Origin of the sequence: Enterovibrio calviensis DSM 14347 (assembly GCF_000621165.1) — a bacterium.
Classification (GTDB): Bacteria; Pseudomonadota; Gammaproteobacteria; order Enterobacterales; family Vibrionaceae; genus Enterovibrio; species Enterovibrio calviensis.
Genome location: NZ_JHZA01000011.1, coordinates 1 through 57,355, shown reverse-complemented (window position 1 = coordinate 57,355; position 57,355 = coordinate 1). Strand labels below are relative to the sequence as shown.

Sequence of the window (57,355 nt, the reverse complement as noted above, 5' to 3'; positions counted from 1 at the left end):
GCTCACCGGTTTTCGGATCGTATGCACGCAGCACGCCAATATATTCTTCATTCAAGGCCTTAATGGTAAAGCCGGCACCAAGGTAAGCCGCGCCTTTTTTGTACGCGACCGGCTCATTCCAAATGTCCATTTGCCATTCGTTTGCTGGCACATAGAACAAGCCTGACTTTTGGCTATACGCCATCGGCATCCAGTTTTTCCCGCCTAAGAAAGACGGTACCGCAACCACCGTCTCGCCTTGCTTACCGTCTTTGACATCATTGGGATCCCCCGGACGGTTCTCGGCAACGTACTGAGGTCGCCCTTTATCATCGAGCCCTTTTGCCCAGCTGATCTTGTTGACGAATGGGAAGCCACGAATGAATTCACCATTGGTGCGATTCAGCACGTAGAAAAAGCCGTTTCGATCGGCCGTCGCCGCCGCTTTGATTTGCTTGCCGTTTTCAGTGTAATCGAAGGAAATGAGTTCGTTGACGCCATCAAAATCCCAGCCATCGTGTGGCGTGGTCTGGAAATGCCACACAATTTTTCCGTCATCAGGGTCTATCGCAAGACGAGATGAAGAGAAAAGGTTATCCCCCGGACGCATGTGTGAATTCCAAGGCGCAGGGTTACCTGTACCAAAGAACAGCAAATCGGTATCAGGATCGTACGTGCCGCCTAGCCACGGCGCTGCGCCACCGCTTTTCCAGAGATCAGCTGGCCATGTTTGTCCCGGCTTTCCACCCGAAATCCCGTTTTCGATTTTCTTTCCGTCTTTGTAGACGTAGCCCATGTGCCCTTCAACCGTTGGGCGTTCCCACACCAACTTACCTGTCTTCGCATCATACGCTCGTACTCGTCCTACAATCCCGAATTCGCCACCCGACACACCAGTAATAACATTGCCTTTCACAATAATGGGCGCAGCGGTGATCGAGTAACCGTCTTGGTAGTTATCCACGGTTTTCTTCCAACGCACTTTGCCTGTTTTTGCATCTAACGCGACAAGTTTGGCGTCCAATGTGCCGAAAATCACCAAATCGTCATACAAGGCAACGCCACGATTGATCACGTCACAACACGGCATGATGCCGTCAGGCAAGCGGGCGTCATATTGCCAAAGTTCATCACCGGTATTTACATCGATGGCATACACGCGAGAATACGAACCCGTCACGTACATGACACCATCTTTGACCATTGGCTGGCTTTCTTGCCCGCGTTGTTTCTCTCCGCCGAGTGAGAATGCCCAAACAGGACGGATTTCTTTTACCGTGTCGCGGTTAATGGCGTCCATGGGACTGTAACGCTGCCCTCGAAGCCCGAGACCATAAGTCACTATATCCTCAGTGGTTTCCTGATCGGCGAGGATGTCTTCGTCCGTGACACCCGCATAAACCGGCATGGCGGTTAACGCGAATGAGAGCGCAGCATACATGCCGCAGCGTTTAAATGACTTTGCTGTCATGGGAATACCTCATTGTTGGTTCACTACTTGGGTAAGCTTGTCGTGTGGTTTTTGTCATGCCTATTGTTGCCGCTGATGGGCACTGTCTATGAGACAGAACAGCAGGCGCGAAATGTCATGTCGTCACGACACCTCAGGGAACATTTGCCACCGTATTGCTCGCTTGTGGCGACGTGCTCTCTGCGACGTCGTTTTCTGGTTCAGGCAAATAACGGCTCGGCAATTGATAGCGAAGTCCGTACTTTTCACCCCAACGCAAAACATCGCCGTTTTGTATGTGCTCGACCACGATGTCTTCCAGTGCATAAGCCAATTGACGGTAATTTGTGTGTACTGCGATACCGAGTTCCCACTTGGCTCGACCGAGTAAAGGGAACGCCAGTTCGGTGAGTTGCATGTTGCTAACGTGAGCATTGCTTGCTCGAGCATCGCTAGATAGCGCAACGAGTTGGGCGTCTGATGACGCATTGTTATGGGTGGGATGCTTTTGATTTGGACGTTGTTGATCTGAACGTTGTTGATCTGAACGTTGTCGATTGAGGCTTGGTTGATTGATGCTTGCTTGATTGATGCTTGGTTGATTGATGCTTGGTTGATTGAGCTTTGGTTGATCGACAAGGCGTGAAGTCGAAGGTGCTACGATATGATTCAGCCATTGCAGCTGCGAACTCATCCCCAGCACCATGCCAACCTCGCCTTCCGTCAGCGCGGAAAATGCATCCCCTACGGAAGGAAATGTTCGGCTATTGTCACGAAAGCGCCCACCGAATGCCGTGGTCAAATAGACCTGCGGCACGGTATCCACTTCTACGCCGACGGGATGATACATAAAGCGGGCGGCAGTTTGAGGCCGATCAAGCTGGTTTGCGTCATACGCCAGCAACCAACGCTCTTCCTGATACGGGGCAAACATATGAACCAGCTCGTGCGCCGGTAACCCAAGGTCGTCACGCTGCATCGCAAACTGTCTGTCATAAGGCACTCGCATCATCACATCGGCTTTGACACGACGACCGTCTTCGCTGGTCAGGTTCATGCCCTTCCACAAATAGTTGCGCATGTCGTCTTCCACCGTTTCATCCGGTGTCATCCATTGCAGGTTCAATGTCACTCCCAAGCCTTTTGCCAAGGCATTAGCCAGCTCAATATCAACCCCTGCGGGCACCCCGTTTTCATCGACAAACGAATACGGCGGGAAGTCGCGATAAACGGCAATGGTTATCTCCCCCTTCGCCTGAATGTCGTCATAGGAAAGCGCAAAAGAAGGCCCTGCCTGCAGCATCCATGCCGCGAGCAGTGTTGAGAAAAAAGTGCGTACCCGCATTCGTAATCGCAATCGCATGGCAGTGACCTGACCAAATAGGATCATCATCGCCTCCTGTTAGCCGTTTTCCGGCGCCACAGACTCAAGCCAAGTACGAATCGCCCACAAGGCTTCTTGGTTGAGATGCTCAGTCATTTTCGGCATGTAAACCGCCCCATTTCGCACGGCGCCGTTTTGCACGCGGTAGATATACCACTCATCGCCATCGTAATCGGGCGACAACAAGCGAAGATCGGGTGCGATGCCGCCAGAGATCCCTTCTAGGCCATGGCAACGTGCGCAGTTTTGGTTGTAGGCCGATGCCCCGATGCGCTCAATTTCGCCCCGTACATCGCCCGTTTGTTCGCGATAAGGATTGGTCTCAGTCCATTCCGAGCCCAGAACGGGAATGCTTGAAGTATCGATAGATTGCGGGGTGACATCCCCATGAGCGAAAACGAGTTGTGACCCAAGAGCCGCTACCAGAGCGACGGCGGTGACGATGCAAATATTGCGTTCAACCTTTTCCATGTTGCGCTAACTCCTCTTTCAACCAGTACGTTTTTAGAAACACGCTTTATTCGTTACAGGGAGAAGTGTAGGAGCCGCGATGCGTTGCGAACATGCTACAAAAGCGGGGATATTTCTCATTCTTTGGGAGGATTTTTTTAAAACAGAGACCCTTTTTTTGGAAAAAGGCGACCACACTGCTTACAGTCATATCGAAGTTTGATACGGAGTGATTCAGTCAATGGATAGACATGATGCAAGCATTAACACGCAGTGGGCATGGCGTTTTATATCGCTGATAGTTTTACTGTTTTCCTTTATGTCACACGCCACTGTCAACGTCGACATTGGCCTACTAAGACAGCCCGTCGATACCGCAACTTCCGCACCTATTTATCTCAGAGAACCCGAAAACAATGGGGAAGCAGGGGCAACATTGTCGATCAGTGATGCCAATGGCACGGGGAAATTTCTCGGTCAGAAGTATTCGCTTCGCGTTGAAACAAATGCTGATAACAACCAACTCAATACCGCCGCTAAACAGTGGTATCAAGATGGCGTGCGCTTTTTCTTAACTGATATCGACACGCCGTCGCTTGTTGCCTTACGCCAAGTTCTGCCGGACGACGCCGTGTTACTGAATATCGGCAATCAAGACGATGCGTTGCGCACTTCCACTTGCGTGCCAAACACCTTACATACCGCACTTAGTTACAGCATGCGCGCCGATGCCATCGCTCAGTGGCTGAGAGTGCGTCGGCTCAATCGCGTCTTTTTAGTCTCTGGCACCACGCCCGAGGATGATGCGTTTTTAGCTGCTGTAAAACGCACTCTGAACAAATTCAACCACAAGGTTGTGGCCGAAAAAATTTGGGATTTTGATACCGACCTTCGCCGTACCGCGTCGGCAGAATTGCCCGTGTTTACCCAAGCCAGCGACTATGACGTGGTGTGGGTGATTGATGAAAGCAACCTATTCGGCCAACACCTTCCCTACAATACTTGGCTGCCTCGCCCTGTAGTTGGCACCCACGGTTTGCGAGCCGATGGCTGGCATTATGTGATTGAACAATGGGGCGCGGTGCAGCTACAAAACCGCTTCAACGAATTATTCTCACGCCCTATGAGTGCCAAAGACTATGCAGCATGGGTGGCAATTCGTTCCATCAATGAATCAGTGACGGTGTCCAACACCGCCGATCCTTCTGTGTTAGGGCCATTTATCCTTGGCCCTCAGTTTCAGCTTGCGGCTTACAAAGGCCGCAAACTCACTTACCGTCCATGGAATGGGCAACTTCGTCAAACAGTTCCCCTTTTTGATGCGCAAGCACTGGTTGCTTCCGCTCCCTTTGAGGGCTTTTTGCACCCACGAAATGAACTGGACTCTCTCGGCGTCGATCAAGCACAAAGCCAATGCCGTGTATTCCAGCCTACCAATAACTCATAAGGACACTTTGTTATGACAGTAACTCGCACTCTACTGACGCTCGCGTTCATCTCGCTATTCGCTGCGCCAACCGTGGCGAAAGAGCTGGCTTATGTCGCGAACGAGAAAGATGACACCCTCAGTGTGATTGATATGGATACCATGGAAGTGGTTAACACGATCGATGTGGGCGATCGCCCTCGTGGGATTGAAGTAAGCAAAGACGGCACGAAACTGTATATCTGTGCCAGTGAGTCTGACACTGTGCAGGTGCTCGATCTCACTACCAACACCCTTGTCGGTGAGCTGCCATCAGGGGAAGACCCCGAGCTGTTCGCATTGCATCCCGACGGGAAGCGTCTTTACATCGCTAACGAAGACGATGCCTTGATGACCGTGGTCGACATTCCGAGCGCTAGCGTGGTGACACAAGTGGAAGTGGGTGTAGAGCCAGAAGGTGTTGCAGTGAGTCCCGATGGCAAAATGGCCATCATTACTTCCGAAACCTCCAACATGGTTCACTGGATAGAAACAGACACTCACACCATGGTGAACAACACCTTGGTGGATACGCGTCCTCGCTATGCCGAGTTTACGCCTGATGGTAAACAACTTTGGGTCAGCGCGGAAATCGGCGGCACGGTATCAGTTATTGATACCGACACGAAAGCCATCACCAAGAAAATCAACTTCGCGCCAAAAGGTGTTCACAAAGACAAAGTCCAACCTGTTGGTGTCCGCATAACCGCTGACGGCAGCACCGCGTTTGTCGCCTTAGGCCCTGCAAACCATGTTGCCGTGGTAAACACGGATACCTTGGAAGTGGAAGATTACCTACTGGTCGGCCGCCGTGTTTGGCAAATGGCCTTCAATGGCGCACAAGACAAACTGCTCGCGACCAATGGCGTCAGTGGCGATGTGTCCATTATTGATGTGCCAAACCGAAAAGTGCTGAAAACCGTCAAAGTGGGTCGCTACCCATGGGGGGTTGCGGTTCAGGAGGCGAATTGATATCGCCATGATTGATGTTAGCGCGCTCACTCATCACTACGGTTCGCGCCTTGCCCTCAATGATATTACCCTGTCCCTCGGACAGGGTTTGCACATGTTGCTAGGCCCGAATGGCGCAGGGAAAAGTACCCTGTTTTCCTTGCTGACTCAGCTCACCCCGAGTCAGCAAGGCGACATCAAGTTGCTTGAACAAACCCCGAGCAGAAAAACCATGGCAAAACTGGGGGTGGTGTTTCAGCAAAGCACGCTGGATATGGATCTCACCGTGGCGCAAAACCTCAGTTATTACGGGGCGCTGCATGGGTTCAGTAAAGCGCAGAGCATGCGTAAAGCCGAGCCGTTACTGGCGCACTTTTCTTTGTCAGATCGCCTGCATGACAAGGTGCGCTCTTTAAATGGCGGACATCGCCGTCGAACTGAATTGGTGCGTGCTTTGATGCACTCACCAGCCATATTGCTGCTCGATGAACCCACCAGCGGGCTTGATCCCAAAGCGCGAAAGTCCTTGTCTGATGCCGTGCGCGCCTTGTGTGAACAGCAACCATTGTGCGTACTTTGGGCGACCCACTTAATCGAAGAAGTGGATGACGATGACGATGTGCTGATCCTTCATCGCGGCAAATTGCAGGCACACAACAGAGCCAGCACGCTGCGTACCCTGCACCAACACCCCACATTGGCGAAAGTCTTTGCTGCATTGACCAGCGACAATGAAAACTCGGAGACAGCCCAGTGACCTATTGGTACGCCTTTGTCGGAATATGCTATCGCGAGTGGTTGCGGTTTTTTTCGCAGCGGGCACGCTTTGCCGCTAGCCTTGTCAGGCCACTGCTTTGGCTGGTGGTGTTTGCTGCTGGATTTCGCGCCGCGCTTGGCATTGCCATCATGGAGCCCTACGCCACGTACATCAATTATGAGGAGTATATTCTCCCTGGGCTGTGCGCCATGATCTTGCTGTTCAACGGCATGCAAAGCTCTTTGTCTATTGTGTACGACAGAGAGATGGGCAGCATAAAAGTGCTGCTCACTAGCCCGTTACCAAGGCCATTTTTGTTGCTGTCTAAACAAATCGCCAGCGCGTTGGTGAGCGTACTTCAGGTAGGGGCTTTTCTGGTTATTGCGGCGTTGTACGACAGACCATTGGCACCCATGGGCTATGTTATGGCCATTCCTGCGCTGTTTCTCACAGCCTTGATGCTCAGTGCGCTAGGAATTGTCATTGCCTCGCGCATTCGCCAGTTGGAGAATTTCGCAGGCGTAATGAACTTCGTCATCTTTCCCATGTTTTTTCTTTCCTCAGCGCTCTACCCACTGTGGAAAATGCAAGAAGCTAGCGTCTGGCTCTACGATCTCTGCCGGTTCAACCCTTTCACCTTTGGCGTGGAATTGATTCGATTTGCGTTGTACCAACAACTCAATGTCACGGCATTGCTGGTGGTGCTTGGATGTACCTTGGTATTTGTGGCCTTGGCCGTGGCAGGTTTTCAGCCCACGCGAGATCAGGGTAAGGGAAAGAAATAGAGAGAGAAATACAGAGGACATTCAAAGGCCAAAACGCCAATATACAGACACAAAAAAACCGCGCCGATGCGCGGTTTTCAATTCTTCATCGCTTAAGACGATTAGAAGTTCAGTTCAACGCCACCGAAGAAGCCATCGTTCATGAACTTGCCGTTGTTTGCGCCGAAGTAGTTGAAGTCGTAATCTTGAACGCGGTAACCCGCTTTAAAGTTCAGATCTGCAGCAACAAGACCTAGGGTAAACAATACACCAGCTTCTGCATCTACTGTGCTGGTTTCATCGTAGCTACCAAAGCTAAAGGTACCGAACAGTGACACTGGCGTTGCAGGAATACCTAAACGTACGTCACTGTATACCGCTGGCTGCCACTCATCGAACTGGTGAACACCAAAGTTGCCATCAAATTTCTGCAGGTTCAGACCGATATCGAAAGAGATCAGATCGTTGTCCAGAATTTCGTAGTAAGCAATCAGATCATACTGAGTGAAATCAACGTTCGGGGTGTTTGCACCTTTAGAATCCACACCGGTGTAACGAATTTTCGCGTTAGGAACCAATGGGATAAAGTGCTCAAATGCCACGTAGTAAGAGCCCTGAACACTTGTATCATCGGCACGCACATCGTTGATTTTCGCATCAGCATACCAAGCATCAACACCGGCTTTAGCACCTAAAAGCACAGCAGCTTGTGCTGGCATCGCTACAGTAGCGGCCACTGCCAGAGCAGCAAGAGAAAGGTTTAGTTTTTTCATTGAAAGGGCTCCGCCTAACATTTTTCGGTTTATGGTTTGCGAGCACTATAGCAAAACTGATACAAAAATTCCGCACAAACTGCCGGATTTTTATGCGGAATCATCAATATAAACCTAGACAACAATAAGGGGGTATACCCCCTCATTTTCATGCACAGTATCACTTAGTATCTACGCGCTCTTGCATTACGGCGTGAGCGTTTGTAGCAGTAATCACGGGCATTTTGTGCCGTTTTATCACGCCCTTTCAGCAACCAAATCACAACGGCAATCAAGAGGATCCACGGCAGCATCTTAAACACTAATCCGATCATACCGGCCAACGCCATGACGACAAAACCAACAACCATCGCCGCAATCACACCGATAAAGCTGATCCCTGTAGCTAACAATGCAATGGTGAATCCCACCAGAAATAGAAACTCAATCATCAGACCCTCCTAAGGTACTCAGTGACTTTTCTTATACTGATATCGGTATTGCATGAAGCAGGCCAACTTTTATTATCTATATTTATCATATAGATAATAAAAAAGGCGTTATCCATAATGGATAACGCCTTCGAATATTTGGTAAATCACACCAACTTATGCGGTATTTTTAACCACATGTTATTTCATAATAACTGTGTGTTTATACGTTCAATTCGGCAGGGATTTTCGCCAATGCAGCTTCAAGCACTTCCACGCCAGATCCCGGCTTGTGTGCGTTTTCACTGATGTAACGACGCCATTGACGCGCACCCGGCATATTTTGGAACATGCCCAGCATGTGACGACTGATGTGGTTAAGGTAAGAACCTTTGCTCAGTTGCTCTTCGATATATGGGAACATCGCTTTCACCGCATCGCTGCGTTTAATGATTGGCGCATTGCCACCAAACAAACGGTTATCCACTTCAGCCAGCATGTACGGGCTTTGGTACGCTTCGCGGCCAATCATCACACCGTCCATAAATTTCAGGTGCTCTTCCGCTTCATCAAGGGATTTAATGCCACCATTAATGCCCATGGTCAGGTGCGGGAAATCTTTCTTCAATTGGTAAACACGCGGGTAATCCAAAGGCGGAATTTCACGGTTTTCTTTCGGACTCAGGCCAGAAAGCCACGCTTTACGCGCGTGGATCGTGAAATTATCACAGCCTGATTTCTCGTTAACCGTGCGCACGAAATCCACCAAGAACTCGTAGCTGTCTTGGTCATCGATACCAATGCGGGTTTTCACCGTAACGGGAATATCCACCACTTCTTTCATTGCTGACACACACTGCGCCACCAATTCAGCTTCACCCATCAAGCACGCACCAAAACGGCCGTTCTGCACGCGATCTGATGGACAGCCGACATTCAGGTTAATTTCGTCGTAGCCACGCTCAACCGCCAACTTGGCACAGGTCGCCAGATCTGCTGGGTTTGAACCGCCCAACTGCAACGCAACAGGGTGCTCTTCTTCGTTGAACAGCAAGAAGTCGCCTTTGCCATGAATGATCGCGCCCGTTGTCACCATCTCGGTATAGAGCAACGCATTCTTCGACAAAATACGGTGGAAGTAACGGCAATGACGGTCAGTCCAATCCAGCATCGGAGCGACAGAAAAGCGGGCAGTAGGATACATAGTTAATTTCTCACTAAATTTCAGCGTCTTAGCTATACATTCCACTATAGCGAAGAAAAATAAATCTCAATGGTGACTCGCTTTTTGTCCCCAAAATGTCCCCCAAGGGACAAAACAGGGGACACGAAAAGAGCGTGCGAGCTTGGGAGGCGGGATTATACATACCGCCATCAAGCGCTTCAAATTTAGTCAGCGTAAATTTATCTCTCCGTCAAAATCGTCAAAACCAGCAAGACCAATCGCAAAACATCATGTAGCACTTCGTCATCATTTTCACACAAAGCTCTACTCCATCGCAGTTTGATTGCAGTCTTTACGCAACCCAAACAACTAATGTGAAACAAATAAAAAACACGAGTGACAGAATAAATTTAGCGCTACTCAGTTCATTGCAACCCATTGAAAGGTAATGAATTCAGGATATTTTTCATTCCTTTACATTGTTTTATGAGTTAAATCAGTCAGTTATGGCATACATTCGATGCGAACCTGTTAACAAATCATGAGCAACTTTGACGCTTTTGAGCTGTTTTGGACCTAACAGACGATTAATTATACGGAATAAAAACAATGAATAAGAAACTACTCGCTATTGCTATCGCCACTTCTGTTTTCACATCTCAAGCGGTTGCAGTCGAGCTTTATAATGCAGACGGCTCTACATTCGCGATCGGCGGTCACGTGTCTGTCGCACTGAGCGATTCAGAAAAAGGTGAGCTAGAAGTTATCTCTGCATCACCACGTTTAAACTTCAACGCAACTCAAGACATGGGCAATGGTTTCGTTGCTGATGCAAAAGGTGAGTGGGCGCTGAACTACTTGACCAACAGTGAAAATGCATTCACTACTCGTCTTGGCTACGTTGGTCTGACCCACGAAGACGCTGGCCGTGTGGTTGTGGGTACCCAGTGGGCACCTTACTACAATGCAGTTGCAACCACTGACAAACCTATCGCTTTCGCTAACGATTTCACCTACAGCGACCACGCCAATCTGGGCACTGGCCGTGCTGACAAGATGGTGAGCTACACCAACACGCTGGCACTGGGTGAGTCTCAAGCTTTGACACTGTCTGGCGGCTGGCAAGGCGCGCATGACGACTATGAAGCGCGTCTGCAGGCAGCCATCAGCTACAACATCTCAGCATTCGCTGTTAATTACGCCTTCACCACGGGTGATGTAGGTACTATCGTTGCTGAATCACACATCGTCAGCGCAAGCTACGGATCATGGGGTAAAGGTCTCTATGTTTCAGGAGCTTACTCAATGGGTGAGTACATGATTCAGGATCTAGCAGAAACCAACGCGATGGAGTTTCTGGCAGGCTACGCACTGAGCAACGGTGTAAACCTAATCGCGAACTACGAGTCTGTGACCGACGAGAAAAAAGACAGCTCTGTTTATGAAACAGCGGCACTTCAAGCTGAATACAAGTTCACTCAAACCTTCGTGGGTTTTGGTGGTTACCAGTTTGGTCTAGATGGCTCTGAGGAAGACAACAACCAGTGGAAACTGGGCGTACGTTACTACCTATAATCTTGTCAAGGCTCTAAACGGGTAACCCGTTTGAAGCACAAAAATCCCTGAGTCTGGCTCAGGGATTTTTTATTCAACTCGCTTTTGTTCTCTGCCTAGTCTGGGCACCCTTCCAATTTATAGATGGCATAACCTTTCTGGCTAAACGCTTGGTCATATTGCGGGAGATCTGCCGTGGTGTGGCAAAATGCGCAATTTCCGGATTTCACTGTGGCGTCAGCCTCACCAATCTCTGCCAACCATGCTTTGGCGTATTTCACCGCAAGATCGTCATCTTTTGTTCTCATCAACACATCGAAATGCAGGATTTTGCCTGAAGATGCTGTCGCGTAAGTGTCGTAAACATGTATCGCCATATTCTCTCTCCTTACCTTTTCACAACGCCGGGCAATGACAAATCGCCCGAGGCAATGTCATCCACACCTGTGACACAAAGCAGCGGGTTGTGCACGCTATCATTGACCTTGAGCACAGCGGTAACGGCATCAAAATTAAAGTTGTCTTTGAATTGAATATCTTTGGTTGGCACGTCGACGGTTAACTCCGTTTTCGCGAAGTGCGGTTCATAGCCGGGGCTATCGATATAAATAGGAAGTTCAGGCCAAGTCAAAGGCACCGTCGGCGATGCTCCTTTCGGAATATCTCTTACTTTCAAACCACCAGGGCACAGTTTGTCCTCGGTGAGTACCACCCAATGAGAATGCCATACGTTGCCGTCATTGGCGTTATCGCCATCGCGGTTTTCGTCGTAGCGTGGTGTATCGTCAAAATCGGGATGCGCTGTAACCGCTAAAGCAACTACGCCTTTGTCTTTATCAAAACCAATGTCCGCGGAGTTAAGCGCGGTTGGCCAGACATAGCTATACACTTCGGAGCCCGCTAATTGGCCTACCGATTCAGGTTTCTCCTTTCCAGCCTCTCCAACAACGGCTGTTTGAAATGTCAGTGACGTTCCATTCTTAACGACTTTTGCATGAACAATGTCGAACGTAGGGCTTATGCCGTCTTTCTTGTCACTAACAATATGACCTTCATGCACATCTTGGTGTGCGATAGCCGAGGTACTGAACGAAAGTGCAAGTAAGACGAGTGCAGTTTTTTTCATCATAAATTCCTTCTCTTTGATTTGGTTTCGTATCGAAACTTTTAATCAGTGTAGAGATCCTGCTATGCTTGTCAACATAGTTTCGACAAAAAACCATTTTCAAAAAGAAGTGAGCATGAACGATATCGATCCTATCTGTGACATCCTTGAACGCATCACGACCTTGTATCGCAATGAAGTGCGACTCGTCGGCGTCGAACATGGTCTACACCCCGTGCATCTTGAGGTGATTTACTATTTGTCTCGTTGTAACAAATACAGCGATACGCCCGCAGCCGTAACCGAGTTTTTGGGCATTACCAAAGGCACAACATCGCAATCCATTTCTCTTTTGGAAGCAAAGGGCTACCTCACCAAAGAGAAAGATCCGAACGATCGTCGTGTTTCCCACTTGGTGTTGACGCCTCAGGGTGAGGCTGTGGCGAAAAAAGCCATTCCTCCGGCTTCTCTGAAGCAAGGTCTAGAAACGCTGGGGGATGGAAGCGCACAATTAAAAACACAGCTGGAAACCTTGTTGCGGGACATACAACGCAGCACACAATCAGCGAGTTTTGGCCTGTGTAAAACATGTCAATTTCACTCACCGATGTCTGATGGACACTTTTATTGCGAACTGACGAAAGAGACGTTGATTGAGGATTTCGGAACACTCATTTGCCGTGAGCACACGCATATTCAATAAAACGAATAATGCTCGGTGTTAATGCTTCCGCACTGGCTGGCTATCTACCAATGACCACCTAACGATAAATTACGTGCAAACTTTACGTGCTAGAACGCATTTTCGCGCATTTTGATGCATTTCTATCATCTACAATGATGAAAGATAAACCCCCATCACGGCCTAGCGGGTGCGCGTTTAATTTGCTGTGATAGAATGAAGCCTTAAGCCTGATTTTTGAGGTCATATGGCCAATCATTCGCAACTCATTGCCCGTGCTCAGTCGTTATGCGAACAACGTGGTGTTCGATTGACGACACAAAGGGAGCGAGTATATGAAATTATCATTCAAAGTAAGCGCGCGATCAGTGCGTATGATTTATTGGATGTATTAAGAGAGGTTGAGCCTCAGGCGAAACCACCCACAGTGTACCGAGCGCTCGATTTTTTGCTTTCTCAAGGCTTTGTGCACAAAGTTGAGTCAACGAATAGCTTTATTGCTTGCTGTCTGCCCGGCCATGAGCAACATTGTTCTCAACTTCTAATTTGTGATTCGTGCGGCGCGGTAGAAGAGTGTCATGCAGATACCCTATCCAACGCCCTTCAAAAGAAGGCGAATCACGTTGGCTTTGTTGTGAGCCATCATGTAATTGAAACACATGGAACATGCCACGCTTGCCAGTTGGCTACACATAAAATGCAGTAGGACGGTGATTAAGGATTATGCGCGCTGAATTTGTAAACCCATTTTTGTCTTCATTGGTTAACGTGCTCACTACCATGGCGCAGCTAGACATTACGCCAAAGAAGCCACAAGTTAAAAGAACTGAAATCGCGAAAGGCGACGTTTCAGGTTTGATTGGTATGGTTGGTCCTAAGACTAAAGGCTCTCTTTCTGTCACGTTCGAAGAAGAACTCGCATTGGAAATCATGAGCCGTATGCTGGGTGAGCGCCCAACGTCTATTGATGCTGATGTTACCGATATGGTGGGTGAAATCACCAATATGGTAACTGGCGGTGCAAAACGCATTCTTGCTGAGAAAGGTTTTGACTTCGAAATGGCAACACCGATTGTTGTTTCAGGCAAAGAGCACACCATTACCCATAAAAGTGATGGTCAAATTATTCTGATGCCTTTTGATTCAGAGTTTGGTCGCGCTTATATCGAAATTTGCTTCGATTAATCACGTGTTTTAATGGGGGGCGTTGCTCAAATAGCCTTTCACGAAGACAAAAAAACGCCGCTAAATGCGGCGTTTTTTGTTTCTTACTGAACCAGAAAGATTATGCGCGCCATTGTTTGAACGCGTTAATCAAACCGTTGGTTGAGCTGTCATGGCTTGCAACGGCTTCTTGATCTGCAAGTTCTGGCAAGATTTGGTTTGCCAGTTGTTTACCTAGCTCTACGCCCCACTGATCGAAGCTGAAGATGTTCCAGATAACGCCTTGTGCGAAGATCTTGTGCTCATACATCGCAATCAAGTTACCTAGCGTGCGAGGGGTGATCTGCTTCACCAAAATAGAGTTAGTTGGGCGGTTACCTTCGAACACTTTAAACGGTACAAGCTCTGCCACTTCTGCTGCAGTTTTACCTGCCGCGACAAATTCAGCTTCCACTTGCTCGCGTGTTTTACCGAATGCCAACGCTTCCGTTTGAGCAAAGAAGTTCGCCATCAGTTTTGGATGGTGGTCGCTTAGTGGGTTGTGGCTGATTGCTGGTGCAATGAAATCACACGGGATGATTTTGGTCCCTTGGTGAATCAACTGGTAGAACGCGTGCTGACCGTTAGTGCCTGGCTCGCCCCAAATGATTGGGCCTGTTTGGTAATCAACAGGCAGGCCGTCACGATCAACATACTTACCGTTTGATTCCATGTTGCCTTGCTGGAAGTACGCAGCAAAGCGGTGCAGGTATTGGTCGTACGGCAAAATTGCTTCTGACTCTGCGCCATAGAAGTTGTTGTACCAAACACCAATCAATGCCAATAGCACTGGCAAGTTTTCAGAGAACGGAGCTTGTTGGAAGTGGTTATCCATGTCGTGCGCGCCAGCCAGCAACTCGATGAAGTTGTCGTAGCCAACCGCCAAACAGATAGACAGGCCAATTGCAGACCACAGTGAGTAGCGACCGCCAACCCAATCCCAGAACTCAAACATGTTGTCGGTATCAATACCGAATTCCGCAACAGATTTTGCGTTAGTAGACAGCGCAGCGAAGTGTTTCGCCACGTGTGCTTGGTCTTCTGCTTTCGCCAAGAACCAATCACGCGCAGACAATGCGTTGGTCATGGTTTCTTGGGTGGTGAACGTTTTAGACGCTACCAAGAACAAGGTGGTTTCTGGGTTCAACTCTTTCAACGTTTCGGCGATGTGGGTGCCATCAACGTTAGACACAAAGTGCAGGTTCAGGCGCGTTTTGTAAGCAGCCAGTGCTTCTGACACCATGTAAGGGCCAAGGTCTGAACCACCAATACCGATGTTCACGATGTCGGTAATTTCTTTGCCGGTGTAGCCTTTCCACTCACCGCCAATCACGCGCTCAGAGAAGGCTTTCATCTTCTCAAGCACTGCGTTCACGTGTGGCATGACATCTTCGCCATCAACCATGATCGGCGTGTTGCTGCGGTTGCGTAAAGCCGTGTGCAGCACTGCGCGGTCTTCTGTTTGGTTGATCTTGTCACCACCAAACATTGCACCAATGGCAGTTTTTAGCTCTATTTCGTCTGCAAGTGCGAACAATTTATCGAGTGTTTGTTCGCTGATCAGGTTTTTCGAGTAATCCAGAAGGATATCGTCACCGAAGTTCACAGAGAATTTATCAAAACGGTTCGCGTCGTTGGCAAACAATTTAGTAAGGGTCAAATCCTGCGCATCTTCAAAATGTGCGGTAAGCGCTTTCCACGCTGCCGTTTGCGTCGGATTGATGGACTTCAACATAATTATTATTCCTTTGTAGACAGAGTCTGATATCGCGGGCACTACCCTCCCGCGTATTACAGAGGCAGACCGTGAATGTTGCAAGGTCCCCAGAATCGCATCATGTTACGATGTCGTTTCGCTCGATTCCAGAACAACCTGAGTCCGCCATGTTGTCATGTTTGTATGGCGCGAGTGTTGCGCTAGGTCAGTGATTGCATCACAGCCATCGACGCACCTATTTTGTTGATGGTGACTTTAACCAATTTTTACCGCAAGAGGTGTTTTAAATGTGGGCACAGAAAACGATCAACCTTCGCGCTCGACCTCGTGGCTTTCATTTGATCACCGATGAGATTGAACAACAGCTTCCACAGATAAGAGAATTAAGCGTGGGTCTCGCGCACGTATTCATACAGCACACCTCTGCTAGCCTTACTCTCAATGAAAATGCCGACCCTAGTGTTCGCACTGATATGGAAGCGCACTTTAATGCTTTCGTGCCAGAACGGGCTCCGTATTATGAGCACATTTATGAAGGCGATGATGATATGCCTGCGCACATCAAATCTTCCACGCTAGGCTCCAGCGTTTCTATTCCCATTACGAATGGACGGCTAGCACTGGGAACGTGGCAAGGTGTTTATTTGGGGGAACATCGTGATCACGGGGGATCGCGAAGGCTTGTGGTGACGATTCAGGGGGAGTGATTTTCTCTGGGTAAGAAGTGAATACAAATAGCCAACGCGATGCGTTGGCTATTTTTTACTTTTAGAACGGCTGATTGATCATCACTCTAAACAGCCCTTCTTCGCTTCCCAACGCCATTTCTGAGCGTACAACGATGCCTTCAACCTGAAAGCGCATGGCAACACCACTGCTCCATTTCATATCACGGTGAAGTTCCGCCAAATCGTATTCATCGGCCACGCGCCCTACATCGGTGAACAGCACCCATTGCCACCATGGTACGTCGTACCAATTGAACACGGGCAAATCACCAAGTGGTTGCCACTCTGGCATGACGCGATATTCTGCACTGTAGCTTAATGCGGATCGCCCTGCGAATCGTCCCGTTTGAAAACTGCGTAAACGATACAGACCGCCTAGGCGAGCACCCGCAAACTCTGGAGGCCGCTGATATTGGCTCGTGCCATCCATGTTGGAGGTTTGGTTCCAACTTGGGGTATCGCTGGTATACACGTTAAATGCCACAACCTGTTGGTTCGCTAAGTCTTTCCACGCACCAAGATCCCAATACCAACTTTGATTGACCTCCCACTGCCACCAGCTTGCTCGGTCATCCGCGCCCGGATCGAGCGTGATCACGACATCACTCAGGCTCCCCATGGTTGGGCTACTTAAACTATTGCGGTTATCCCAACGAAAACGCGTTTCAGCGCCCCAAACTTCTTCTGCACTGCCAAATTCACTCGGAGCATCAACCCCGTCACCTTTCAACGATTGCGCATGGTAGAAAGGGCGAAGCTCTATCGACGAGACGCCGCTGTTCCAAGGCGCATTTCCATCAACGGTTCGACGCGGTATCAACGCCGCACGAATAGGCTGTTGCTCGCCCGCTCCCCAAGGAAGGATATAGCGAAAGCCGACATGATGCTGCGCGTCTCGGCTGTCTGCGGTTAAGCGATCGTCAAAAGAAGAGGCGTTGGAGGCGGCGTCCCCCAAAAAGTAGTCGAACTGCTTAAAGTTGCCTTCGTAAAACTGACCGCTGATTAACCAACGACTTTCTGGTGAAAGCGTGTAGTTGTTGGCGGCAAAAAATCCCATCCACGAGCCTTTACTGGAACCTAACCCTGCGGCAAATAGTGATGCCTGTGGCTGACCAGCATGCTTCCAAAGCCCAGCCATACCCGCGGAAAATCCCATGGCTTCCGTGGAAAATGCGAAAGGGACGACTTCAATATCTAAGGCTTGTTCCTGCTCAGAAGCATTAGAAGCCATTGCGGTGGTGGATAGTGGGCATAAGAAAGCCGCAACACAAGTTGCGGCTTTTAACGTTCGTAATTTCAAGAGGACCTACAAATCATTAGGTATAAATAATGTCGACACGTGACGTGATATTTGTGACCAGTTCATAGCCAATCGTACCGACGTGCTGGGCGATTTCTTCAACGGGCAATCCGTCTCCCCAAAGGATGACTTCATCACCCACACGATCCGTGGCGTCAGGGCCAAGGTCGACCGTTAACATGTCCATGGAAACACGCCCAACCAAAGGGACACGGCGGCCGTTCACCATTAGCGGCGTTCCATCGGGGGCAACACGAGGATAACCGTCACCATAGCCGATGGCGACAACACCAAGCAGGGTGTCACGCGGTGTTACCCAACGGCTTCCATATCCAATCGCATCACCTTGCTTTGCGCGACGCACAGCAATAAGGCTAGAGGTCATGGTCATTGCTGGCTGCAAGCCAAAATCGGCACCAGTGCGCTCAGACACTGGCGAAATCCCGTAAAGACTGATCCCAGGGCGAACATAATCAAAGTGGCTAGTTGGCCACATCAAGGTACCAGATGATGCTGCCAATGATTTCAAGCCTGGCTGGCCTGCTGTCAACGTATTGAAAAGGGCAATCTGTTGCTTCGTCAGCGGGTTTTCTGGCTCATCTGCACAGCCAAAGTGGCTGATAAAATGCAGAGGTTTCGCCACGCTAGAACAAGCTTCCAAACGCGAGATAAAATCACAGACATCGTCAGGATTAACCCCGAGGCGATGCATACCTGTGTCTATTTTCAGCCAAACAGTGACGGGGTGTTCCAACGTTGCGCGCTCAAAAGCCTGCAACTGCTCTTCGCAGTGCACCACGGTTTGCAAATTGTTGGCAACCACGGTCGACAAATCAACAGCAGAGTAAAAACCTTCTAACAACAAGATAGGTTTCACCACGCCACCCGCACGAAGCTGCAGTGCTTCGTCCAAGCGGGCAACACCAAAGCCGTCCACTTGTGAAGACAACGCTTTGGCCACGGGCAATAACCCATGCCCATAGCCATTCGCTTTAATCGCCGCCCAAGTACGACTATTGGGTGCCATGGCGCGAATTACATCAATGTTGTGGTTTAGTGCTGCTGTACGGATAAGCGCGGTTGCCGCCTTCATAACGCCTCGCGATTACTCTTCATCAAACGCAGGGCCTGCGTAATTATCAAAACGAGAATACTGACCTTGGAAGGTCAAACGAACGGAACCGATAGGACCATTACGCTGCTTACCAAGGATGATTTCAGCAATACCTTTCAACGGACTCTCAGGGTTATAAACCTCATCACGATAAATGAACATGATAAGGTCGGCATCCTGCTCGATTGCGCCTGATTCACGCAAGTCGGAGTTAATTGGGCGCTTGTCTGCACGTTGCTCCAACGAGCGGTTAAGCTGCGACAGGGCGACAACGGGCACATTCAATTCTTTTGCCAGCGCTTTTAACGAGCGGCTGATTTCAGAAATCTCCAAAGTACGGTTATCTTGCAAGCCAGGCACACGCATCAACTGAAGGTAGTCGACCATGATCATCGACAGGCCGCCGTGTTCACGTGCAACGCGACGAGCACGAGAGCGCACATCGGTCGGTGTAAGGCCTGAACTGTCATCAATGTACATGTTCTTTTTCTGCATCAAGATCCCCATGGTGGAGGAGATCCTTGCCCAATCTTCGTCATCCAATTGTCCGGTACGGATTTTGGTTTGGTCGACACGAGAGAGCGATGCAAGCATACGCATCATCAACTGTTCCGCGGGCATCTCTAGCGAGAAGATAAGAACTGGCTTGTCCTGATCCATGGCGGCGTTTTCACACAGGTTCATCGCAAAGGTGGTTTTACCCATCGACGGACGTGCCGCGACGATGATCAAGTCAGACCCTTGCAGACCAGCAGTTTTCTTATTCAAGTCTGCAAAGCCTGTCGATACACCCGTCACACCGTCTTGCGGTGATTTGAACAACACTTCAATGCGCTCAAGGGTTTTCGAGAGTACGCTGTCAATGTTCTGTGGGCCTTCGTTTTCTGTGGTTCGCGATTCAGCAATCGCAAAGACCTTGCTCTCCGCCATGTCGAGCAGGTCTTCAGATGAACGACCTTCAGGCTCGTAACCCGCATCGGCAATTTCATTAGCGACACTGATCAAGTTACGAACCATGGCGCGCTCACGCACAATGTCGGCGTACGCGACGATGTTAGCCGCACTTGGCGTATTCTTCGCAAGCTCAGCGAGGTAGGCGAAACCACCCACATCATCAAGCTGGTTATGTTTTTCGAGTTGCTCTGAAAGGGTAATGAGATCGAGGGGCTGTCCCGCATCAAGTAGTTGCTTGGTGCTTTCAAAAATCAGTCGGTGAGGACGGCTGTAGAAGTCAACGGCAACCACCTTTTCTGCCACGCTATCCCAACGCTCGTTGTCGAGCATCAGACCACCAATCACTGATTGTTCCGCTTCTAACGAATGCGGCGGCATCTTCAGGGCATCTACCTGACGGTCTCGGGGTTTCTTTGAGTTAAATTGCTTGTTGCGTTGCTCTGCCATATCACTTAGTACCTTGTCATTGCGCAGGCCATTATATCCGAATCCCTTTAGGACGCACGACCCAGTGCGAAGACAAATTATTTTCCTATCAATTTAACGTCTTGCTGACCTAATGAAGGAGGATTCATATAAAATGTCCTCCCAAGTATTGTTATGGTAACCCATATGGCGTCAGTGCTGTTGAAACCGTCTCTTTTTTGTTTAGTTGCACTACCTCTTTGTGCGCTAGCTAGCGTCCCTGAACGTTGGCAATCTGAAGTAGAACTCGGTTTTCAATCTCTTTCTGGCAACTCAGATTCCATGACGCTGAATAGCCGTCTAGGTGTGAATTTCACCGATGGTCCCTATCGCCATATGTCAGAAGCGAAGTTTCTTTTGGTTGAAAAGGACGGGGAAGAAGACAAACACAAAAGTGAGCTTGAAAGTCAGGCCAACTACAAGTTTGACCCCAAGCGATATGTCTTGGGCAATATCAGCTTCATTGACGACAAATATGGTCCATATTATCAAGACCTCACTCTCGCCACTGGTTTAGGTTATCAAGCGATTTGGCAGGAAGATTTATCATTGCTGCTCGAGATTGGTCCCGGTTATCGTTACCAAAGCCCTAATCTGGATGAAATCGATGATGATGATCTGATCATGCCGTATGACGTCCAAGAGGTGATTGTCAGGGCTCAGGCCGAACTCTCTTGGCAAATCAATAAAAACGCACAGCTTGAAACGCGGGTTACTGCCATTGCAGGCCCTAGCAATTCGAGTATCGAAACGCGGGCGTCCATTTCGACCAGCCTGATTGACGATTTAGCCATCAAGCTTTCAACAACACAGAAGTATATTGATCAGGTGCCACCTGGGCTCAAAAATCGTGATTCTATTTTTACCGTGAACTTAGCGTACAAGTTCTAAAAACTACACGTTATAAGACCCGCTCACGCCGAACCTCTGAGTCTTCACTTTTCTTCATGCATAAAAAAACCGGCCCTAAGGCCGGTTTTTTCAAAGCTTACGTGGTGTCTGAATTACTCAGCTACAACGTTAACTTTAACAGTTGCGAATACTTCAGAGTGCAGTTGCAGGCTGATTTCGTACTCACCAACGTTACGTAGCGCACCTTCTGGCAGGCGAACTTCGCTCTTCGCTACAGCAACACCAGCTGCAGAAACTGCATCTGCGATGTCACGAGTACCGATAGAACCGAATAGTTTACCTTCGTCACCAGATTTAGATGCGATAACTACCGCTTCTAGTGCTTCAACTTGTTCAGCGCGTGCTTGTGCAGCAGCTAGAACTTCAGCAACTTTTGCTTCCAAATCAGCACGACGAGCTTCGAAATGCTCAACGTTAGATTTAGTTGCCATTACTGCCTTACCTTGTGGGATAAGGAAGTTGCGAGCGTAACCAGACTTAACAGTTACCTGATCACCTAGGCCACCCAGGTTAGCGATTTTATCAAGCAGAATAACTTGCATTATCTATTCCTCTATTAACTTGGACAGTGCCGATTACTGATGTTTGTCAGTGTACGGCAGCAGAGCCAGGTAACGTGAACGCTTGATAGCGCGTGCCAGCTGACGCTGGTACTTAGCACGGGTACCAGTGATACGGCTAGGTACAATTTTACCAGCTTCGGTGATGTAGTTTTTCAGAGTCGCTACGTCTTTGTAATCGATCTCTTGTACGCCTTCTGCAGTGAAACGGCAGAATTTACGACGACGGAAGAAACGTGCCATGGGCAATCTCCTGATCTAAATATCTATAATGTCATCGGCATGTAACACTAATTTACCCGCGCCATTTCGGCTGGTTTGGTAAGCGAGAAACCCGCTGACCTTAATGTTACTGCCTAAAGCTAAGTGCTGTGTTTTGCTTTGAGACCCCTGCCCGCTAATGACTACCGGTAAACGGCAATACACCTGCCTTGGCAGTGCAGCTTCCAGTTGTTCCGAGCGATGCTCAATCACAAAGTGACAATGAGGTATGCCGGCTGGACTCTGCTTTCGAATCGGGCCATTGGTGATAACACCAGACAGCGCAATTCGATTGGTCATCAATTCAAATTACTCAGCTGCTGCTTCGCCTTCAGACTGTGCAAATTCTGCACGGTCGCCGCGATCTTCACGATCTTCACGACGTGGCGCGCGCTCTTCTTTAGCCTTCATCATTACAGATGGCTCAGTGATAGCGCCTTTGGTACGCATGACCATGTTACGGATCACAGCGTCGTTGAAGCGGAACGCAGTTTCCAGCTCATCAACTACTGCTTGGTCAGCTTCAACGTTCATAAGAACGTAGTGAGCTTTGTGCAGTTTGTTGATTGGGTAAGCCAGTTGACGACGACCCCAGTCTTCTAGACGGTGGATCTGACCACCTGACTCTTTGATAGAACCAGTGTAACGCTCGATCATGCCAGCAACTTGCTCGCTTTGATCAGGGTGCACCATGAATACGATTTCGTAATGACGCATAGGTTGCTCCTTACGGATTATTCAGCTTCCAGTGTTGGCCCAGTCGTCCAAAGGAAGCAAGGAACGAAAGTAAAAGACCGGGAATTTGGAGGCAGGATAGTACAGAATTGCATCGGTAATAGCAATAGAAAGCACTACGCCCGACAAAATAAATTATCGGGCGCAGAGATTATTGAAAGCTGTGGCTTTTCGCAGGGTTAACTGCGACGTTGGCGCACGGCTTCAAACAAGCAAATTCCGCTTGCAACAGACACGTTCAAACTCGACACGCTGCCTGACATTGGGATGCTGATCAGCTCGTCACAGGTTTCTCGCGTCAGACGGCGCATACCGTCACCTTCTGCGCCCATAACAATCGCCAATGGACCTGTCATTTTGCTTTGGTAAATGTCATGCGTGGCTTCGCCGGCAGTACCCACAAACCAGACGCCTTGTTCTTGCAATGCACGCATAGTGCGCGCCAGATTCGTCACACGGACAAGTGGGACGATTTCCGCAGCACCGACCGCGACTTTACGTACCGTCGCGCTGAGTGGCGCTGAGCGGTCCTTAGGGACAATGATCGCACATGCACCAGCCGCATCCGCATTACGCAGACACGCACCCAAGTTGTGCGGGTCTGTGACGCCATCAAGCACCAACAGTAATGGGTTCTCTTTGCCTTCTAGAATCGCATCAAGGTCATTTTCGTTGTACTGACGACCTTGCTTAACACGTGCAATCAATCCCTGATGCGACGCGCCATCAGCTTTATCATCCAGCGCCTTGCGTCCCATTTCCTGTGTGGTGATGCCAAGCTCAGCCAATTCCTTCAGCACGGGCAGTAAACGATCGTCTTCACGACCTTTTAGAACATAAACTTCGATAAAGCGTGCTGGATCAGATGCCAACACGGCTTTGACGGCATGAATGCCATAAATCATTTCATTGCTCATGGGTTACTTCTTTTAATTGCCTGCTTTTTCGGGTTTGTTTCGTTGCGCTTTTTTCTTGCGCACCTTCTGAGTCTTGCTCTTTTTCTTCGCTGGAGTGCCGTCAGTAGTCGTTTTAGCTGCTGAAGGCCCCTTTCCCTTGTTGGCAGAAGAGCCCTTGCGATGAGGCTTTCCTTTTCTCTTTCCTTTGCCTTCAGGCCCTTTATCGTCGCCTGCTGCTTTCGGAATAGAGCCACGTTTTAGCTGCTGACGGACAGAACCACGCTCTTTTGCTGATTCTGGGTTTTTACCCGAATCCGCACGACCTTTCTTCGCTTTGTCTCGAGAGGTTTTGCCTTCACCACGCGGTTTACGCGTCACGCCATCCAGACCAAAATCGATCATCCTTTCATCAAGGTTGACGGATAATACTTTGACGGTGACCTGATCGCCAAGTCGGAATATACGACCAGAGCTTTCGCCTACTAGCTTTTGGCTCACCATGTCATAGTTGTAGTAATCATTGTCGAGGTTTGAAATATGAACCAAACCATCAATATGAATGTCATTCAAACGGACAAAGAAACCAAAACCGGTGACGTTTGCAATGGTACCTTCCATCACGTCGCCAACATGGTCTTGCATGTATTCACATTTCAGCCAATCAGACACATCACGGGTAGCATCATCAGCACGACGCTCTGTCATTGAGCACTGCTCACCCATGTTGTCCATTTCATCAACCGAGTAGTGATACCCACCAGTCGATGTACCACTATCGGTATTGCGACCTTCTTGCTTGGCAATAAGGTACTTAATGGCACGGTGAAGCAGTAAATCTGGGTAACGACGGATCGGCGAGGTAAAGTGCGCATACTGCTTAAGCGCCAAACCAAAGTGACCCGCATTGTCTGCTTGATAAACCGCCTGCTTCATGGAGCGCAGTAGCATGGTTTGGATCAGTTCTTTATCCGGACGACTGCTAATCAAATGTGCCAATCTTGCATAATCAGTCGGTGATGGCTCGAGTCCACCTTCCAACGACAGGCCCATTTCGCTCAGGAAGTCTTTAAAGCCCGTTAGACGCTCTTCGCCTGGCGCTTCGTGCACACGATACAACGCAGGCTCTTTATGTTTCTCAACAAAACGCGCTGACGCGATGTTTGCCAAAATCATACATTCTTCGATGATCTTGTGTGCATCATTGCGCTCTACTGGCACGATGCGTTCAATCTTGCGCATTGCATTGAAAATGAACTTGGTTTCAATGGTTTCAAATTCAATAGCACCACGCTGTTCACGTGCGCCTTTCAGCACTTTGAACATGCTGTTCAATTCTTCTAGGTGCGGAACCAATGGTGCGTAGCGTTCGCGCAACTCTTCGTCACCATCCAGCATCTGCGCCACTTTGGTGTACGTCAGTCGTGCGTGTGAGTTCATCACCGCTTCGTAGTGCTTGTAGCCTGACAGCTTACCGGTTTCAGAGATGGTCATTTCACACACCATGCACAAGCGATCAACCTGTGGGTTCAGTGAACATAGGCCATTGGATAGCACTTCTGGCAGCATTGGGATGACTTGCGATGGGAAGTACACCGAGTTACCACGCTTGATGGCTTCTTTGTCCAGCGCTGAATTCGTGCGAACGTAAGAGCTCACATCGGCAATCGCGACCCATAGACGCCATCCGCCTGATTTTTTCTTCTCACAATAAACGGCGTCATCGAAATCTCGCGCATCTTCACCATCAATGGTTACTAGCGGTAATTCGCGTAAGTCGACACGGCCTTGCTTGGCTTCTTCAGGTACGACTTCGGTGAAGTCTTTAACCTGCTTCTCGACGTCTTGAGGCCATTCATTTGGAATGTCATGCGTACGCAGAGCAATCTCAATTTCCATGCCCGGCGCCATGTTCTCACCAAGCACTTCAACGATGCGACCCATGGCGTTGTGTTGACGTGTTGCACGTTGGAAAATATCCACGACCACAACATTGCCCATGCGAGCGCCTTTGCGATCTTCTTTAGGGATGATGATGTCTTGGCTTAAGCGAGAATCATCTGGGACAACATATGCGTTGCCATCTTCCAAGAAGAAACGACCTACAATTTGTCCTTTACGCTCTTCAAGCACGCGTACAACACGCGCTTCTTTACGGCCACGCTTATCAGTGCCCGCTGGTTGCGCAAGTATAAAATCGCCATGCATGACGCTTTTCATTTGGTGATGCGGCAATAGCCAATCTTCTCGGTTGCCTTTGCCTTCAGGGCGCAAGAAACCAAAGCCGTCACGGTGACCAATCACGGTCCCTTTGACTAAATCGAGTCGCTCAGGCAGCGCGTAGCACTGACGGCGGGTGAAAATTAGCTGACCATCTCGCTCCATCGCACGTAGGCGACGGCGCAAGCCTTCGTATTCTTCGTCACTACGTAGACCGAGCACTTCAAACAGTTGATCTCGGCTAACGGGTGTAGTGAAACCTTTGATCACTTCAAGCAGGTGTTCGCGGCTTGGTACTGGGTTATCGTATTTTTGTGCTTCACGACCCAAATGCGGGTCGTTGCTGTGTAGATTTTTGTCCTGAGACATATAGGATTCCCGTTAGCGACACTTGTTTTTAAGTATATCGCTTAAAATAAAAGAAAATGGGTAGCCCGGCAGGATTGCCAGAAAAAACTGACAGATCGTCTCAAATACTGATTTTATGCCGGACGAACTGGGATAAGGAGGCTGTGGAGGTCGTGGTTTCCTGACACCATGTCATGAAGTGTGTGTTTGTCCATTTCAGCAAGAAACGCTTCCAACGCATCTGCAATGGCACTTTTCAGGCGACAGGCAGGGGTTATGTGGCATGCATCGCCACCACAATTAACAATGCTCAGCGGCTCTAACGCTCTGATCACTTCGCCAATCACAATAGATTTCGCTGGCCTGCCTAATCGGATCCCACCGTTCTTTCCTCGTACGGCTTCCACATAGCCAACCTGACTCATACGGTGGATAATCTTCACCATATGATGACGGGACACCCCATACTTCTCAGTAACTACGGTAATGCTGGTCAGCTCTTCAGGAGGCAGCATAGCCAGATACATAAGCGCCCTTAGGCCATAATCTGTAAAACTGGTTAATTGCACGTTTTCAAATCTCCTCGCTCGCATTGTACATCGAACTGATCTAAAAGGCGCGTATGTGGTCAGTTTCTTTTCTCGCCACTTTTCACCCCCACCCCTTGATTAAAGCAGGTCACACTTTTTTGTTGATCTAAACATTCATTTCAGATACAACTTATAACATGCATTTCAAATGACACTTTAAAATAAGACACAAGGACCTCCCATGCTCAGTCCAAAAACCATCGAAATCGTAAAATCTACCGCACCTTTGCTTGCAGCTACTGGCCCAACACTCACCGCTCATTTCTATGACCGTATGTTTGCTCGCCATCCCGAGCTCAAGGATATTTTCAACATGAGCAATCAATTCACTGGCGCACAGCGTGAGGCACTTTTTAATGCCGTTCATGGCTACGCAGCCAATATTGATAACCTTCCTGCCTTGCTGCCCGTCGTGGAAAAAATCGCCCAAAAGCATGTGAGTTTTAACATTACACCTGAAATGTACGCCATCGTCGGCGAAAACCTACTGGCGACCATTGATGAGTTATTCTCGCCCGGTCAGGAAGTGCTGGATGCGTGGGCTGAAGCGTACGGCGTACTGGCTGATGTGTTTGTCACAAGAGAAGAAGAGATCTATCAGAGCAATCAAGGTCATATCGGCGGCTGGCGTGGCACGCGTCGTTTCGTGTTAACCAGTAAAACGCAAGAAAGCGACGTGATCACCAGTTTCGTTTTCTCACCGGAAGACGGTGAGCCTGTCGCCCCCTACACGCCAGGCCAATACATCGGTATTTACCTCACACCTGCACAATTCGACAATCGTGAGATTCGCCAATACAGCCTCTCGTCTGCCTCCAACAATGAAACCTATCGCATCTCAGTAAAACGCGAAGTCGAGGGCACGGTTTCGAACTATTTACATGACCACCTGAATGTCGGCGACGTCGTCAAACTTGCGCCTCCTAGTGGTGACTTCTTCTTCCAATCAGACAGCCAAACACCTGTAGCGCTTATCTCTGGTGGCGTTGGTTTAACACCTATGCTTTCAATGTTAGAAACGTTGAGCGGTAAACATGAGGCGGACATTCAATGGCTGCACGCGGCTGAGCACGGTGAACAGCATGCGTTTGGAAAACATATTGATGCGTTAGTGGCGCAACATGATCAGGCTCAGCGTCATATCTGGTACCGAGAGCCAAACCAGAACGACTTGCAGGGCGAACAATATGACCATCAAGGGCTGATGGACATCAGTCAAGTAACAGGGTTAACCGACGACACACGTCGTCACTTTTACCTTTGCGGGCCGATTGGATTTATGCAGTTTATCGCAACACAATTAACAGCTGCTGGTGTGACGACTGATCGTATTTTTTACGAATGCTTTGGCCCACACAAAGTACTCAATTAACTTTGCCGTTAAAACAACAACGCCCTGCAATCGCAGGGCGTTTATTCATTCTAGCGACACCAATCTCATATCAAGTTGCTTGCTCAACAGGGTTAGATTGATTCACACCAAAACGATCAATGAACTACCAATAGGTGTCTCGCCGTTTGGCGCGTGCAATCACGTTGCGCGGCATTTTGTCTTCCAGTGCCTGACGTAGCATTGCGACTTTTCGGTGCGTTGATTTGTCTGCGGTGATGGTGTGATACAACCAGCGGTAGGCATCTTCGTAGTCGAGTGGGCTGCCATAATCCGCCACCAGCAACTCAGCAAGTTGAAGTCTAGCGCGCATATGCCCCAGTGAGGCGGCCTCGCGAAGGTAAGGTATCGCCCGCTCTCTATCTTGCTGCACCAACGTGCCCAACGAATAGTAACGCCCCAATTGCTCTAATGCCGCAGGTAGGCCCTGCTGCGCCGCTAACTGCATATAGAACACACCTTGTTCGACATCTCTGTCGACACAAACGCCCCACGCGAGCATATCGCCATAAAGGAATTGGTAGGCGGGCAGTTCAACACGAATCGCACGCGCTTCAATATCTTGCAGAAGCTGGCACTCATCAGCTTTAACTTTCTTTAAGTGAGTATTCGTTTCGAACAGGCGGATCAACTGCGCTTCTTCATATACAGGCAGTGCTGGCCCTAGTTCTGCTTTTGCCGCAGAGCTTGCCAACATGATTGATATAAATAAGGTTCGCAGTTTCATGCATTCCCACTTAAACGGTGTAATTTGGTTAAGAAACGGTATCTCTTGCCTAACTTGTATCGGCAAGGTTCTTCCTAACTTTACTCTTTTTACGGCGAAAATTTTCCGAGAACGAATATTCCAAGTATAGGGGTATTTGAACAAAAAAAAACCAGCCACATGGGCTGGTTTTTTTCAATACCGAAGCGATTAAGACGCGAAAGGTTGAACCTTAATGATGGTCTCGTTACGGTCTGGGCCAGTTGAAATAATATCAATTGGCACGCCCGTTAGCTCTTCGATACGTGCGATGTAATCAAGCGCTGCTTGTGGCAGTTCTTCAATTGTTTTCGCACCGAAAGTTTTCTCACTCCAACCCGGAACGGTCTCGTAAATCGGAGTAATGTTCTCGTACTCGTCAGCAGCCATTGGCGACACAGTCAAAATAGTGCCGTCTGCTTTCTGGTAACCAGTACAGATTTTGATTTCTTCCAAGCCGTCCATCACATCCATCTTGGTCAAGCAGAAGCCTGAGATAGAGTTGATTTGAACTGCGCGGCGCATAGCTACGGCATCAAACCAGCCAGTACGACGAAGACGACCAGTCGTTGCACCAAACTCGTGACCTACTGTGCCTAGGTGCTTACCCACTGGATCTTGTTTTTCAAGACCATCATACAACTCAGTTGGGAAAGGACCTGAACCTACACGGGTGCAGTACGCTTTCGCGATACCTAGGATGTAACCTAGGTGACGTGGACCAAAACCAGAACCTGCAGCAACACCACCAGCGGTTGTGTTAGAAGAAGTTACGTATGGGTAGGTACCGTGGTCGATGTCTAGAAGAGTGCCTTGTGCACCTTCAAACATGATCTTGTCGCCACGCTTACGCGCATCGTCAAGCTCTTGAGTTACGTCGATAACCATGCCAGTTAGTATGTCAGCTTGCTCAAGGATCTTCGCAAGTGTGTCTTCGTAGCTAACAGGCTCTGCTTTGTAGAAGTGCTCCAACTGGAAGTTGTGGTACGTCATCACTTCTTTAAGCTTCTCAGCAAACGCTTCTTTATCGAAAAGGTCACCAACGCGTAGACCGCGACGAGCAACTTTATCTTCGTAAGCAGGACCAATACCACGACCAGTAGTACCGATTGCTTTCTTACCACGAGCAGCTTCACGCGCAACGTCAAGAGCGATGTGGTATGGAAGAATTAGCGGACAAGCTTCTGACAGGAACAGACGTTCGCGAACTGGGATACCGCGCTCTTCGAGGCCGCCCATTTCTTTCATCAGTGCGTCAGGAGACAGAACAACACCGTTACCGATGATGCACTTAACGTTGTTACGAAGAATGCCAGAAGGAATCAAATGCAGAACGGTTTTTTCACCGTCGATAACGAGAGTGTGACCCGCATTGTGACCGCCTTGGTAGCGAACCACGTAATTTGCGTCTTCAGTTAAAAGATCGACGATCTTACCCTTACCTTCGTCACCCCATTGAGTGCCGAGAACGACTACGTTATTACTCATCTTTTCCAGTCAGTTGCTGATTAAAACGGGATTCTAGCACCTTCATTTAAACGTTGCAGTCATTTTTTAACCGTCGTCCCGAACATGTTAATCAGGCTGTCACAGTTTTTTGCTGTGTTCATTTACTTAGACGGCCACATCATATATGCGATGACAATTCCTGCTACCACCAAGCACCCACCAATACGACGCAGCGTCGTATCCGGTAATTGACTCATTTCATTGACCATATTTCGCCACTTATTGGGAATGAGCATCGGGCCGAAACCTTCAACAATCAGCACCAAACCGATGGCCAGTAGCAATTCTTTTCCCACAATACACCTCTGCGATCAGGAAAAAAAAAGACAAGGCACGATGCCTTGTCTTTTCGTTTTTACGATTTACGCCACATTAATTCAGATTAATGTTTGGCTCTTTCATGTACTGGAAGAACTCGCTGCTCGGGTCAACCACAAGGATGTCTCCCTTATTGCTAAAGCTCTTCTCATAGGCTTGCAAAGAACGTAAGAAGTTATAGAACTCAGGCTCTTTATTGAACGTGCCTGCATAAATGTTCGCCACTTCGGCGTCTGCTTCACCACGTGTTACACGGGCTGTTTTTTCTGCTTCAGCAAGGATGGTCGCCACTTCAAGTTCAGATTGAGCACGGATAACTTCCGCTTTCTCACGACCTTGAGAACGGTGACGACGAGCTACAGTTTCACGCTCTGCACGCATACGCGCGTAGATTGATTCACTGATCTTGTCTGGCAGGTTGATTTTCTTGATACGAAGGTCAATGACTTCAATGCCGATATCGTTAGCACTGGCTTGCACTTCGTCCAGAACGTCTGCCATTACTTGCTCGCGCTTCTCAGAGACAATCTCTTTGATGGTCTTTGAACCAATTTCTGCGCGGAGACCATCAGACACTTTACGTTGCAATAGTGCTTCTGCAGTCAAACGGTTACCACCACCTGTAGACAGGTAGTACTGACCGAAATCTTGAATACGCCACTTAACGTAAGAGTCGATGATCACGTCTTTTTTCTCAGACGTTACAAAGCGATCCGACTGATCGTCCATGGTTTGAATACGCGCATCCAAGATTTGAACACGGTCAAAAAACGGAACTTTGAACTGCAGACCTGGCGGGTAAATCTTTGCCTGATCATCGTCAGCTTTCAAAATTCGACCAAAACGCAGCACAATGCCTCGTTCGCCTTCATCAACCACAAACACTGACATCAAGCCGCCTACGAGCGAAGCAATAATCAGAGGGATTAACAATTTACGCATAATTAGTATCTCCCCTGACGCGTTGTCGATTGACGAGAGTTTTGAGTCGCTGGCGCCGTCGTACCAGAGGTTTCCAATTCAATACCGTAATCCATCGCGTTGTTGTCAGAAACAGCACCCGATGACTTAGATTGATTCATTAACTTATCAAGAGGCAAGTACAGCAAGTTGCCGCCGCCAGCTTGTGAATCGATCAGTACCTTACTGGTGTTACCATAGACTTGTTCCATGGTTTCCAGATAGAGGCGATTACGCGTCACTTCAGGTGCAGCCTGATATTCAGGAAGCAGCTTTTCAAACTGCGCTACGTCACCTTCAGCTTCATTGACGGTTTTCTCACGATAACCCAACGCTTCTTTCTTCAGACGCTCAGCACGACCCGTTGCCTTAGGCAAAATGTCATTGCTGTAAGCTTCTGCTTCTTTGATGTAGCGTTCTTCATCTTCTCGCGCTTTGATTGCGTCATCGAATGCGTCCTGAACTTGTTCCGGTGCACGTGCACCTTGCAAGTTCACGTCCACAACTAAGATACCCATGTCGTAGCGATCGATAATACGGTTAATTTCAGTCTGAGTTTTTGTACGAATTTCTTGACGACCCGTAGTCAGGATGTCATCCATCACAGCATCACCGATAACTGCACGCAGTGCAGAATCTGTTGCTTGTCGTAGGCTGTCATCAGCATTGGTCACTGCGTACAGATATTTCTCTGGATTAGCAACTCGATACTGAACGTCCATGTCTACGCTTACCACGTTTTCATCTTTGGTCAGCATTTCGCCCGAACTACGCAAAGAACGAATCGCTTGAACATTGACGGTTGTAACGTCATCGATGAAGTTTGGTTTCCAGTTCAAACCGGGTTGCACAATGCGGTCGTATTCACCGAAACGCAAAACAACACCACGCTCAGCTTCACCAATGGTGTAAAAACCTGTCGCGCCCCAAATAACCACACCCACAACGGCGATTACGCCCAAACCGGCAGCACTGCTACCAAAAGATGGTCCTTTGCCTTTACCGCCACCTAACAAACCATTCAGTTTGCGGCTTAGTTTACCGAAGACCTCATCAAGGTCCGGCGGTCCTTGGTCACGACCTCCGCGATTACCCCACGGATCTTTGTCCTGACCGCCATTATTTCCTGGCTCATTCCACGCCATTAGAGCACTCCATCAATATGATATGACGATAGTTTTTATACTGTAACAATCAGTCAGTGACGATGAAATCGTCTAACTCATTGCCTTCCCGTTTTCTTAACCTTAGCCAATCGGCTTGAGGTAAGCGCACATCAATCAGTAAATGTCCGTCTTGATCGTATTCTTCATGCAAAATACAACGCAAGCGACAGAATTTACTGTGCATTCTGCCAATCGCCGCAGGTGGAATACGTAAGCGATAGCTTACCATAGTCCCCGACAGCCTTTCGGTCAGCGCCTCAAAAAGAAGATCTATACCCCGATCTGCAAGAGCGGATACCCAAACAACACGTGGGACACCTTCTTCATCACGCTCGATTCGCGGCAATGCGTCTTCCATGTTGTCGATTTTGTTCATCACCAACAAGGTAGGGACTTCATTTGCATCGATCTCTTCCAGTACTTCATTGACAGCATCAATGTTCTCCCGAAAGCGCTCATCACTCGCATCAATCACGTGAAGCAATAACGTCGCTTCTTGCGTTTCTTTCAACGTAGCTTTAAATGCCGCAACTAGATCATGGGGGAGATGACGAATAAACCCAACCGTATCGGCCAAAATAACGTCACCAACATCATCCACCTCAATCTTCCGCAAAGTCGGATCGAGTGTTGCAAACAGCTGATCGGCTGCATACACACCGGCTTCCGTGATGCGGTTAAATAAGGTCGATTTACCCGCATTGGTATAACCCACCAGCGACACCGTAGGCACTTCAGCACGATTTCTCGCTCGTCGTCCCTGTTCTCGCTGTTTGGCTACCTTCTCAAGTCTACGCAAAATAGCTTTAACACGATCACGTAACAAACGACGGTCAGTCTCTAACTGACTTTCACCTGGCCCACGCAAACCAATACCGCCTTTTTGGCGCTCTAGGTGCGTCCAGCCGCGAATGAGTCGGGTTGACAGGTGACGAAGCTGCGCAAGTTCTACCTGCAGCTTACCTTCGTGGGTACGGGCGCGTTGTGCAAAGATATCGAGAATAAGACCCGTGCGATCAAGCACACGACATTGAATTAATCGCTCGAGGTTTCGTTCCTGCGCAGGTGATAGCGCATGGTTGAATATGACGATCTCCGCGCCGGTCATCCGGACAGCATCTGCGATTTCGAGGGCTTTGCCTTCACCAACGAAGTATTTGGAATGCGGGGATTGACGGCTGCCAGTAATTGTCTGTAACCGTGTCACCCCCGCAGACGATACCAGCAATTCTAGCTCGCTGAGATCTTCCCATTCACCTTGTTGAGTAAAGTTGATATGAACTAAAACAGCCTGTTCACCGGCTTCATAACGGTCAAACAAGCGATCAACTCCTTACCAAAGGATTGTTACTCCTCAGTCTTATCTTGCTGACGTTCGCCTGCTGGGCGGTCAGTAGGATTGTTATGATGATGATTCACTGGGCGAGCTGGGACCACGGTAGAAATCGCATGCTTGTACACCATTTGGTTGACGGTATTTTTCAGCAGGATCACGAACTGGTCAAAAGATTCAATCTGGCCCTGAAGCTTGATGCCGTTTACCAAGTAAATGGAAACAGGCACACGTTCACGACGCAGTGCATTGAGAAATGGGTCTTGTAGAGATTGCCCCTTAGCCATTTTTAATTTTCCTTATTGGTTTGTAGTTGTATTAGCAACAAAAAGATCAACAACGCCGCTGACAACAATCCCAGTATACCCTGCTCAATCTGTGATCAGGTTAAACACTTTGTGACTGTTTGTAACGATAACGGCACGTCGTCGCTATCAAGCCATGTCAAATTATCCCAGCTACGAAGCCAGGTAATTTGACGCTTGGCTAACTGACGGGTGGCACACACACCGCGATAAACTGCATCATCAATAGAGCAGCTACCCGCCAAATAATCCCACATCTGTCGGTACCCTACGCATCTGATCGACGGTAGATCTGGATTCAGATCACCACGTTCATAAAGCGCACGAACCTCCTCTTCAAAGCCCGCTTCCATCATCATTTGGAAACGTAACTCGATTCGGCGATGCAGGTCTCCCCTTTCCTTAGGGGCTATAGCAAACTGGTGAACCTCATATGGCAATGGTTCACCTTTGGTTTCGGTCAACTCAGTCAGAGTTTTACCCGAAATACGAAAAACTTCCAGCGCTCTCGACAATCGCTGAGGATCATTCGGATGAATCCTCGCTCCTGCGACAGGATCTATACGGCACAACTCATCATGCAGCGACTGCCAGCCTCGTGTTTGCGCTTCCTGCTCAATAGTAGCTCGGATCGATTGATCCGCAGGGGGCAAAGGCGACAAACCTTCCAATAATGCTTTGAAGTAGAGCATCGTACCACCAACTAAAAGCGGAATTCTCCCTTTTGCGACAATATCCGCCATTTCCTTCAGAGCATCTTCACGAAAATCTGCGGCTGAGTAAGCCTCTGAAGGATCGCGAATATCAATTAATCGATGTGGCGCTAGCGCGAGCTCTTGCTCATCCGGTTTCGCTGTACCTATATTCATATCTCGGTAAATCAGCGCGCTGTCGACACTAATAATATCGACGGGAAATTGTTGCCTTAGCGCAATGGCTAGCGCTGTTTTGCCCGATGCTGTCGGACCCATTAAAAAGATTGCCTTGGGCAAAGCGTTAGTCATGTTTGAATGCTTCTATTGCCGCTGCCACGTCAACCGGACGTAACAACGTTGAAAAATACCCTGCTAGCTTATCCTGCCAACAGTGTTCTAAGTCAGTGATCAGTGTAATCGCTTGTGACAACCCATAGGCGTCTGTTTTTTGCGTCGCTTGCGTTGCGAGCCAGTCGGCCAGTTGGTCCACAGAAATCGAGGCTTGCTCCTCGTTATTCGCTAGAACAGCCAAAAGTGCAGGAACAAAGTGTTGTAAATTGTGCTTTCGCAGCGCCTGACAGACCGCCATCACCATGACTTGCGTGGCGGATTTTTTCCGGATCACGATACCAAATTGTTGGAGCAAGTCCTCGTGTTGCGCTAACAATGCAATTTCCTCAGCGGATGCAGGCAACGCCTGAGGGATCAGCAATGGCTGCGCTTTCAATCCTTCTGACGATGCGGTTTGCATCTGCCCTAACACTGCCAAATAAGCCGCAGCATCTAAATCTAATAATGCAAACCCGTCAATGCGTTGGAGCAGTAAATACTTTGATGAAACCACTGCCAATGCTTTGCCTAGCCCCTTGTCGACATGCCCTACTGATATGGGTGTTGAAGCAATAGGTGCAGGAGAAATTGGTGTTGTCGAAAATGCTCTCGGGGCTTCGGCTAACGCCTGAGCAGGCACAACAGGCGTTGTCATCAGTTCTTTATATGCCCGCTGCTCGCGTTGCGATGGAGGCGCCTCACTAAAAGAGGCCGCGCTAGCACCGCGTGCAGATGGTCGCCCAGTAGATTCATTGCTTGATGAATATTGCTCACGACTTTTTCCTGCCGTTTCGGGCTGTGGTCGCCATGCTGTTGTTGAAGATTCAGAATAGTCTGTTGCGGCATGCGCACTTGCCGATCCCGACGACGCGAACCCGCGAGGCTCTGCGGATGATGATCCATGACGCGATGCACGAGAATGATCATCGGCACTGGAGGAGGAATCAGCGTGAGCCGACGTCGCTTCATCACCTGCATATTCAGACGAAGGTGCCATCTCTGGTATTTGTGCTTCTGCTACCTGCATCAGTGCATCAGCAACAGCTTGGTAGATAAAGTCATGCACCAATCGAGCTTGGTGGAAACGCACTTCATGTTTGGCGGGATGCACGTTTACATCGACTTGATGCGGGTCGATGTCAATATAGAGGACATAAGCTGCAAACTGATCAGGGCGAAGTGATGCTTCGTAGCCTTGTCGAATCGCATGATTGATGAGCTTATCTTTCATCATCCGTTGATTCACAAAGCAATGCTGAATGTCATTTTGTGCTCGTGCACCGTCCGGAGTACAAATCCAACCGCGTAGGGTTAACCCTTGGTGTTCAAGACTCACCTCTACGGCCGTTTTCACAAACCCGCTACCGCACACGGCGGCAAGACGACGTTCGCGCTGGCTGTCATTGTCTGCGGCTCGATATTGGCGAACCACAGTACCGTTATGTCTTAAGGTGATCGCCACATCGAAACGGCTCAACGCAATGCGCTTAAGCAACTCATCGATATGACCAAATTCGGTTTTATCGGTGCGGAGAAATTTACGGCGAGCTGGTGTGTTAAAAAACAAGTCGACCACTTCAACCGTGGTGCCAATTGGATGCGCAGCAGGTTTTACCTGAACAGCCATATCCCGCCCTTCAGCATAGGCTGACCACGCTTCCGTTTGCGCTTGTGTGCGAGATGTTAGCGTCAGACGAGAAACCGAGCTAATACTCGCCAATGCCTCACCACGAAACCCCAAGCTGATAATGGCTTCCAAATCATCAAGGCAGGTGATCTTTGATGTCGCATGGCGACTCAGTGCCAACTCTAGTTCGTCTTTATTGATGCCCGAACCGTTATCACGGATGCGGATTAACTTGCTGCCGCCTTTTTCGATGTCGACATCAATACGGGTAGCGCCCGCATCAATACTGTTTTCAACCAACTCTTTGACCACGGAAGCAGGCCGCTCAACAACTTCGCCCGCTGCTATCTGGTTAGCCAGACGAGCAGGTAATATCTGAATGGCCATGACTAGCTCCCGGGGATTATCAAGGTTTGACCAACCGCCAGCTGATCTGAACGTAACTTGTTGGCATTGCGAATACTGTCTATCGTCACACCGTAGTTACTGGCGATTTTACCCAGATACTCTCCACGCTTCACTTTGTGCTGTTTTTTCTTTGGCTTAATACCGACAATTTTCAACTTTTGGCCAATGGCTAACTCATCAGAACGCAGCTTATTGGCACTACGGATACTGGCAATCGTGACGCCATAGTTTGCAGCGATCTTACCCAAGAACTCTCCGCGTCCCACGGTATGAACTTTGGTGACGGTTCTCGATGTTGCTTGCGACATCGTTTTAGACGCTGATGCCGTACTGGATGATTGTGATGACAATGCCGTCACGTTCACATCAGGCACAGTCAACACCTGACCGATGCGCAATGACGTTGATTTGAGCCCATTCGCCGCTTTAATCGCAGACACAGAACTGCCGTATTTCTTGGCGATAACCGACAGCGATTGGCCAGTTGTTACTTTGTGTTTTATGCCGTTCTTGCGCGCCGCTATCAAGGTGCCATCTGGCGGAAAATCCTCGAAGTAGGTCAGCACCCCTTTAAATACCGCATTGGCGATTTTTTGTTGATGCCCCGAACTCAGCAGTAGTTGCTCTTCTCTTGGGTTCGTAATGAAACCGGCTTCCACCAACAACGAAGGAATATCTGGCGATTTAAGTACCGCAAGGCTGGCATGCTCTGGGCTAGATTTATGCAGTTTCGTTACTTTACCCATTTCTTTGAGTATTCGGGTCGCAACGTCAAAGCCTTCTTTTTGCGAGTTGCTAAATTGCAGATCTAAAACCGCACGGCTGAGGTATTCATCTTCGTTGTCATCTAACAGTGCGCCACCACCAAGCAAGTTCGATTGCTCTTCGTGTTTTTCAATCCAACGACCGATTTCACTGTTTGCACGGCGACGAGACAGTACCCATACCGACGCACCATTAGGTTGGGGCTTATGAAAACCATCCGCATGGATAGAAACCAATAAGTGAGCACCGTGCTTACGCGCAATCTCAGAACGTTTATTCAAATCTACAAAATAATCACCATTTCGCGTGAGCACCGCTTTCAGTCCCGGCGTTGCATTGATCTTTTTCGCCACACGGCGGGCGATAGAAAGGGTGACGTGCTTTTCGTATTTACGTCTCGGTCCAATTGCACCGGGGTCGTTACCGCCGTGGCCAGGGTCAAGCGCGATAATAATATCGTCAGTGCCAAACGGCAGTGCTGCTTGTGCTTCTGTCGGCTGAGTTTTTTTTACTGCAGGCTTAACAGCAGCAGGTTTTGCACTGTGTGGTAAATCGATAACTAGGCGATGCCCATATTCTCCGCCAGGTGCGAGAGCAAAAATACGTGGAAGGCTTTTATTTTTCAGCTCAAACACAAGACGGTAATCCCCTTTCTGCGCAGGATTACTTTTGCGTATCTTGGTGAGGATTTTGCTGTCTTTAACCGCCTTGGGGAGTTTCATGCCCAAAGATGTATCTTTAAGATCGACCACAAGGCGGTTAGGCTTGGTGAGGGTGAAAAAGGTGTAGGACGGCTCATTCGCCATATCCATTACCACGCGAGTTTCATCAGGTGCTGGCCAAATACGCACATTTTCAAGTGAATTTGCCCACGCTGAGGTTACGAGCCCCAACCATACGATGATCCCTACTAACACACCCCGCCAACGCATAACTCTATTTCCACTCCAAACTATCAATCAGGGTTTCGCCGATTGCAGTATTTGCTATGATCTGCACCGTGCGTTGTTCACCGTTATATTTCAGTGTGATATCGAGATCAGGTTCTGGCAACATGCCTTCACCTTTTTCCGGCCATTCAACCAAACAAAGTGCGTCAGGTGTGAAGTAATCACGGATCCCCATGAATTCGAGTTCTTCGGGATCAGCCAAACGGTAAAGATCGAAGTGATAAACCTGCCATGAGGCGAGTTGATAGGGCTCAACCAAGGTATAAGTTGGGCTTTTCACATTGCCGCTATGACCAAGAGATTGAATAAAACCGCGAGAAAACGTGGTTTTACCGGCTCCTAAATCCCCATGCAGATAGATGGTGGTTTGTTGTGAACACGCCGCTGCGAGTGCCGCACCCAACGCCACTGTTGCTTGCTCATCAGCAAGCTCAGTATTAAAAGTTATTGTCATGTTTCTCACTGCTTTATTGCCTGACGGTCATTCGCCGTCAAATCTGCATTTATTCTATGTTGTTTCCCAGCAAAGGGAGCAAGTCGCTGGCTAACAGCCCCCGCATTCCATTCTGCGCAGCAATATCCGCTGCGTAGCTGTGCAAGAGCGTACCAAACCTTGCCGCCTCTTTAGCCGATTGAGTTTGCGCTAAACAAGACGCTATCACGCCAGTTAACACATCCCCCATGCCTCCCGATGCCATACCGGGGTTACCAGCATGAATCACCGAACAATGCGTACCATCATAAACGATTGTGCCTGCACCTTTAAGCACCACCACGCCACCGTAGCGATTATGTATTTCTTTGACGGCAGAAAACCGATCCCGTTCAATTTCTTCTACTGTGAGATCTAATAATCTTGCCGCTTCTCCCGGATGAGGCGTTAGCACCCAATGGTCATAGTGGTGCGGGAACTGCGAGAGCAGGTTGAGTGCATCAGCATCCACCACCATCGGCAACTGACTGGCTAATGCAGCATCAAATAAAGTACGCGCCCATGCTGATTGGCCTAACCCAGGCCCAAGTGCAAGCACATCTGCCCAATGTATCACTGATGAAAGCGCTTGAACGCCATCTTCTTTTCGCCACTGACGGATCATTAACTCAGGCTGGCGGGCTAAAACGGCGTTGATGTGCGTTTTATCAGTCAACAGTGCCACTAAACCCGCCCCAGTTCGCAATGCCGCCTGTCCACATAAGATGATCGCGCCCCCCATGCCTTGCTGGCCACCAATACAAAGTAAACGACCGCACTGCCCTTTATGCACGCTAATCTGGCGAACTGGCTGTAAATTCTTTAGTCGCTGAGCACCAAGCAGTGTAACCGAAGTAGGGATATGCGCTTCAAACGCCTCATAAATACCCAGACCATCAAAAACAATGTGGCCACAATGATCGGCGGCTTTCCCTGTGAATAGTCCTTGCTTCAACGCTACAAAGGTAATGGTGCAGTCCGCCTTGATTGCACGACCAAAAACACAGCCAGTATCGGCATGCAGTCCACTAGGAATATCAATAGCAAGCACAGGCAATAAAGAGGCATTTATGTAATCAATCGCATCTCGGTATTTACCTTTCACCGATCTAGAGAGCCCCGTGCCAAACAGCGCATCGACGATCACATCAAACGGCCCTGATGGCAATTCGGCAGATAATATGGCGCCACCTTGCGCCACGAACGCTTGTTTCGCGGTACGCACATCACCCATCAATGTCTCAGGATCACGCGCAGACCACAGCACAACATGTAGCCCCGCCTCTAGTGCCAAGCGACCAATAACATAACCATCGCCACCATTGTTGCCACTGCCACAAGTGATCAGGATCTTTTTCGCTTCAGGCCAACGCAGTCGAAGTAAGCCAAACGCCGCTAAGCCTGCTCGCTCCATAAGATCGTACATTTCGACACCAAGATCCGATGCGATCTTACGCTCTCCGCGCTTAACCTGATCCGATCGGTAAAGGGATTGTGGTAAACTTGCCGCCATCTTCAGCCATCCATCCTGATCTTTATGCCTAACTCTCGATCTTCATCATCGATTAATTTTGACCTGCTTGCTGAAAATATCAGGCAATGGGGTCGCGAACTAGGTTTTCAGCATATCGGTATCACCGATATCGATCTCCGTCAGCATGAAGAACAACTTCAGCGATGGTTAGACGCGGGTTACCACGGTGAGATGGACTGGATGGCACGCCACGGCATGATGCGGGCGCGCCCACAAGAGTTGGTTGAAGGCACCATTCGTGTGATCAGTGCGCGTATGGACTACTTGCCTCCCAATGCAGGATTCGCCAAAACACTCGACGACCCATCTCTCGCTTATATCAGTCGCTACGCACTCGGTCGTGATTACCACAAGCTAATCAGAAATCGACTCAAGAAGTTGGGCGATCGCATATCGCAAGAAGTTGGCGACTTTGGCTATCGACCTTTTGTCGATTCCGCTCCTGTACTTGAAAGACCACTGGCAGAAAAAGCAGGACTCGGTTGGACAGGAAAGCATTCGCTATTACTTAGCCAAGAAGCAGGTTCGTGGTTTTTCCTCGGAGAACTGCTCATTGACCTGCCGTTGCCCATTGATAAGCCAGTTGAGAATCAGTGCGGCAAATGCGTAGCCTGTATCACGTCATGCCCTACCGACGCGATTGTTGGAGAGACTGTCGTTGATGCACGCCGTTGTATTTCCTACCTCACCATCGAGCTTGATGGCCCAATCCCTGAAGAGTTTCGCCGCCCTATGGGTAACCGAATTTATGGCTGTGATGATTGCCAATTGGTCTGTCCCTACAACCGTGAAGCGGAACTCACACAAGAGTCTGACTTTCATGGCCGCTCAAGTTTGGTTCAGCAATCATTGAAGACGTTATTCAGTTGGGATGAATCAACATTTTTGAAAGAAACTGAAGGGTCGGCTATTCGCCGTATAGGCCACGAAAAATGGCGCAGAAACCTGTCTGTCGCGATGGGGAATGCGCCTTATGACCCAGAGATCATTGAGCTTTTGCAGGCAGCCAAAAATTTCTCTGCTATGCTTGATGAACACTTAAATTGGGCCATCACTCAACAGATTGAGCGTAGGAAGGAAACCGAGGTGAGTGTGCTACCTGCTTCAACAAAACGGTTAGTCAGAATTGTTCAGAAAGGCTTATCCCGAGATGCATAAATAGTGCAAATCTTAATGGATGTCCTCTTCATCAACAGGTGAAGATGCAGAAATAAGACATAGGTTCACTTCTGCTGCGCAATGTGGAAAACATTTTCAGTACGCCATAAAACAGTGCATATCGACAAAGTTAAACACACTCTGTGAATAATTCCCGCGTCATATCACGGTAGGTGACAATATTGGGGATAAGCTTTTGAAAAAATCACATCTCCGACAATAAAAACCAATAAAACCATGCAGTTAAAAAACAAAACATACACAGCCCTCAGTTATCCACCGATCACCTAACGAACAGCAAATTCTGAGAAAGGTCACATCTTCATAGTTTCATCAACGGCTTTACCCACAACTTGGCTGCTGTGGATAACTCTGTGAGAAACATTGAAATACACCGATATGCGTCAGTGGCATACAGGATTTGCATAGCATTCAGATTTTATGGGCTAGACCTTGCCCCGAGATAATGCTTCACAGCATTAAAGACAACGACTCGCGGTACCCTAATATAACTGGTACGTGTTATGCGAAGTGTTGGTGCTTGCAGATGATTGACTGCAAGAAATTTGGAGCGACACACGAGGTTCGAACTCGTGACCTCAACCTTGGCAAGGTTGCGCTCTACCAGCTGAGCTAGTGTCGCATTAAAGAGCGTCCGAATGATTTCGGCAATTTCTGAAGCGAATTACAAGGTAACTTGCGTTTCGCACTTCCGACGTATCGAAAGAGTTTGGAGCGACACACGAGGTTCCCGATCTTCAAGGATTAGGCGTGACCTCAACCTTAGCAAGGTTGCGCTCTATTAGCTTGAGCGAGTATCGCATCACAGTGCCGATTTACATCGGGCTTTTTTCTACACTTACTGACGAATCAAAAGTGCTTTCTCTCAATTTAAAAGAAATTGGAGCGACACACGAGGTTCGAACTCGTGACCTCAACCTTGGCAAGGTTGCGCTCTACCAGCTGAGCTAGTGTCGCAAAGATCCTTCATGATCATCAAGTGATCTTTGTTTCTAGTGACCCGCAAAATTTGCATGATCTGCTGTCGATAAATCGATAGCGTCCTGTTCCACAAGAGAAGTGGAGCGACACACGAGGTTCGAACTCGTGACCTCAACCTTGGCAAGGTTGCGCTCTACCAGCTGAGCTAGTGTCGCTTAATCAAAGACATTTGTCTCTGTCAGGGCTGCGAATTATACGAAGAAAAATCAGGGATGCAAGCCTCTAAACTCATAAATTTTGAAATTTCTTCGTATCGCTTATTTTGGCATCAGATCGTAAAGATCTTACTTCTGTAGTAGCGAAGTTCTTCAATTGACTCTCGGATATCATCCATTGCCAAATGAGTACCTTGTTTTTGGAAGCCAGTCAGAAGATCTGGCTGCCAGCGTCGGACCAACTCTTTAATGGTACTGACGTCGACGGTGCGGTAGTGAAAGAAGCGTTCTAGTTCAGGCATATGCTGGTAAAGGAAGCGACGATCTTGCCCGACGCTATTACCACAGATCGGCGAAACGCCTGCTGGCACCCAATCTTTAAGGAACGCGATCGTTTCTTTGATTGCTTGCTCTTCATTCATTGTGCTCGCTTTGACACGATCCACCAGCCCACTGCGAGTATGCGTGTTTGTGCACCACTCATCCATTATTGCCAATTCATCGTCAGATTGATTGATGGCTATGACGGGCCCTTCAGCCAAAACGTTAAGTTCAGCATCTGTAACAACGGTAGCGATCTCAATGACTTTGTGAACTTGCGGATCAAGCCCTGTCATCTCAAGATCAATCCAGATTAAATTCTTATCGCTGAAAGACATCCAAATTGCCTATTTTACAAATAAACCATGTATCATACTTAGCCTGACTTGAAAGCCAACTAAACTAGCGACATTCTCGTGGCAAAAAAGAAAAATCTCACAAAAGGCCAACTGCGCCGAGTACGGACAAACCAAAACAAACGAATTGATCGTCAGCAAAAGGATGTCCAGTGGGATGAGTCCTTACTGGAATCAGCCCGTGAAGGGGTCGTGATCACTCGTTTTGGACAACACGCCGATATTGAAGATCTTCAAACCGGTGCTGTTCAACGCTGTAACCTTCGCCGCTCAATCGAAAGCTTGGTGACTGGAGATACTGTCGTCTGGCGTCCTGGCGTAAAAACATTGCAAGGCATTGCTGGCGTAGTGGAAGCTGTCCACGAACGTCACTCAGTGCTTACTCGCCCAGATTACTATGACGGTGTAAAACCAGTCGCAGCCAATATCGATCAAGTTGTGATCGTTTCTGCAATTTTACCCGAACTGTCTACCGACATTATAGACCGTTACTTGATTGCTACCGAACAGGTTGATTTCAAGCCTCTAATCGTGATCAATAAAATCGATCTGCTCGACGAAAATGGTATCGAGATCGTAAAAAATATGCTCGCGATTTATCACCAGATTGGCTACGACGTCATGATGGTGAGCCAGAAAACGGGTGAAGGCATGGCGGCGTTAAAAGCAAAGCTTGCTGACGTGACCAGTATTTTTGTCGGCCAATCAGGTGTTGGTAAATCAAGCTTGGTTAACGTACTGCTTCCTGAAGTGAATGCGGAGACGTGCGAAGTGTCTGAAAACTCAGGGCTTGGCCAGCACACCACCACCACTGCGCGCCTTTATCACTTCCCTGATGGCGGCGATCTTATTGATAGCCCAGGGGTACGTGAGTTCGGACTTTGGCACTTAGAGCCAGAACAAGTCACGTTAGGTTTCAAAGAGTTTCGTGATTACATTGGCGGTTGTAAATTCCGCGATTGCAAACACAAAGACGATCCAGGTTGCTTGATCCGAGACGCGGTCGAAGAAGGTAAGATCAGTACCGAACGCTTTGACAGTTACCACAAGATCATCGATAGCATGTCTGAAATGAAGGCAAATCGACAGTTTTCACGCAATAAAGAAAACTGATCGTTCATCGATTTTCCCCCTCCATCTGGTTAGCGGCCTGTTAATTTTGTAAACTAGGCCGCTTTTTACATTTCGGCCTTTGGAATTTCTCTAAGGCATTCGACGAGTTAGGAATAACCACTGTGTCTAACGATTTGAAAATTGGTTTGCAGTATTGTATGCCAAAACATCTACTAACCCGCCTTGTTGGGAAACTTGCCGCTGCGAAAGCCGGCTTTTTGACGACCGCTGTGATCAAATGGTTTGTACGTCAATACAAGGTTGAAATGGGTGAAGCTAAAAATCCAGATCCAGCGAGCTACCCAACGTTCAACGATTTCTTTGTGCGCGAGTTGAAAGACGGTGCTCGCCCAATCAATGATGCTGCAAACATCATTAGCCACCCTGCTGACGCTTGTGTCAGCCAAGCCGGTCCTATCGAGCAAGGCCGACTGATCCAAGCAAAAGGCCACACCTTTGATGCGTGTGAATTGCTAGGTGGCGACGCAATGTTGGCTGAAGAATTTGCTGATGGTGATTTTGCGACGCTGTACTTGTCTCCGCGTGACTATCACCGTGTTCATATGCCATGCGACGGAACACTCCGCCAAATGATTTATGTACCGGGCGACCTATTTTCGGTTAACCCACTCACCGCTGAAAACGTGCCAAATCTATTTGCACGTAACGAGCGTGTCGTATGTATTTTTGACACCGCATTTGGACCACTGGCACAAGTGCTTGTTGGCGCAACCATTGTAGGCAGCATTGAAACCACGTGGGCAGGCACCATCACGCCGCCAACAGGTCAAAGCATTCGTCGCTGGGATTACCCAGCCGAAGGCGATCAATCTGTTACCATTCAGAAAGGCGCAGAAATGGGTCGCTTCAAATTGGGGTCAACTGTGATCAACTTGTTCCCGAAAGGCGCGATCACCTTTGACGAGAGCATTGTTGCTGGTAAGCCAACTCGTATGGGCGAGAGCTACGCTCATCAAAAAGTCGCGGCACACAATCAAGAACAGAGCGAAACCGAAACCGTTTAGCGGCAAAGTTACGATCTGTGACGAAAAGGGCATTATTGCCCTTTTTTTGTGCACAAATATTATCAGAACACAGAGTATTTTCTGTCTGCGCCCGTATGCTGTTGTTAGCACAGTGGCATCCAACTTAATGAATTAAAAGCGAATTGATGCCACCACTTTATTCAAAGAGGATGGGATCAACCTTATGCCAACAGTCTCTCGTTCGGTTCTCTTCAAATTTGTTATTGCCTTTGGTATCCCGCTCGGCGTTCTTCTCATGCCTATCGACTGGATACCTCTCGACGACCTAACTGTCATTCAGCATCGCCTGCTTGCCATTTTCTTACTGGCCGCACTGCTTTGGGTGCTCGAGCCCGTTCCCGTTTTCGCCACATCGATTCTCATCATCGCTCTCGAATTGATCATGATTTCCGACAAGGGGCTCAATGTATTCCGTGGCACGACGTCGGGGCATGAGTTGGGAGAACTCATCGCATATACAGATATCTTCAGCGCCTTTTCCTCACCGATCATCATCCTTTTCATGGGGGGCTTTTCCCTTGCGATTGCCGCATCAAAATACGATTTAGACAACAACCTCGCTCGCGTGCTTCTCAAGCCCTTCGGCAATCAACCGCGTTTTATCATGTTAGGACTGATGCTGATCACTGCGGTGTTTTCGATGTTTATGTCCAACACGGCAACTACCGTGATGATGTTGGCACTGCTGGCACCGATTGTGGCTTCCGTACCGAAAGGGGACACGGGAATCAAAGCGTTGGTGCTATGCATTCCTATCGCCGCAAACACTGGCGGCATTGCAACACCAATAGGCACACCGCCCAACGCCATTGCCTTGCAGTACCTTACGGGGGAAAACGCCATTAGCTTTTTAGACTGGATGGCCATGGGTTTACCCTTTGTGGTCGTTCAATTGGCGTTCGCTTGGTGGCTGCTGCAAGCCCTCTACCCCGCCAACAAACAAGAAATGACGCTAAAATTAGAAGGGAAATTCCAAAAAAGCTGGCGTGCATACACGGTTTACACCACGTTCGCCGTAACCATACTGCTGTGGATGACCACCAGCCTGCATGGCATGAACACGTATGTGGTATCGATTGTTCCACTGGCCGTATTCACTCTTACTGGCATCATGGGTAAAGAAGAATTAAAGCTCATCAATTGGGATGTTTTATGGCTCGTCGCCGGCGGTATCGCCATAGGTTTAGCGCTGGACAAAACAGGATTGGCCGTCGCACTCGCACACGCCGTTGACTACGACACCCTATCTCCCGTTGCGGTCGTTCTAACCCTATCCCTAATTTGCTGGCTGATGGCAAACTTCATGTCGAACACTGCGACAGCGAACCTTCTTATGCCGATTGCAGCAGCCGTAGCAACATCCATGCAAAGCCTCTCCACGGTTGGGGGTATTCAAGGACTATTGGTTGTGGTCGCGTTTTCCGCTTCGCTTGGCATGATATTGCCAGTATCTACACCACCGAACAGCTTGGCATACTCGACGGGTTTAATTGAAAGCAAAGACATGGCCAAAGTCGGTGTTATTTTAGGTGTGGTAGGTTTAGTAATGGTTTACGCCGCGATGCTCATTCTCACCTAGAGTTCTTTTGCCATTTAGCACATTAGAACATCCGATCGGAAAGGCCGTCTGGCCTTTCCCAAAATCCCAAGTCCATATACACTCTCGCTCCTTTTCAAATTTAACCACGCGAACTTTGGCTCGCACCTTATGAGGACACTCTCTTGGGATATGAATGGCTAGCGCTTGCCGCCGCCTTTCTTTGGGGCATTTCCAGCCTAATTTCGGTGACGCCGGCTCGTCACTTAGGTAGCTTTGCCTACAGCCGTTGGCGTATGGCGTGTGTGTCGATCATGCTAACTCTACTGGCACTATTCACCGGTGGATGGGCCACTATCACGTCTGACATATGGTGGCCAATGGCCATATCTGGCCTGATCGGTATTTTTATTGGTGATACTGCGCTATTTGGCTGCATGAATCGAATCGGTCCGCGACGCTCTGGCCTTTTGTATTCCTGTCATGCTGGGTTCTCGGCACTGCTGGGTATCTGGTTGTTTGGTGAAACCCTGCAAGGCATACGACTTCTCGGTGCTATCTTGGTGTTTTCCGGCGTCATGATTGCCGTCTTTTTCCGCCAAAGCGGAAACGCACATCAGTGGGAAGAAACGAAAGGTAGCTTGGGCGTCGCTATCGCCCTTGGTTTAACGGCAGCGCTATGTCAGTCGCTAGGCGGCGTCATTGCTAAACCCGTCCTCACGGGCAATGTCGACCCTATCGCCGCTTCCGCCGTCCGTATGATTGCAGCATTTGCCGCACACGGAACACTCGTGCTGCTACAAGTACGTGTGGCGCAACCAGTGAACCCGATAAATTGGCGTATTTTCGGTATGGTGGTGGTCAACGGATTTCTTGCTATGGCCGTCGGTATGACGCTGATTATGTACGCGCTGAAGTGGGGAGAAGTGGGCATGGTAGCACTGCTGTCTTCAACAACACCTGTTATGGTGCTTCCACTCATTTGGCTATTCACCAAAGTGCGTCCATCACCCAGTGCATGGATTGGGGCTGCGCTTGCTGTCACCGGCGCGGGGCTTATCGTAACGAGCTAGGTGCGTTCATTAACGTGCCTCTGTTGCCCTAAAACACAAAAACGCCGCATTTGAATGCGGCGTTTTTCGTTAGGCACGCCCGACAGGGAAAGCGATAACATCATCAATATGTGATTTGCCCAACGCCAACATGATCAGGCGGTCAACCCCCAAGGCTACGCCCGAACAATCTGGCAAACCGTGTCTGATAGCTTCTATCAAATGGTGATCGATAGGCTGGGCATTCAATCCCATGCTTTCACGCTTTCGGTTGTCAGCTTCAAAACGTGCAAGCTGTTCGTCTGCATTGTCCAGTTCATAGAAACCGTTGGCCAATTCAATGCCTTTGAAGTAAACCTCAAAGCGCGCGGCAACACGTTTATCGTCCGTACACACTCTCGCTAATGCGGCTTGTGAAGCAGGGAAGTGATACACGAAGGCAGGAACAGTTTGCCCGATTTCGGGTTCAACACCCACGCTGAACAATAGTTGAAGCAGGGTATCACGGTCTTCTTCAGGATCAGCGATATCTGACAGCCCTAATGTGCTTGCCGCCAATTTAAGCTGTGCCATTGTGCCTTCGAGTGGACAGACTCCCAGCACCGCGATAAACGCATCTTGATAGGTCATACGTTCTGCTTGCCCCACACCCATCACGAGTTGCAGCAAGGTGTCCATCTCATCCATCAATGCATGATGATCAAACCCCGGGCGATACCACTCCAACATGGTAAATTCAGGATTGTGGTGACGACCCGCTTCTTCGTTACGGAAAGCTTTATTGATTTGATAGATAGCACCACTGCCAGCAGCCAACAAACGTTTCATATGGAATTCAGGGCTCGTCATCAAGTAAAGCGGTATACCTTTCGCAAAACCTGGGCCAACAAAATCGGTGCGGAATGTATGCAAATGAATATCGGTGACCGTAGCCTGACTCATCGCGGGTGTGTCTACTTCCATGACATCGCGCTCTGCAAAAAACTGACGGATATGACGCATCAAGGTTGCGCGTGCTTTTAATGTCTCGATATTAGACGTAGGACGCCACTGCGGAGTCATATAGAACCATTCTCTCTCATTGGGATTGGCCATATTGTATCTCTTGCTGCCTTCTCATAGAAAGCTCTCTGCTATCAAGCTGAACTGTTGTTTTCTCACGCTTGGACAAATCAAAGAGATAAGCCCCCTCAAACTGAAAGACGCTGTTTATCTTCATCAAACATCACTCAATTAAATATCTTTTAAAATAAAGAGTTAGCCAACCTAGAAGCAATGCATTCTTTACGTGTCAGAAACATACGAAAAGGCTAGGTAACCCACCATTAACATGCATGTTTTCTTACACTAACGACCCAGATCACACTTCTGTGGCTTAACACCAAAGAACACCGAAAAGTCGGAACAAATACCCTTTCAGGTCAAATTGTGATGAATTCAAGTTCACTAAGATGGAGGCAGCTTTGAGTTCGATGCATAGATTGCATCTCTTATTTTTTAACAATCCTCCGGAGGATAGCTGTGAAAACATTTACCACAGATATCGCTGTTATTGGCGCTGGCGGCGCTGGCCTTCGTGCCGCTATTGCTGCAGCTGAAGCAAACCCTGAACTAGAAATCTCTCTGATTTCTAAGGTATACCCGATGCGTTCCCACACGGTGGCCGCTGAGGGTGGCTCTGCCGCCGTCATCAAGGATGAGGATAGCCTCGATAACCACTTCAACGATACCGTTGGCGGTGGTGACTGGCTTTGTGAACAGGATGTTGTGGAATATTTCGTCGAGAATGCGACTCGCGAGATGATCCAATTGGAACAATGGGGTTGCCCATGGAGCCGCAAAGAAAACGGTGACGTTAACGTTCGTCGTTTTGGCGGTATGAAAGTAGAGCGTACATGGTTCGCAGCCGATAAAACCGGTTTTCATATGCTACATACGCTTTTCCAAACATCTATCAAATACAAACAAATCAAGCGCCTAGACGAATACTTCGTGGTGGATTTGCTGGTTGTAGACGGTGAAGCGCAAGGCCTGATCGCCATTCATATGTCAGAAGGCGAATTGGTCTGCATTAAAGCCAAATCCGTCATTTTGGCGACGGGTGGTGCTGGCCGCGTTTATAACTGCAACACCAACGGCGGCATCGTCACAGGCGACGGCATGGCGATGGCATACCGTCACGGTGCTGCGCTACGTGATATGGAATTCGTTCAATATCACCCAACAGGCCTACCTGGCACAGGTATCCTGATGACCGAAGGTTGTCGTGGTGAAGGCGGTATTATCGTTAACAAAAACGGTTACCGTTACCTTCAAGACTATGGCATGGGCCCAGAAACACCGATTGGCCAGCCAAAGAACAAGTATATGGAGCTGGGTCCTCGCGATAAAGTCTCGCAAGCGTTCTGGCACGAACAGCAAAAAGGCAACACCATTAAGCACCCACTGGGCGATGTGGTGCTGCTTGACCTTCGCCATCTGGGTGAAGAGTACCTCAATGAACGTCTGCCATTCATTTGTGAATTGGCAAAAGCGTACGTGAACGTTGACCCAGCCAAAGAGCCAATCCCAATTCGTCCTACTGCGCACTACACCATGGGTGGTATCGAAACCAACGGTAAGAACGAAACCACGATCAAAGGTCTGTTTGCTGTGGGCGAGTGTTCGTCTGTCGGCCTACACGGCGCTAACCGTTTGGGTTCAAACTCGCTGGCTGAGTTGGTGGTATTTGGTCGCGTCGCAGGTGAAGGTGCTGTTGAGCGTGCCGCTGAATTTACTGGCTGGAATGACGAGGAAATTGCCCGTCAAATCGCTGCGGTTGAAGCACGTATCGATGCACTAATGAATCAAGAAGGCGATGAAAATTGGTCTGATATCCGAACTGAAATGGGTCACACCATGGAAGCCGGCTGCGGTATCTATCGTCGTGAAGATCTCATGCAACAAACCATCGACAAGCTTACTGAGCTAAAAGCGCGTTACAAGCGCATCAGCATTCAAGACAAAGGAAAAGTGTTCAATACCGACCTTTTGTACGCCATTGAAGTGGGCTACGGCCTCGAAGTGGCAGAAGCGATGGCTCACTCAGCACTGATGCGCCGTGAATCTCGTGGTGCTCACCAGCGCCTTGACGAAGGCTGCACTGAACGCGATGACGCGAACTTCCTAAAACACTCACTGGCTTTCTATAACCCAGATGCTGCGCCAACCATTAAATATGGTGACGTGAAAATCACGAAATCTCAGCCGAAGGCGCGCCTATATGGTGCTGCTGCCGAAGAAGCGGAAGCTGCGGCTAAGAAGGCTGAAAAACAACAGAAGGAGCAGGCATAATGTCAGACAATCGCATTCAAAAAGTCAGCATTCTTCGCTACGATCCGTCGAAAGATGATGAACCTCGCCTGCAAACCTTTAACGTGCCATTCGACGACACAATGTCAGTATTGGATGCACTAGGCTACATCAAAGACCATCTCGACAAGCATCTCGCTTACCGTTGGTCTTGCCGAATGGCAATCTGCGGCTCTTGCGGCATCATGGTGAACAATGTACCAAAGCTTGCATGTAAAGCGTTCCTGCGTGATTACCCTGATGGCGTGACCATTGAACCACTGGCGAACTTCCCAATCGAGAAAGATTTGATCGTTGATATGACGCCATTTATTGAGCGTCTTGAAGCGATCAAACCTTACATCATTGGCAACGACCGCACGCCTGAAGATGGAGCAAATAACCAAACGCCTGAGCAAATGGCTCGCTACAAGCAGTTCGCGGGTTGTATCAACTGCGGCCTTTGTTACGCAGCCTGCCCTCAGTTTGGCCTGAACCCAGAATTCATCGGCCCTGCCGCGCTGACCTTGGCTCACCGCTACAACCTTGATAGCCGTGACAATGGTGCTAGCGAGCGCATGGCACTGATCAATGGTGAAAACGGCGCATGGGGTTGTACCTTTGTCGGTTACTGTTCAGAAGTCTGTCCGAAAAGTGTCGATCCAGCGGCGGCCGTTAACCAAGGCAAGATTGTATCTTCTCAGGACTTCGTCATTGCCATGCTAAAACCTGATGGTTCACCAAAGAAAGTGGAGGCTTAAGGATGTCTAACCGTAAACCTTACGTTCGTGAAATGAAGCGTACCTGGTGGAAGGATCACCCTTTCTACCGTATGTATATGCTACGTGAAGCCACTGTATTGCCGCTGATTTTGTTTACCTTGTTCCTAACCTTTGGCCTAGGTAGCTTGGTCATTGGCGAAAGTGCTTGGCAGAACTGGTTAAGTTTCATGGCAAACCCTGTCGTTATAGCGATCAATATCGTGGCACTGATCGGAAGCCTGTTCCATGCGCAGACCTTCTTCAGCATGATGCCGCAGGTGATGCCAATCCGTATTGGCGGTAAGAAGCTTGATAAGAAAATCATTGTGCTGACTCAATGGGCAGCAGTTGCGGTGATTTCTGCCGTTATTCTGTTTGTGGTTTAACACCATACAAGTGAGGAGATAAAACGTGGTCGATTTGAATCCAAAACGTTCTGACGAACCAGTATGGTGGGGCCTATTTGGTGCTGGCGGTTCTTGGTTTGCAATGATTACCCCTGTGACCATTTTGGTTCTCGGCATCATGGTGCCATTAGGCATGCTAGATGCAGAAGCATTAAGCTACGAGCGAGTCACTGGCTTTGTGACTAGCTTCATCGGTGCTCTGTTTACGATTGGTACGCTGTCTCTACCTATGTGGCATGCAATGCACCGTTTGCACCACGGCATGCATGACCTGAAATTCCACACCGGAGTTGCCGGTAAAGTAGCTTGCTACGCTGCGGCGTTCTTGATTAGCGCATTGTCAGTAATTTTTGTCTTTATGATTTAATTGCGACAAGCAATAAAAAAGCACCTTCGGGTGCTTTTTTTGTTTCTGAAACAGGCAGTCACTTCGATGGATTCATTCGACGTTTGAAGCAACAAAAAAGGCCGCCTGAGCGACCTTTTTACTGCAAAGCAGATGAACAGTGATTACTTAACGCGGCTTACGTATTCGCCAGAGCGAGTATCCACTTTGATCACTTCACCGATTTGAATGAACAAAGGTACACGAACAACAGCACCCGTGATCAATGTTGCAGGCTTACCGCCAGTACCAGCAGTATCACCTTTCAGACCAGGATCAGTTTCAGTCACTTCTAGCTCAACAAAGTTTGGCGGAGTCACTGCAATTGGGTTACCGTTCCATAGTGTCAACGTGCAACGGTCATTCTCTTTCAGCCATTTGATGTTATCGCTAACTGCTTTTTCATCAGCTGCGATTTGCTCGAAAGATTCTGCGTTCATGAAATGCCAGAACTCACCGTCTGTGTAGAGGTAGTCTAGTTCATGATCCATTACGTCAGCAGCTTCCACTGAGTCGCCTGACTTGAATGTCTTCTCCAGCACTTTGCCAGAAAGCAGCTTGCGGATTTTTACGCGGTTGAACGCTTGGCCTTTACCAGGCTTAACGAACTCGTTTTCGATAATGACACAAGGTTCATTATCAAGCATAATTTTCATTCCACCGCGGAATTCATTGGTGCTAAAAGACGCCATGTCTATCCTCTTAACATCTTCGAAGTTGTCATAAATGCCGGACATAATAACCCGAAACGCATCGCCTGTTGAGCAAAAGTGGCTCAAAGAGATCGCAAATGCTGTCTCAGATCCTCAAATTCTTCTGCAACAGCTTGATATCGAGCCTACACAATGGATGTCCGGCTTCTCAGCCCGCACTTTGTTCTCACAACGTGTGCCGCAAAGTTTCATTGATAGAATGGAGAAAGGAAACCCGGACGACCCACTTTTACGTCAAGTCTTGCCCGTCATTGAAGAGTTTGAGGAAGCCATCGGTTTCACAACAGACCCACTAGACGAACAAGATAACGATGTTCCCGGTTTACTGCATAAGTATAAAAACCGCGTTCTGATGATTGTAAAAGGCGGGTGTGCGATCAATTGCCGATACTGCTTCCGTCGACATTTCCCGTATCAAGATAACAAAGGCGGCAAAGAAACGTGGCGCGAAACGATCGCCTATTTGCAAGATCACCCTGAAGTCGATGAAGTTATTCTGTCAGGTGGGGATCCACTCATGGCGAAAGATCATGAACTGCAATGGCTAATTGAAGCGATAGAATCAGTGCCTCACATCAAGCGCTTGCGTATTCACTCGAGACTGCCCGTCGTGATCCCATCAAGGGTGACGTTAGCACTTACTCACATGCTTGAATCATCGAGACTTGCCGTGGTGTTGGTCACTCACATCAATCATGCCAATGAGATTGATGATGAGTTACGTGCGTCGATGGTGAAGCTCAAAAGAGCCGGAGTCACCCTTTTAAACCAAGGTGTGCTGTTACGTGGCGTGAATGACTCTGTCGAAGCGCTGAAAAACCTGAGCAACAGTTTGTTTGATGCAGGTATCTTACCTTACTACTTGCATGTTCTGGACAAAGTGAAAGGAGCTGCGCATTTCCTAGTTGCCGATGAAGATGCGAAAATACTGATGTCAGGGCTTATCAAGGAAGTTTCTGGCTACTTGGTTCCACGCCTAACACGTGAAGTCGGCGGTCGTGATAGCAAGACGCCACTCGACCTTCATCTCGAGTAAGAAAAGTAAGTCATTACTAACCTAAAAACTGCTTGCTAAGCAGTCAGTTGCAAGCAATGATAAAAAGTCCCTCTGGCGTTACCTAAGGAGTGACTATGCCTGTAACTGTTCGTCCTTTAGAACCTCGCGATATTCCCGCTATCCAGCAGCTCTATGCCTGTCCAAAAGCACAAGCTGGCACGCTACAAATGCCATTACCTTCACTTGCTATGTGGGAAAAACGACTCAGTAACCTACCGGATGACGTCTACTGCCTGGTCGCGGAAGAAGAAGGGAAGATAGTAGGTCAGTTGGGATTTGAAGCCAATCATCGCGCACGCAGACGTCATGTGGGTGAATTCGGCATGGCTGTGCATGATGACCACACCGGACAAGGCGTTGCCAGTAAATTACTTAGTACCATGATAGATTTGGCCGACAATTGGTTGAATCTACGTCGAATCGAATTAACCGTTTATAGCGACAATGAAGCCGCCATTGCCTTGTATAAGAACTTTGGATTTCAGCAGGAAGGCAGGGCTGTGGATTACGCTTTTCGAAATGGGGAATACGTCGATGCGCTTTACATGGCCCGTTCGAACACGCCTAAAAGCTGATTAAGTGCTATTTCTAACCATGAGCGTGAAAGCACTTTTCGCGCTCTTCTCCACAGCTTTACCGTTGAGTTTACCCAACCACAACTGAGCTGCCTTCTTACCCATAAGCCCACATCAATAGATGTCAGAGATGAATAACATTCATTGAAAGGCTCACTTCAATATCTCAGCTTAAAAAACAGATATGTGAATATTTTGGGATTAGTCTGTCTGTTCCAATTGATGCAAATCTACAAGCTCACCTAACTCTAAAAGCTCAACTTCACTTCGATCGTCAATCCATACTTTGATTGACTCCCTGTCCTGTGCTGTCGCAGAGCCATATCGAAGCGCTGAGCCCACAACAAGCTCAATATCACTCATACCACCTCCAGCAACAAGTAGATGGCGAGATTCTGCAAAATCGGCCAAAGACTCGATAAAAGCATCCAATTCTTCATCGTTTTCGGTATTCAGCTTCAGACTGATCACAAAGCCAAACACCGCGAACTCATCTAGGTACAGCTTCTTTCTCAATCGTTTAGAACGTTGTGATGGCATGGATTTATTCCTGTCAGCTAACAAGTGCTGACAGTGTAGAAGTTAGTCTTAGGCTTGTCGGTATCAAACATTAAAAAACGGGAGGAAAGACGCTTTGTAGGCACCAAAGTGGCAAAGTTAGTTTTGCCGCTCGATGTAGGCCAGTTTTTCGCTGTGTCTTGGACTCGTTGGTACCGGCTTCTAAAAAACCTAATGACTCCTTCGTTGAGTCCTTATAAGCCTTCAACCAAAGCTCACCGACATGGTGGATGCTCATACACCGTTATCGGAATATTTTCGCTCAAACGCAAAAAAGCCCTGACCGTCAGGTCAGGGCTTTTTGTTTTTTTGCCTTCATCTTTTTCTGAAAAGATGAAAACGAATTTGAAGCCTGGCGATGTCCTACTCTCACATGGGGAGACCCCACACTACCATCGGCGCTGTTACGTTTCACTACTGAGTTCGGCATGGA

57 protein-coding genes, 3 tRNA genes and 1 rRNA gene (1 of these 61 cut by a window edge) are annotated in these 57,355 nt (G+C 48.7%); 22 read left to right on the top strand and 39 right to left on the bottom strand.

The annotated features are described in order from the left end of the window. The 3 genes from Q365_RS0111450 to pedF form a co-directional block, all read right to left on the bottom strand. On the bottom strand, window positions 1–1,450 hold the 5' portion of the coding sequence (locus Q365_RS0111450; protein WP_028023467.1) for a PQQ-dependent methanol/ethanol family dehydrogenase. Its footprint begins 317 nt before the window's first position; the window shows 1,450 of its 1,767 coding nt (coding positions 1–1,450); the start codon lies at window positions 1,448–1,450; its stop codon lies off the left edge, out of view. Between the two features lie 133 nt (window positions 1,451–1,583). Next, window positions 1,584–2,732, bottom strand: a complete 1,149-nt coding sequence (locus Q365_RS27175) for a substrate-binding periplasmic protein (protein WP_245621543.1) — start codon at window positions 2,730–2,732, stop codon at window positions 1,584–1,586. Between the two features lie 99 nt (window positions 2,733–2,831). Further along, window positions 2,832–3,284, bottom strand: a complete 453-nt coding sequence (gene pedF, locus Q365_RS0111440; protein WP_028023466.1) for a cytochrome c-550 PedF — start codon at window positions 3,282–3,284, stop codon at window positions 2,832–2,834. A 298-nt stretch (window positions 3,285–3,582) separates the two neighbouring features. Here pedF and Q365_RS0111430 point away from each other — a divergent pair, with 298 nt between their 5' ends. The 4 genes from Q365_RS0111430 to Q365_RS0111415 are packed head-to-tail and all read left to right on the top strand — an operon-like array spanning window position 3,583 to window position 7,221. Then, on the top strand, window positions 3,583–4,710 hold the full coding sequence (locus Q365_RS0111430; protein ID WP_051563787.1) for an ABC transporter substrate-binding protein: 1,128 nt from the start codon (window positions 3,583–3,585) through the stop codon (window positions 4,708–4,710). 12 nt (window positions 4,711–4,722) lie between these two features. Further along, window positions 4,723–5,700: a PQQ-dependent catabolism-associated beta-propeller protein gene (locus tag Q365_RS0111425; RefSeq protein ID WP_028023464.1), complete on the top strand. Its 978-nt coding sequence runs from the start codon at window positions 4,723–4,725 to the stop codon at window positions 5,698–5,700. A gap of 7 nt (window positions 5,701–5,707) precedes the next feature. Then, a complete protein-coding gene (locus Q365_RS0111420; protein WP_028023463.1) occupies window positions 5,708–6,436 on the top strand; it encodes an ATP-binding cassette domain-containing protein in 729 nt (242 codons plus the stop codon). After that, window positions 6,433–7,221, top strand: a complete 789-nt coding sequence (locus Q365_RS0111415) for an ABC transporter permease (RefSeq protein ID WP_028023462.1) — start codon at window positions 6,433–6,435, stop codon at window positions 7,219–7,221. The genes Q365_RS0111420 and Q365_RS0111415 overlap by 4 nt, the downstream gene beginning before the upstream one ends. 101 nt (window positions 7,222–7,322) lie before the next feature. Here Q365_RS0111415 and Q365_RS0111410 read toward each other — a convergent pair whose 3' ends face one another. From Q365_RS0111410 to dusA, 3 genes are all read right to left on the bottom strand, one after another. Continuing rightward, window positions 7,323–7,973: a TIGR04219 family outer membrane beta-barrel protein gene (locus Q365_RS0111410; protein WP_028023461.1), complete on the bottom strand. Its 651-nt coding sequence runs from the start codon at window positions 7,971–7,973 to the stop codon at window positions 7,323–7,325. A 164-nt stretch (window positions 7,974–8,137) separates the two neighbouring features. Next, window positions 8,138–8,404, bottom strand: coding sequence for an envelope stress response protein PspG (pspG, locus tag Q365_RS25670; RefSeq protein WP_035024868.1), 267 nt, complete (start codon window positions 8,402–8,404; stop codon window positions 8,138–8,140). A 202-nt stretch (window positions 8,405–8,606) separates the two neighbouring features. Then, window positions 8,607–9,587 carry a tRNA dihydrouridine(20/20a) synthase DusA gene (gene dusA, locus Q365_RS0111395; protein ID WP_028023460.1) on the bottom strand — a complete coding sequence of 327 codons (981 nt, stop codon included), beginning with the start codon at window positions 9,585–9,587 and terminating at the stop codon, window positions 8,607–8,609. Window positions 9,588–10,157: 570 nt separating this feature from the next. On the opposite strand from dusA, the gene Q365_RS0111390 reads away from it, so the two are divergent. Further along, on the top strand, window positions 10,158–11,123 hold the full coding sequence (locus tag Q365_RS0111390; RefSeq protein WP_028023459.1) for a porin: 966 nt from the start codon (window positions 10,158–10,160) through the stop codon (window positions 11,121–11,123). A gap of 95 nt (window positions 11,124–11,218) precedes the next feature. On the opposite strand, the gene Q365_RS0111385 is transcribed toward Q365_RS0111390, so the two are convergent. Continuing rightward, a complete protein-coding gene (locus Q365_RS0111385) occupies window positions 11,219–11,479 on the bottom strand; it encodes a DUF2024 family protein (RefSeq protein ID WP_028023458.1) in 261 nt (86 codons plus the stop codon). 11 nt (window positions 11,480–11,490) lie between these two features. Continuing rightward, window positions 11,491–12,228 (bottom strand): hypothetical protein, encoded by a 738-nt coding sequence (locus Q365_RS0111380; RefSeq protein ID WP_028023457.1) that lies wholly within the window; start codon window positions 12,226–12,228, stop codon window positions 11,491–11,493. A 115-nt stretch (window positions 12,229–12,343) separates the two neighbouring features. Between Q365_RS0111380 and Q365_RS0111375 the strand changes: the two genes are divergently transcribed. The 3 genes from Q365_RS0111375 to Q365_RS0111360 all read left to right on the top strand — a co-directional run bounded on the left by Q365_RS0111375 (window position 12,344) and on the right by Q365_RS0111360 (window position 14,074). After that, complete coding sequence (locus Q365_RS0111375; protein WP_028023456.1) at window positions 12,344–12,910, top strand: MarR family winged helix-turn-helix transcriptional regulator; 567 nt, start codon at window positions 12,344–12,346, stop codon at window positions 12,908–12,910. 226 nt (window positions 12,911–13,136) lie between these two features. Next, window positions 13,137–13,595, top strand: coding sequence for a zinc uptake transcriptional repressor Zur (gene zur, locus Q365_RS0111365; RefSeq protein ID WP_028023455.1), 459 nt, complete (start codon window positions 13,137–13,139; stop codon window positions 13,593–13,595). A 17-nt stretch (window positions 13,596–13,612) separates the two neighbouring features. Next, window positions 13,613–14,074 (top strand): chemotaxis protein CheX, encoded by a 462-nt coding sequence (locus Q365_RS0111360; protein ID WP_028023454.1) that lies wholly within the window; start codon window positions 13,613–13,615, stop codon window positions 14,072–14,074. A 100-nt stretch (window positions 14,075–14,174) separates the two neighbouring features. Here Q365_RS0111360 and pgi read toward each other — a convergent pair whose 3' ends face one another. Next, window positions 14,175–15,827 carry a glucose-6-phosphate isomerase gene (gene pgi, locus Q365_RS0111355; protein WP_028023453.1) on the bottom strand — a complete coding sequence of 551 codons (1,653 nt, stop codon included), beginning with the start codon at window positions 15,825–15,827 and terminating at the stop codon, window positions 14,175–14,177. 269 nt (window positions 15,828–16,096) lie between these two features. Between pgi and Q365_RS0111350 the strand changes: the two genes are divergently transcribed. After that, window positions 16,097–16,516: a secondary thiamine-phosphate synthase enzyme YjbQ gene (locus Q365_RS0111350; protein WP_028023452.1), complete on the top strand. Its 420-nt coding sequence runs from the start codon at window positions 16,097–16,099 to the stop codon at window positions 16,514–16,516. A gap of 61 nt (window positions 16,517–16,577) precedes the next feature. On the opposite strand, the gene Q365_RS0111345 is transcribed toward Q365_RS0111350, so the two are convergent. Genes Q365_RS0111345 through Q365_RS0111335 form a run of 3 tightly spaced genes read right to left on the bottom strand, consistent with a single transcriptional unit; the run spans window position 16,578 to window position 20,352 of the window. Continuing rightward, entirely contained in the window at window positions 16,578–17,837 is a 1,260-nt protein-coding gene (locus tag Q365_RS0111345) for a BamA/TamA family outer membrane protein (RefSeq protein WP_028023451.1), read from the bottom strand. 16 nt (window positions 17,838–17,853) lie between these two features. Continuing rightward, a complete protein-coding gene (gene alr, locus Q365_RS0111340; protein ID WP_028023450.1) occupies window positions 17,854–18,930 on the bottom strand; it encodes an alanine racemase in 1,077 nt (358 codons plus the stop codon). A 12-nt stretch (window positions 18,931–18,942) separates the two neighbouring features. After that, window positions 18,943–20,352, bottom strand: coding sequence for a replicative DNA helicase (locus Q365_RS0111335; protein WP_028023449.1), 1,410 nt, complete (start codon window positions 20,350–20,352; stop codon window positions 18,943–18,945). Between the two features lie 165 nt (window positions 20,353–20,517). On the opposite strand from Q365_RS0111335, the gene Q365_RS0111330 reads away from it, so the two are divergent. Then, on the top strand, window positions 20,518–21,261 hold the full coding sequence (locus Q365_RS0111330) for a DUF481 domain-containing protein (RefSeq protein WP_028023448.1): 744 nt from the start codon (window positions 20,518–20,520) through the stop codon (window positions 21,259–21,261). A 113-nt stretch (window positions 21,262–21,374) separates the two neighbouring features. Here Q365_RS0111330 and rplI read toward each other — a convergent pair whose 3' ends face one another. From rplI to nsrR, 7 genes are all read right to left on the bottom strand, one after another. Then, a complete protein-coding gene (gene rplI, locus Q365_RS0111325) occupies window positions 21,375–21,824 on the bottom strand; it encodes a 50S ribosomal protein L9 (RefSeq protein WP_028023447.1) in 450 nt (149 codons plus the stop codon). A 33-nt stretch (window positions 21,825–21,857) separates the two neighbouring features. Beyond that, window positions 21,858–22,085 (bottom strand): 30S ribosomal protein S18, encoded by a 228-nt coding sequence (gene rpsR, locus Q365_RS0111320; RefSeq protein WP_002539422.1) that lies wholly within the window; start codon window positions 22,083–22,085, stop codon window positions 21,858–21,860. A 15-nt stretch (window positions 22,086–22,100) separates the two neighbouring features. Then, a complete protein-coding gene (gene priB, locus Q365_RS0111315; RefSeq protein ID WP_028023446.1) occupies window positions 22,101–22,403 on the bottom strand; it encodes a primosomal replication protein N in 303 nt (100 codons plus the stop codon). A 9-nt stretch (window positions 22,404–22,412) separates the two neighbouring features. Then, the gene (rpsF, locus tag Q365_RS0111310) at window positions 22,413–22,820 is read right to left on the bottom strand and encodes a 30S ribosomal protein S6 (protein ID WP_028023445.1); all 408 of its coding nucleotides are present in this window, start codon (window positions 22,818–22,820) and stop codon (window positions 22,413–22,415) included. A gap of 197 nt (window positions 22,821–23,017) precedes the next feature. Beyond that, on the bottom strand, window positions 23,018–23,755 hold the full coding sequence (gene rlmB / locus Q365_RS0111300) for a 23S rRNA (guanosine(2251)-2'-O)-methyltransferase RlmB (RefSeq protein ID WP_028023443.1): 738 nt from the start codon (window positions 23,753–23,755) through the stop codon (window positions 23,018–23,020). Window positions 23,756–23,767: 12 nt separating this feature from the next. Further along, window positions 23,768–26,320 (bottom strand): ribonuclease R, encoded by a 2,553-nt coding sequence (rnr, locus tag Q365_RS0111295; protein WP_028023442.1) that lies wholly within the window; start codon window positions 26,318–26,320, stop codon window positions 23,768–23,770. A gap of 113 nt (window positions 26,321–26,433) precedes the next feature. Next, window positions 26,434–26,868, bottom strand: coding sequence for a nitric oxide-sensing transcriptional repressor NsrR (gene nsrR, locus Q365_RS0111290; RefSeq protein ID WP_028023441.1), 435 nt, complete (start codon window positions 26,866–26,868; stop codon window positions 26,434–26,436). A gap of 202 nt (window positions 26,869–27,070) precedes the next feature. Here nsrR and hmpA point away from each other — a divergent pair, with 202 nt between their 5' ends. Continuing rightward, entirely contained in the window at window positions 27,071–28,261 is a 1,191-nt protein-coding gene (gene hmpA, locus Q365_RS0111285; protein WP_028023440.1) for an NO-inducible flavohemoprotein, read from the top strand. Between the two features lie 124 nt (window positions 28,262–28,385). Here hmpA and motX read toward each other — a convergent pair whose 3' ends face one another. From motX to Q365_RS0111225, 12 genes are all read right to left on the bottom strand, one after another. Next, the gene (gene motX, locus Q365_RS0111280; RefSeq protein ID WP_028023439.1) at window positions 28,386–29,006 is read right to left on the bottom strand and encodes a flagellar protein MotX; all 621 of its coding nucleotides are present in this window, start codon (window positions 29,004–29,006) and stop codon (window positions 28,386–28,388) included. 189 nt (window positions 29,007–29,195) lie between these two features. Continuing rightward, a complete protein-coding gene (locus Q365_RS0111275; protein WP_028023438.1) occupies window positions 29,196–30,512 on the bottom strand; it encodes an adenylosuccinate synthase in 1,317 nt (438 codons plus the stop codon). 122 nt (window positions 30,513–30,634) lie between these two features. After that, entirely contained in the window at window positions 30,635–30,829 is a 195-nt protein-coding gene (locus Q365_RS0111270) for a DUF2065 domain-containing protein (RefSeq protein ID WP_028023437.1), read from the bottom strand. 76 nt (window positions 30,830–30,905) lie between these two features. Continuing rightward, window positions 30,906–31,793, bottom strand: a complete 888-nt coding sequence (gene hflC / locus Q365_RS0111265; RefSeq protein ID WP_028023436.1) for a protease modulator HflC — start codon at window positions 31,791–31,793, stop codon at window positions 30,906–30,908. Between the two features lie 2 nt (window positions 31,794–31,795). Next, complete coding sequence (hflK, locus tag Q365_RS0111260; RefSeq protein ID WP_028023435.1) at window positions 31,796–32,956, bottom strand: FtsH protease activity modulator HflK; 1,161 nt, start codon at window positions 32,954–32,956, stop codon at window positions 31,796–31,798. A 49-nt stretch (window positions 32,957–33,005) separates the two neighbouring features. Next, window positions 33,006–34,298, bottom strand: a complete 1,293-nt coding sequence (hflX, locus tag Q365_RS0111255; protein ID WP_028023434.1) for a ribosome rescue GTPase HflX — start codon at window positions 34,296–34,298, stop codon at window positions 33,006–33,008. Between the two features lie 26 nt (window positions 34,299–34,324). Then, window positions 34,325–34,597, bottom strand: a complete 273-nt coding sequence (gene hfq, locus Q365_RS0111250) for an RNA chaperone Hfq (RefSeq protein ID WP_016959113.1) — start codon at window positions 34,595–34,597, stop codon at window positions 34,325–34,327. A 95-nt stretch (window positions 34,598–34,692) separates the two neighbouring features. Further along, a complete protein-coding gene (miaA, locus tag Q365_RS0111245) occupies window positions 34,693–35,619 on the bottom strand; it encodes a tRNA (adenosine(37)-N6)-dimethylallyltransferase MiaA (protein ID WP_028023433.1) in 927 nt (308 codons plus the stop codon). After that, the gene (gene mutL, locus Q365_RS0111240) at window positions 35,612–37,654 is read right to left on the bottom strand and encodes a DNA mismatch repair endonuclease MutL (protein ID WP_028023432.1); all 2,043 of its coding nucleotides are present in this window, start codon (window positions 37,652–37,654) and stop codon (window positions 35,612–35,614) included. Before mutL ends, miaA begins: the two co-directional genes overlap by 8 nt. 2 nt (window positions 37,655–37,656) lie before the next feature. After that, window positions 37,657–39,372: an N-acetylmuramoyl-L-alanine amidase gene (locus Q365_RS0111235; protein WP_028023431.1), complete on the bottom strand. Its 1,716-nt coding sequence runs from the start codon at window positions 39,370–39,372 to the stop codon at window positions 37,657–37,659. Window positions 39,373–39,376: 4 nt separating this feature from the next. Next, window positions 39,377–39,844 (bottom strand): tRNA (adenosine(37)-N6)-threonylcarbamoyltransferase complex ATPase subunit type 1 TsaE, encoded by a 468-nt coding sequence (gene tsaE / locus Q365_RS0111230; protein ID WP_028023430.1) that lies wholly within the window; start codon window positions 39,842–39,844, stop codon window positions 39,377–39,379. 49 nt (window positions 39,845–39,893) lie between these two features. Continuing rightward, window positions 39,894–41,375, bottom strand: a complete 1,482-nt coding sequence (locus Q365_RS0111225) for a bifunctional ADP-dependent NAD(P)H-hydrate dehydratase/NAD(P)H-hydrate epimerase (RefSeq protein WP_028023429.1) — start codon at window positions 41,373–41,375, stop codon at window positions 39,894–39,896. A 24-nt stretch (window positions 41,376–41,399) separates the two neighbouring features. On the opposite strand from Q365_RS0111225, the gene queG reads away from it, so the two are divergent. Next, complete coding sequence (queG, locus tag Q365_RS0111220; protein ID WP_028023428.1) at window positions 41,400–42,554, top strand: tRNA epoxyqueuosine(34) reductase QueG; 1,155 nt, start codon at window positions 41,400–41,402, stop codon at window positions 42,552–42,554. 567 nt (window positions 42,555–43,121) lie between these two features. On the opposite strand, the gene Q365_RS0111215 is transcribed toward queG, so the two are convergent. The 4 genes from Q365_RS0111215 to orn all read right to left on the bottom strand — a co-directional run bounded on the left by Q365_RS0111215 (window position 43,122) and on the right by orn (window position 44,370). Next, window positions 43,122–43,197, bottom strand: a tRNA-Gly gene (locus Q365_RS0111215). A gap of 259 nt (window positions 43,198–43,456) precedes the next feature. Then, window positions 43,457–43,532: transfer RNA gene (locus tag Q365_RS0111210), tRNA-Gly, on the bottom strand. A gap of 103 nt (window positions 43,533–43,635) precedes the next feature. Further along, window positions 43,636–43,711, bottom strand: a tRNA-Gly gene (locus Q365_RS0111205). A gap of 113 nt (window positions 43,712–43,824) precedes the next feature. Next, the gene (gene orn, locus Q365_RS0111200) at window positions 43,825–44,370 is read right to left on the bottom strand and encodes an oligoribonuclease (protein WP_028023427.1); all 546 of its coding nucleotides are present in this window, start codon (window positions 44,368–44,370) and stop codon (window positions 43,825–43,827) included. 78 nt (window positions 44,371–44,448) lie between these two features. Here orn and rsgA point away from each other — a divergent pair, with 78 nt between their 5' ends. The 4 genes from rsgA to Q365_RS0111180 all read left to right on the top strand — a co-directional run bounded on the left by rsgA (window position 44,449) and on the right by Q365_RS0111180 (window position 49,157). Continuing rightward, a complete protein-coding gene (rsgA, locus tag Q365_RS0111195) occupies window positions 44,449–45,501 on the top strand; it encodes a small ribosomal subunit biogenesis GTPase RsgA (protein ID WP_028023426.1) in 1,053 nt (350 codons plus the stop codon). Window positions 45,502–45,623: 122 nt separating this feature from the next. Further along, window positions 45,624–46,526, top strand: a complete 903-nt coding sequence (gene asd, locus Q365_RS0111190; RefSeq protein ID WP_028023425.1) for an archaetidylserine decarboxylase — start codon at window positions 45,624–45,626, stop codon at window positions 46,524–46,526. A gap of 184 nt (window positions 46,527–46,710) precedes the next feature. Further along, window positions 46,711–48,126, top strand: coding sequence for an SLC13 family permease (locus Q365_RS0111185; protein WP_028023424.1), 1,416 nt, complete (start codon window positions 46,711–46,713; stop codon window positions 48,124–48,126). A 143-nt stretch (window positions 48,127–48,269) separates the two neighbouring features. Next, a complete protein-coding gene (locus Q365_RS0111180) occupies window positions 48,270–49,157 on the top strand; it encodes a DMT family transporter (protein ID WP_028023423.1) in 888 nt (295 codons plus the stop codon). 69 nt (window positions 49,158–49,226) lie between these two features. Here the strand turns inward: Q365_RS0111180 and epmA are convergent, their stop codons facing one another. Then, window positions 49,227–50,198 carry an elongation factor P--(R)-beta-lysine ligase gene (epmA, locus tag Q365_RS0111175; RefSeq protein ID WP_028023422.1) on the bottom strand — a complete coding sequence of 324 codons (972 nt, stop codon included), beginning with the start codon at window positions 50,196–50,198 and terminating at the stop codon, window positions 49,227–49,229. Window positions 50,199–50,657: 459 nt separating this feature from the next. Here epmA and frdA point away from each other — a divergent pair, with 459 nt between their 5' ends. The 4 genes from frdA to frdD are packed head-to-tail and all read left to right on the top strand — an operon-like array spanning window position 50,658 to window position 54,001. Next, complete coding sequence (frdA, locus tag Q365_RS0111165) at window positions 50,658–52,469, top strand: fumarate reductase (quinol) flavoprotein subunit (RefSeq protein ID WP_028023421.1); 1,812 nt, start codon at window positions 50,658–50,660, stop codon at window positions 52,467–52,469. Continuing rightward, entirely contained in the window at window positions 52,469–53,227 is a 759-nt protein-coding gene (locus Q365_RS0111160; RefSeq protein WP_028023420.1) for a succinate dehydrogenase/fumarate reductase iron-sulfur subunit, read from the top strand. The genes frdA and Q365_RS0111160 overlap by 1 nt, the downstream gene beginning before the upstream one ends. A 2-nt stretch (window positions 53,228–53,229) precedes the next feature. Then, window positions 53,230–53,613, top strand: a complete 384-nt coding sequence (frdC, locus tag Q365_RS0111155; protein ID WP_028023419.1) for a fumarate reductase subunit FrdC — start codon at window positions 53,230–53,232, stop codon at window positions 53,611–53,613. 25 nt (window positions 53,614–53,638) lie between these two features. After that, complete coding sequence (gene frdD, locus Q365_RS0111150; protein ID WP_028023418.1) at window positions 53,639–54,001, top strand: fumarate reductase subunit FrdD; 363 nt, start codon at window positions 53,639–53,641, stop codon at window positions 53,999–54,001. A gap of 143 nt (window positions 54,002–54,144) precedes the next feature. Here frdD and efp read toward each other — a convergent pair whose 3' ends face one another. Further along, a complete protein-coding gene (gene efp, locus Q365_RS0111145) occupies window positions 54,145–54,711 on the bottom strand; it encodes an elongation factor P (RefSeq protein WP_028023417.1) in 567 nt (188 codons plus the stop codon). A 34-nt stretch (window positions 54,712–54,745) separates the two neighbouring features. On the opposite strand from efp, the gene epmB reads away from it, so the two are divergent. Together epmB and Q365_RS0111135 are read left to right on the top strand one after the other, a co-directional pair. After that, window positions 54,746–55,768: an EF-P beta-lysylation protein EpmB gene (gene epmB, locus Q365_RS0111140; RefSeq protein ID WP_028023416.1), complete on the top strand. Its 1,023-nt coding sequence runs from the start codon at window positions 54,746–54,748 to the stop codon at window positions 55,766–55,768. Between the two features lie 95 nt (window positions 55,769–55,863). Further along, window positions 55,864–56,364, top strand: a complete 501-nt coding sequence (locus Q365_RS0111135; protein WP_028023415.1) for a GNAT family N-acetyltransferase — start codon at window positions 55,864–55,866, stop codon at window positions 56,362–56,364. 201 nt (window positions 56,365–56,565) lie between these two features. Here the strand turns inward: Q365_RS0111135 and Q365_RS0111125 are convergent, their stop codons facing one another. Further along, on the bottom strand, window positions 56,566–56,904 hold the full coding sequence (locus Q365_RS0111125) for a 50S ribosome-binding protein YggL (protein ID WP_028023414.1): 339 nt from the start codon (window positions 56,902–56,904) through the stop codon (window positions 56,566–56,568). Window positions 56,905–57,272: 368 nt separating this feature from the next. After that, a 5S ribosomal RNA gene (gene rrf / locus Q365_RS27510) occupies window positions 57,273–57,355 on the bottom strand; the annotation flags it as partial.

Bases quoted from the DNA above. Each gene is read 5' to 3' on its own strand.
- Q365_RS27175 (WP_245621543.1), bottom strand. From the start codon at position 2,732: ATGCTGCAGGCAGGGCCTTCTTTTGCGCTTTCCTATGACGACATTCAG.
- pedF (WP_028023466.1), bottom strand. From the start codon at position 3,284: ATGGAAAAGGTTGAACGCAATATTTGCATCGTCACCGCCGTCGCTCTG.
- Q365_RS0111430 (WP_051563787.1), top strand. From the start codon at position 3,583: ATGTCACACGCCACTGTCAACGTCGACATTGGCCTACTAAGACAGCCC.
- Q365_RS0111425 (WP_028023464.1), top strand. From the start codon at position 4,723: ATGACAGTAACTCGCACTCTACTGACGCTCGCGTTCATCTCGCTATTC.
- Q365_RS0111420 (WP_028023463.1), top strand. From the start codon at position 5,708: ATGATTGATGTTAGCGCGCTCACTCATCACTACGGTTCGCGCCTTGCC.
- Q365_RS0111410 (WP_028023461.1), bottom strand. From the start codon at position 7,973: ATGAAAAAACTAAACCTTTCTCTTGCTGCTCTGGCAGTGGCCGCTACT.
- pspG (WP_035024868.1), bottom strand. From the start codon at position 8,404: ATGATTGAGTTTCTATTTCTGGTGGGATTCACCATTGCATTGTTAGCT.
- dusA (WP_028023460.1), bottom strand. From the start codon at position 9,587: ATGTATCCTACTGCCCGCTTTTCTGTCGCTCCGATGCTGGATTGGACT.
- Q365_RS0111390 (WP_028023459.1), top strand. From the start codon at position 10,158: ATGAATAAGAAACTACTCGCTATTGCTATCGCCACTTCTGTTTTCACA.
- Q365_RS0111385 (WP_028023458.1), bottom strand. From the start codon at position 11,479: ATGGCGATACATGTTTACGACACTTACGCGACAGCATCTTCAGGCAAA.
- Q365_RS0111380 (WP_028023457.1), bottom strand. From the start codon at position 12,228: ATGAAAAAAACTGCACTCGTCTTACTTGCACTTTCGTTCAGTACCTCG.
- Q365_RS0111375 (WP_028023456.1), top strand. From the start codon at position 12,344: ATGAACGATATCGATCCTATCTGTGACATCCTTGAACGCATCACGACC.
- zur (WP_028023455.1), top strand. From the start codon at position 13,137: ATGGCCAATCATTCGCAACTCATTGCCCGTGCTCAGTCGTTATGCGAA.
- Q365_RS0111360 (WP_028023454.1), top strand. From the start codon at position 13,613: ATGCGCGCTGAATTTGTAAACCCATTTTTGTCTTCATTGGTTAACGTG.
- pgi (WP_028023453.1), bottom strand. From the start codon at position 15,827: ATGTTGAAGTCCATCAATCCGACGCAAACGGCAGCGTGGAAAGCGCTT.
- Q365_RS0111350 (WP_028023452.1), top strand. From the start codon at position 16,097: ATGTGGGCACAGAAAACGATCAACCTTCGCGCTCGACCTCGTGGCTTT.
- alr (WP_028023450.1), bottom strand. From the start codon at position 18,930: ATGAAGGCGGCAACCGCGCTTATCCGTACAGCAGCACTAAACCACAAC.
- Q365_RS0111335 (WP_028023449.1), bottom strand. From the start codon at position 20,352: ATGGCAGAGCAACGCAACAAGCAATTTAACTCAAAGAAACCCCGAGAC.
- Q365_RS0111330 (WP_028023448.1), top strand. From the start codon at position 20,518: ATGGCGTCAGTGCTGTTGAAACCGTCTCTTTTTTGTTTAGTTGCACTA.
- rplI (WP_028023447.1), bottom strand. From the start codon at position 21,824: ATGCAAGTTATTCTGCTTGATAAAATCGCTAACCTGGGTGGCCTAGGT.
- rpsR (WP_002539422.1), bottom strand. From the start codon at position 22,085: ATGGCACGTTTCTTCCGTCGTCGTAAATTCTGCCGTTTCACTGCAGAA.
- priB (WP_028023446.1), bottom strand. From the start codon at position 22,403: ATGACCAATCGAATTGCGCTGTCTGGTGTTATCACCAATGGCCCGATT.
- rpsF (WP_028023445.1), bottom strand. From the start codon at position 22,820: ATGCGTCATTACGAAATCGTATTCATGGTGCACCCTGATCAAAGCGAG.
- rlmB (WP_028023443.1), bottom strand. From the start codon at position 23,755: ATGAGCAATGAAATGATTTATGGCATTCATGCCGTCAAAGCCGTGTTG.
- rnr (WP_028023442.1), bottom strand. From the start codon at position 26,320: ATGTCTCAGGACAAAAATCTACACAGCAACGACCCGCATTTGGGTCGT.
- hmpA (WP_028023440.1), top strand. From the start codon at position 27,071: ATGCTCAGTCCAAAAACCATCGAAATCGTAAAATCTACCGCACCTTTG.
- motX (WP_028023439.1), bottom strand. From the start codon at position 29,006: ATGAAACTGCGAACCTTATTTATATCAATCATGTTGGCAAGCTCTGCG.
- Q365_RS0111275 (WP_028023438.1), bottom strand. From the start codon at position 30,512: ATGAGTAATAACGTAGTCGTTCTCGGCACTCAATGGGGTGACGAAGGT.
- hflC (WP_028023436.1), bottom strand. From the start codon at position 31,793: ATGCGTAAATTGTTAATCCCTCTGATTATTGCTTCGCTCGTAGGCGGC.
- hflK (WP_028023435.1), bottom strand. From the start codon at position 32,956: ATGGCGTGGAATGAGCCAGGAAATAATGGCGGTCAGGACAAAGATCCG.
- hfq (WP_016959113.1), bottom strand. From the start codon at position 34,597: ATGGCTAAGGGGCAATCTCTACAAGACCCATTTCTCAATGCACTGCGT.
- miaA (WP_028023433.1), bottom strand. From the start codon at position 35,619: ATGACTAACGCTTTGCCCAAGGCAATCTTTTTAATGGGTCCGACAGCA.
- mutL (WP_028023432.1), bottom strand. From the start codon at position 37,654: ATGGCCATTCAGATATTACCTGCTCGTCTGGCTAACCAGATAGCAGCG.
- Q365_RS0111235 (WP_028023431.1), bottom strand. From the start codon at position 39,372: ATGCGTTGGCGGGGTGTGTTAGTAGGGATCATCGTATGGTTGGGGCTC.
- tsaE (WP_028023430.1), bottom strand. From the start codon at position 39,844: ATGACAATAACTTTTAATACTGAGCTTGCTGATGAGCAAGCAACAGTG.
- Q365_RS0111225 (WP_028023429.1), bottom strand. From the start codon at position 41,375: ATGGCGGCAAGTTTACCACAATCCCTTTACCGATCGGATCAGGTTAAG.
- queG (WP_028023428.1), top strand. From the start codon at position 41,400: ATGCCTAACTCTCGATCTTCATCATCGATTAATTTTGACCTGCTTGCT.
- orn (WP_028023427.1), bottom strand. From the start codon at position 44,370: ATGTCTTTCAGCGATAAGAATTTAATCTGGATTGATCTTGAGATGACA.
- Q365_RS0111185 (WP_028023424.1), top strand. From the start codon at position 46,711: ATGCCAACAGTCTCTCGTTCGGTTCTCTTCAAATTTGTTATTGCCTTT.
- epmA (WP_028023422.1), bottom strand. From the start codon at position 50,198: ATGACTCCGCAGTGGCGTCCTACGTCTAATATCGAGACATTAAAAGCA.
- Q365_RS0111160 (WP_028023420.1), top strand. From the start codon at position 52,469: ATGTCAGACAATCGCATTCAAAAAGTCAGCATTCTTCGCTACGATCCG.
- frdC (WP_028023419.1), top strand. From the start codon at position 53,230: ATGTCTAACCGTAAACCTTACGTTCGTGAAATGAAGCGTACCTGGTGG.
- efp (WP_028023417.1), bottom strand. From the start codon at position 54,711: ATGGCGTCTTTTAGCACCAATGAATTCCGCGGTGGAATGAAAATTATG.
- epmB (WP_028023416.1), top strand. From the start codon at position 54,746: ATGCCGGACATAATAACCCGAAACGCATCGCCTGTTGAGCAAAAGTGG.
- Q365_RS0111135 (WP_028023415.1), top strand. From the start codon at position 55,864: ATGCCTGTAACTGTTCGTCCTTTAGAACCTCGCGATATTCCCGCTATC.
- Q365_RS0111125 (WP_028023414.1), bottom strand. From the start codon at position 56,904: ATGCCATCACAACGTTCTAAACGATTGAGAAAGAAGCTGTACCTAGAT.